The sequence below is a fragment of the Pseudomonas sp. BP01 genome (assembly GCF_022760795.1).
Classification (GTDB): domain Bacteria; phylum Pseudomonadota; class Gammaproteobacteria; order Pseudomonadales; family Pseudomonadaceae; genus Aquipseudomonas; species Aquipseudomonas putida_Q.
This window is the reverse complement of sequence record NZ_JAFBKA010000045.1, coordinates 1-45,656: the sequence shown is the minus strand read 5'-3', so window position 1 is coordinate 45,656 and position 45,656 is coordinate 1. Positions and strand designations below refer to the sequence as shown.

Sequence of the window (45,656 nt, the reverse complement as noted above, 5' to 3'; positions counted from 1 at the left end):
TGGCCGACCATCACCAGTGGTTGTACGCCAACTGCCTGTCGCAAAGCCAGGCGCTGATGCAGGGCAAGACACGTGAAGAAGCCGAGGCCGAACTGCGCGGCAAAGGCCTGAACGAAGCGGACATCGAGAAGCTGGCCCCGCACAAGGTGATCCCGGGCAACCGCCCGAGCAACACCCTGGTAGTGGAGCGCATCAGCCCACGTCGCCTGGGCGCACTGGTGGCGATGTACGAGCACAAAGTGTTCGTGCAGAGCGTGATCTGGGGCATCAACGCCTTTGACCAGTGGGGCGTGGAACTGGGCAAAGAGTTGGGCAAGGGTGTTTACCAACGCCTGGTCGGCACCCTGGAAGACAGCGCCGAAGACGGCTCCACCCAAGGCCTGATCAACTACTTCCGCGGCCGTCACCGCGGGTGATCTAACGCCTGCACGGGCCTCTTCGCGGGTAAACCCGCTCCCACTGGTACTGCACAAGTTCCAAGCATTGTGCGGTCCCTGTGGGAGCGGGTTCACCCGCGAAGAGGCCAGCACAGGTTGAACACCGCTCCCAGCTACACTGTCCTATCGAATAGCCGTTGCAGTCCATCGCCCCTTACAAGAGCAGGACCACCCGCCATGTTCGATATCCGCAATTACCCCCAGGCCCTGGCCGTCAGCCAGTCTGCCACCCTCACCCCCGACGACTACCGCCGCCTCTACCGCCAGTCGGTCGACGACCCTGACACCTTCTGGGCCGAACAGGCCAAGCGCCTTGACTGGATCAAGCCCTGGTCAAGCGTGCAGCAGTGCGACCTGAACACCGGCAAGGCTCACTGGTTCGACGGCGCGCAACTCAACGTCAGCTACAACTGCATCGACCGTCACCTGACCCAGCGCGGCGAGCAGACCGCCCTGCTGTGGGAAGGCGACGACCCCAATGACTCCAAGGCCATCAGCTACCGCGAACTGCACCGCCAGGTGTGCCGCCTGGCCAACGCGATGAAGGCGCGCGGCGTGAAAAAAGGCGACCGGGTATGCATCTACATGCCGATGATTCCCGAAGCCGCCTTCGCCATGCTTGCCTGCGCCCGCATTGGCGCCATCCACTCGGTGGTGTTCGGCGGGTTCTCCCCCGACGCCCTGCGTGACCGCATCCTCGACGCCGACTGCCGCACCGTGATCACCGCCGATGAAGGCGTGCGGGGTGGCAAGCGCATCCCGCTGAAGCAGAACGTCGACAAGGCCCTGGCCAGTTGCCCTGCGGTCAGCAGCGTGTTCGTGGTGCACCGCACCGGCGGTGATGTCAGCTGGGCCGAAGGCCGTGACTTCTGGTACCACGAGGTGACGGACAAGGCCGGCGACGACTGCCCCCCCGAACCGATGGAGGCCGAAGACCCGCTGTTCATCCTCTACACCTCCGGCAGCACCGGCAAACCCAAAGGCGTGCTGCACACCACCGCCGGCTACCTGCTGCAGGCGACGATGACCTTCAAGGTGGTGTTCGATTACCGCGACGGCGAGGTGTTCTGGTGTACCGCCGACGTCGGCTGGGTCACCGGCCACAGCTACATCGTCTATGGCCCGCTGGCCAACGGCGCTATTTCACTGATGTTCGAAGGCGTGCCCAACTACCCGGACACCTCGCGCTTCTGGCAAGTGGTGGACAAGCATCAGGTGAACATCTTCTACACCGCCCCAACCGCCCTGCGCGCCCTGATGCGCGAAGGTTCCGCACCGTTGCAAGGCACTTCGCGCAAAAGCCTGCGCCTGCTGGGCAGCGTGGGCGAGCCGATCAACCCCGAGGCCTGGGAATGGTACTTCGAGGAAGTCGGGCAAAAACGCTGCCCCATCGTCGATACCTGGTGGCAGACCGAGACCGGCGGCATCATGCTCACCCCGCTGCCAGGCTCGCAATCGCTCAAGCCCGGCTGCGCTACCCAACCGATGTTCGGCGTGCAACCGGTACTGCTGGACGAAAAAGGCAAGCTGATCGAAGGCCCCGGCGCCGGCCTGCTGGTGATCAAGGCCAGCTGGCCTGGCCAGATCCGCAGCGTCTATGGCGACCACCAGCGCATGGTCGACACCTACTTCAAGCCCATGCCCGGCTACTACTTCACCGGCGACGGTGCCCGCCGTGATGCTGATGGCGACTACTGGATCACCGGGCGCATCGACGATGTGATCAACGTATCAGGGCACCGCATCGGCACCGCAGAAGTGGAAAGCGCGCTGGTGTTGCATGACAGCGTCGCCGAAGCAGCGGTGGTCGGCTACCCGCATGACCTGAAGGGCCAGGGCGTGTACGCCTTCGTCACGCCCATGAACGGCGTGGCCCCGGACGATGCGCTCAAGGCCGAACTGCTAGCCCTGGTCAGCAAGGAAATCGGCAGTTTCGCCAAGCCCGAGCTGATTCAGTGGGCGCCGGCATTGCCCAAGACCCGCTCAGGCAAGATCATGCGGCGTATACTGCGCAAAATCGCCTGCAACGAGCTGGACAACCTTGGCGATACTTCGACCCTGGCCGACCCCAGCGTGGTACAGGGCCTGATTGATAAACGCCTCAACCAGTAACCGGTGGCCACTGTCCATGGCCACCCTGAACCTCAGGTCGCCATGGAAGCCCTTCGCCGCCGTATCGAAACCCAGGTCATGAGCCTCACAGGGCTGGCCCTCGGTCAGCTCGACCTGGAATCGCCCAAGGGCGACCCCGGCCTGTTCGGCCCGCACAGCATCAGCTGGCGGGTACATGGCGACTTCCCGAGCATGCTGGTCGGCGGCATCAGCGCACTGATGCTGCAGTTGTTGCACCCGCTGGCCCTGGCCGGCGTTTGGGACCACTCCAATTTCCGTGAAGACCTGCTCGGCCGCCTGCGCCGCACCAGCCAGTTCATTTCCGGTACCACCTTCGGCGCCACCGGCGATGCCGAGTGGCTGATCGACAAGGTGCGCACCATTCACCTTCAGGTCACCGGCACCGCCCCGGACGGCCGCCCCTACGCAGCCAGCGACCCCGACCTGCTGACCTGGGTGCATGTGGCGGAAGTCAGCAGTTTCCTCGCCGCCCACCTACGTTATCGCAACCCGCACCTTTTGCGCGCCGAACAGGATGCCTATTACAACGAAATCGCCCTGATCGCCGAGCGCCTTGGCGCCCGCGACGTGCCACGTTCGTGTCAGCAGGTCGAAGACTACCTGCAACGCATGCGCCCGCAGCTGCACTGCGACACGCGCAGCCACGAAGTCATGCAGATCCTGCTCGACGCCCCTGCCCCCAGCCGCCTGGCACAGCCAGTAGGCAAGCTGATGCTGCACGCCGGCATCGACCTGCTGCCGGACTGGGCCCAGGCCATGCTCGGCCTGCAGCACGGGCCCTTGCAACAGCGCCTGATCCGCCTGGGCCTGCAGCGTACCGCACCTGTGTTGCGCTGGGCCATGCGTGACGGCTCGGCGCATCGGGCCAAACGCCGCATGGGTATTGAATGAGGCCAAATGGTCGCCCCTGCGGAACTGATTTAACGTGCCATACTCCAAGCACTCCTGCTTAGACAGACGAAGCGACACATGTACAAAGGACTGACCCGCGCCGCCGGCGCAATTGTGGCCCTGGTAGCCCTCTATAGCCTGCTCGGCTTTCTCATTCTTCCCGGTGTCGCACTGCGCATCGCCAACCAGCAGTTGGCCCAGTACGCGACCGTGCCGGCCCACCTCGAACGGATCGAACTCAACCCCTTCAGCCTCGAGCTGACGCTGTGGGGTCTGCAGCTTGGCGAGCCGGGCAAGGAGCAGGTCGGTTTCGAGCGGTTGTACGCCAACCTCTCGCTCGACAGCCTGTGGACCAAAGCCCTGCATGTGGAAGCGGTGGAACTCGACAAACCACGCAACGAGGTACTGTTCGCCAAAGACGGTACCCTCAACCTGACCCGGTTGTTCAAGCTGCCCGCCAGTGAGGCCAAACCCGACGAGCCGCCCAGCGACCCGTTCCCACTGCGCATTGGCAGCATCAAGCTGGTCGATGGCTACCTGCACTTCGAGGACCTGCGCCCCAGCGAGCCGATCGAGTTTCTCTACGACAACATGAACCTGGAGCTGAAAAACCTCAGCACCCTGCCCAACGACAATGCCGACATGACGCTGGTGGCCAACGGCCCCAACGGTGGCCGGATCGACTGGAAAGGCACCCTGAGCCTGTCGCCGATCGCCTCCGAAGGCACACTGAAGGTCACCGAAGGCAAGATGAAGCTGTTCTGGCCCTACGTGCGCGATGCCGTGCCACTGGTGCTTGAAGACGGCGTGGTCAGCCTCGATACGCATTACAAGCTCAACCTCGCCAAACAGACCGAACTGCTGCTGGATAACGTGTCCGTACGCATTGCGCCGTTCGCCATCAAAGCCCCGGATGGCCGCCCGTTGGCGCGCCTGGCCAGCCTGGAGGTGAGCGAAACCTCCATCGACCTGGTCAAGCAACTGGTCACCGTGGGCAAGATCCGCAGCGAAAAACTGGAAACCTGGGCGGCGCTGGAAAAAGACGGCCAGCTCGACTGGCAGAAGCTGTTCGCCAGCCAACCGGCCAAGGCCACACCGAAGGAAAAGGCCGAGCCTGCCGCCGCCGAGCCTGCGCCTGAAGAGAAAGCCGCCAACGAACCAGGCAAACCTTGGCAAGTGCTGCTCAAGGACGTGCAACTGCGTAACTACCTGGTGCACGTGGCAGACCGCAGCCAGAAAGATCCGGTAGCCTTGGACATTGGCCCGCTCAACGCCGACCTGCAAGGTTTCGACAGCCTCAACCAGACGCCCTTCACGCTCAAGCTCGATACCGGCGTGGGCAGGCAAGGCAAGCTGCAGGCGGCCGGCCAGGTCAACCTGGCGCCGATATGGGCCAAGCTGGATGTGAGCACCCGCGACATTGACCTGCGTGTGGCCCAGGCCTACATCAACCCGTTCATCCTGCTGGAGCTGCGCAGCGGCATGCTCTCCAGCGACCTCAAGGTCGACCTGAAGAACACCGCGCCACTGGCCTTCAATGTAACCGGCAAGGCGCAGGTCAACCAGTTGCATACCCTCGACACCATCAAGAGCCGTGACTTCGTCAAATGGCAGCAGGTGAATGTCGACGGCTTGTCCTACGTGCACGGCGATGCCCTGTCGATCGACAAGGTGACCCTGATGCAACCCTATGCGCGTTTCATCATCAACGAAGACCGCACCACCAACATCAATGACCTGCTGATCCCGCAACCGGCCGGCGCCCCGGCGAGCAGCCAGGCCAAGCCGGCCTCGGCCAGCAGCGACAAACCACTGGGCATCCACATCGGCCAGATCGACATCAATGACGGTTCGGCCAACTTTGCCGACCTGTCGCTCACCCCCAACTTTGCCACGGCCGCCCAGCAGCTCAACGGCCAGATCGGCACCATCGACAACCGCAAGCCGCTGCCGGCCAAGGTCGACGTCAAGGGCAAGGTCGACCGCTACGCGCCGGTCACCATCAAGGGCGCACTCAACCCGTTCAACCCATTGGCCAGCCTGGACATCGCCACCAGCTTCAAGCGGGTCGAGCTGACCACGTTGACGCCCTACTCCGGCAAGTTTGCCGGCTTTCGCATCCGCAAGGGCCGTCTCAACCTCGACCTGCACTACCTGATTACCAACGGCCAGCTCAAGGCCGAGAACAAGGTAGTGGTGGAGCAGCTGCAGTTGGGCGAAAAAGTCGACAGCCCGGACGCCGTCGACCTGCCGATCCGCCTGGCGGTGGCACTGCTGAAGGACACCGAGGGCAAGATCTCGATCGAGCTGCCGGTGACGGGTGACCTCAACAACCCACAGTTCAGCGTGATGCCGATTGTGTGGCAAACACTGCGCAATCTGGTGCTGCGCGCGGCGCAGGCACCGTTCAAGTTCATTGGCGGGCTGATTACCGGCGGTGGCTCGCAAGACCTGGGTAACGTGGCATTTGCCCCGGGCTCCAGCGAACTCACCGGCGATGCCCAGTCGTCACTGGACAAGCTGGCGGCGGCGCTGAAAGAGCGCCCCGAACTGCGCCTGGAAATCGAAGGCACCAGCGCCCAGGCCAGCGACGGCCCACTGATCGCCCAGCAACGCCTGGAGCGTGAGTACCAGTCCACCTGGTACAAGATCCTGCAGCGCCGCGGTGACAAGGTGCCGGCCAATGCCTCGATGCTGGTAGTGGACGACAGCGACAAGCCGGCAATGCTGGAAGGCATCTACCGCACGCGCCTGAAGCAGCAGCCGCCAGCCGAATGGGAGCAACTGGGCCGCGACGAACGCACCACCAAGCTACGCGAGGCGGTGATCAAGTCGTGGGCCGAAAGCACTGCCCTGCTGCGTACACTGGGCCAGGAGCGGGCCAGCAGCATCAAGGATTACCTGGTGGACAAGGGCAAGCTGGAAGATGACCGGGTGTATTTCATCGATACCAGCCTGGGCCAGCCTGAAAGCGATGGGCGGGTGGTGACGCCGATGCATCTGGATGCCGAGTAATCCCCTCTAGCAGGCTTGGCCTCTTCGCGGGCATGCCCGCTCCCACAGAGATCGCGCACTACCACAGACCTGCGCGATACCTGTGGGAGCGGGCGCGCCCGCGAAGAGGCCGGCACAGGCTTCAGACCAACCGCTGCCCCGACACCGCCGGGTGATACAGCGGCTGCACCTTGTTCCCCGCCGGGTCCAGCAAGTGGAAGCTGCGCGCCCCGTCACCATGGTTGAACGGCCTGTCCAGCAAGGTCACGCCACGGGCCTTGAAGTATTGATACCAGGCCTCCAGCTCCTCCACGCTGTCCACAATGAACCCGTAGTGGTCCAGGGTCTGCAGCCCGTTGGCCGCCCCCGCCCCACGCCCCAGCGAAAGGTTGTCGTTGCCGCAGGTGAGGTACACCAGGTCTTCATTGGCGCGGTTCAGCACCTCCATGCCCAGCACATCGACGTAGAAGCGTTCGCACTCCTCAAGGTTAGGTACCAGCAGGGCAATATGGCGCAGACCATTCAGGCGGCCGGGACGTGCAGGCAATTCAGACATTGGCGAGGCTCCGTTTTTGTATACAATTCATAATCGAATTTAAAACAAAAGGAGCGACTTGTGTATAGCCTGTTCATCAAGACCCGTGTGAAGCCCGGTTGCGCCGAGGCTTTTCTGGCAGCGATCAAGGTCAATGCCGCCGCTTCCGTCGCCAGCGAGCCAGGCTGCCTGGTGTTCGATGTGTCGCAGGACCGGGTCGACCCGGAGCTTATCTACCTGTACGAAATCTACCGCGACGATGCCGCGTATGACGCCCATACCCAGACCGCGCACTTTCGCGACAGCCGCCCACTGGTAGAACCGCTGATAGCCGAGCAGCAATGCTTCGAAAGCGATGTGATCGCACGCAACCCGGTTTACTAGCAGGTATGAAAAAGCCCCGGCTCACGCCAGGGCTTTGTGTATAACTGGCCAAATCCGTTTGGCCGAACGGGACAATCCTTATTCGGCTTTCAGGCCATCGGCCGAAACAGCCTTCACGCCTTTGATTTTCTTGGTGATGGAAATCGCCATTTCTTTCTGCGATTCGGTCACGGCGGTGGTCGACGACAGCGACACCACGCCTTTGTTGGTTTCAACCTTGATGTCGGAACCCGGGATGCCTTTCTCGGTCAGCAGGTCCGATTTGACCTTGGTGGTGATCCAGGTATCGGAAGTGGCTTCCTTGGCTTTGGTCACCTCACCGGCCGCAAGCGTCATCGGGGCCTGGGTGGACTGTTGGGCGAATGCCGCGTTAGCCATGGTCAGGGTCAGAGCGGTAGCAGTAGCGGCAGCAATGGCGAACTTCTTCATGTGGGTCACTCCTGTTTTTCGAAAGGTCTGCGCCGTATGTCCTGGCGGCAGGTATGAAGGTAGTTGCATGGGCTGTGCCAGCTTTTCCGCTTCGCTTGTTTCCTTATAAATCAACAGGTTAGCAAACAGCCATCAAATGCTGTGTCGTGCATTTTGCAATCAGCGCGGTAAACCTGCATGCAAGATGCAAGTCCGCAAAAGGTTCCCGTACCCCCATGAAAAAAGGGCCCCGAAGGGCCCTTTCTTGTGTAGCGTGGCAGTCGCTTAGACGCCCGAGGCCTTGGCCGCGGCAACGTCTTTGATCGACAGCTTGATACGGCCGCGGTTGTCCACGTCCAGTACCAGCACTTCCACTTCCTGACCTTCTTTCAGGATGTCGGTGACTTTCTCGACGCGAGCATCGCTCAGCATGGAGATGTGCACCAGGCCGTCCTTGCCAGGCAGGATGTTGACGAAGGCGCCGAAGTCGACGATACGCTCAACCTTGCCGACGTAGATCTTGCCGATTTCGGCCTCGGCGGTGATGCCCAGGATGCGCTGCTTGGCAGCCTCTGCCGCTTCCTTGGTTTCGCCGAAGATCTTGATCGAGCCATCGTCTTCGATATCGATCGAAGCCTTGGTCTCTTCGCAGATGGCACGGATGGTGGCGCCGCCTTTACCGATGACGTCACGGATCTTGTCGGTGTCGATCTTCATCGCGATCATGGTCGGGGCGTTGGCCGACAGCTCGGTACGCGACTGACCAATGATCTGGTTCATCTGGCCGAGGATGTTCAGGCGCGCTTCCAGGGCCTGGCCCAGGGCGATTTCCATGATCTCTTCGGTGATGCCGTTGATCTTGATGTCCATCTGCAGCGCGGTAACACCTTTGGCGGTACCGGCTACCTTGAAGTCCATGTCGCCCAGGTGGTCTTCATCACCCAGGATGTCGGTCAGAACGGCAAACTTCTCGCCTTCCTTGACCAGGCCCATGGCGATACCGGCAACCGGTGCCTTCATCGGCACACCGGCGTCCATCAGCGCCAGGGAAGCGCCACAGACCGAAGCCATGGAGCTCGAACCGTTGGACTCGGTGATTTCCGAAACCACGCGGATGGTGTACGGGAACACGTCAGCAGCCGGCAGCATGGCCTGGACCGAACGGCGGGCCAGACGGCCGTGGCCGATTTCGCGACGGCCAGCACCGCCCATGCGGCCACACTCGCCTACCGAGAACGGTGGGAAGTTGTAGTGCAGCATGAAGGGGTCTTTCTTCTCGCCTTCGAGGGTATCCAGCAGCTGGGCGTCACGGGCAGTACCCAGGGTTGCAACGACCAGTGCCTGGGTTTCGCCACGGGTGAACAGCGCCGAACCGTGGGTCTTCGGCAGCACACCGACTTCGATGTTCAGCGGACGAACGGTCTTGGTGTCGCGGCCGTCGATACGTGGCTTGCCGTTGACGATGTTTTCGCGAACGGTGCGGTATTCGATCTCGCCGAAGATTTCTTTAACTTCGGAAGCCGAAGGCTGGCCTTCTTCACCGGAGAACTTGGCGATGGCCTGGTCACGCAGCTCGCCCAGGCGCGCATAGCGGTCAGCCTTGACGGTGATGGTGTAACCCTGCGAAACCGCTTCGCCGAACTCGGCGCGGATGGCGTTGAACAGCTCGGTGTTGGCAACGGCAGGTTTCCAGTCCCAGGTCGGCTTGGCAGCTTCGGCAGCCAGCTCTTTGACAGCCTGGATAACAGCCTGGAATTCGTCGTGGGCGAACAGTACGGCACCCAGCATCTGGTCTTCGGTCAGCTCTTGAGCTTCCGATTCAACCATCAGTACGGCGTCGGAGGTACCGGCAACGACCATGTCCAGGCTCGAGGCAGCCAGTTGCTCGTAGGTCGGGTTCAGCAGGTAGCCGGTGCTTTCGTGGAAGGCAACGCGGGCGGCGCCGATCGGGCCTTCGAACGGAATACCAGAAATCGCCAGGGCAGCCGAGGTACCGATCATCGCAGCGATGTCCGGGTCGGTCTTCTTGCTGGTGGAAACCACGGTGCAGACAACCTGCACTTCGTTCATGAAGCCTTCTGGGAACAGCGGACGGATCGGACGATCGATCAGGCGCGAGGTCAGCGTCTCTTTCTCGGAAGGACGGCCTTCACGCTTGAAGAAGCCACCCGGGATCTTGCCGGCGGCGTAGGTCTTTTCCTGGTAGTGAACCGACAGCGGGAAGAAACCCTTGCCTGGATCAGCCTGTTTGGCGCCTACCACAGTCACCAGCACGGTGACGTCGTTGTCGACGGTAACCAGCACGGCGCCGGTTGCCTGACGGGCAATACGGCCCGTTTCGAGAGTAACGGTCGACTGACCGAACTGGAATGTCTTGATTACCGGGTTCACGGTTTCCTACCTTTTTCAGTGGCTCTGGGGGAACTGGTTTCTTGCGAATTTGTGGGCAGAACGGGGAATCGGCCCCATTGACCGTCCAGATACAACACGAGGCTGGGAGCCTGGTTAGAGAGCGGAAAACCGCTCCACTTCACCAGGCTGCCAACCTCGGAGATACGCACGGCGTGCCCATAGACAACGCTGCCAGGCAGCGCTGCCAATGCATGAGACACGCCATGCACACCACTGACCAGGCCGCTATTAGCGACGCAGGCCCAGGCGACCGATCAGGGCGCTGTAACGAGTGGTGTCTTTGCCCTTCAGGTAGTCCAGCAGCTTACGACGCTGGTTTACCATGCGGATCAGGCCACGACGCGAGTGGTGGTCTTTACCGTTGGCCTTGAAGTGGCCTTGCAGCTTGTTGATGTTCGCGGTCAGCAGAGCAACCTGAACTTCCGGGCTACCAGTGTCGCCAGCAGCTTGCTGGTAGTCGGTAACGATTTGAGCTTTTTCTTCAACGCTGAGGGCCATGTGGCTTCTCCTGATAACGGATCCCGCAAGCGGGGTCCAATAGGCCAGGGACAAATCCCTGTATTAATAAAAAAGGTGTGACCGTGCCTACTGACAGCCACCCTTGATTCCGTAGCGCTCGGCCGAAGCCTCACCCCACGGTTTCGGTCATTCCGACCGAATCAGCCGACGCGGCGCAATACGCCCGTCTTCGCTCACTTCACCGATACCGATGAAGCGCGCATTGTGATCCTGTACCCGGACCATGCCAAACTGTGGCGCGTCCGGTGCGCGTACCGCCTGCCCATGCAGCCAGTAGAACGCACTGTGCTCGGACAGGCACACCATGGGCCAGTCCTGCAGACCGCTGTCCGAGGGCATCAGGAAGCGATCGAGCGCTTCGTTGCCGCCTTCGGCGTGGGCCTGTTCGAGCGCTTCGAGGGTGACCGTCTGTGCCAGCGCGAAGGGCCCGGCCTGGGTCCTGCGCAGCTCGGCGACATAGGCGCCGCAACCAAGGGCCTCGCCGATATCCTCCACCAGGGTGCGGATATAGGTGCCTTTGCTGCATCCTACGCTCAGCCGTGCACGGGTGCCTTCACACTCCAGCAACTCCAAGCGGTTAATAGTAACAGAACGCGCCTCGCGCTCCACTACCTCTCCTGCACGCGCCAGTTTGTAAAGTGGCTGGCCGTCACGCTTGAGCGCCGAGTACATCGGCGGTATCTGGCTGATCGGGCCACGAAAACGTGGCAGCACTGCCTCGATGTCGGCACGACCAACGGTCACGTCGCGGGTCTGCAGCACCTCACCTTCGGCATCGCCGGTGTTGGTAGTCTGCCCCATCTGCATGACGGTTTCGTAGCCCTTGTCGGAATCGAGCAAGTACTGCGAAAACTTGGTCGCCTCGCCGAAGCACAGCGGCAGCACGCCGGTTGCCAACGGGTCGAGGCTACCGGTGTGGCCAGCCTTTTCCGCGTTGAGCAGCCAGCGCACTTTTTGCAGGGCGGCGTTGGACGTGAAGCCCAAAGGCTTGTCGAGCAGGATGATGCCGCTGACATTGCGGCGGATACGTTTGACCTGGGCCACCGCTTACTCCTTGGTGTCCAGCTCGTCGGTATCCTTGTGCAGGCGGTCTTCGGCCACTGCACGCTCGATCAGCGCCGACAGGTGCACACCGCGGCTGACGCTTTCATCGAAGTGGAAGTGCAGCTGCGGCACGCTGCGCAGTTGCATCGAGCGGCCAAGGTGCAGACGCAGGAAGCTGGCAGCACTGTTCAGTGCCTTCAGCGACTGCTTCACGGCATCTGGCGTTTCCTCGCCCATGACGGTGATGAACACCTTCGCATGGCCCAGGTCACGGCTGACGTCCACGGCGGTGATGGTAACCAGACCGACACGTGGGTCCTTGACTTCGCGACGGATCAGCTCGGCCAGCTCGCGCTGCATCTGATCGCCGATACGTTGGGTACGGCTGTATTCTTTGGCCATTCTTGCTACCTGTAACTTAAAGCGGCAAACGCCCGGTCAGACCAATGCCTGACCGGGCGCTACCTGAAGAGGTGCCGCAAACCGCCCTGTAGCGGCGGTTTGCGGCTTGCTCGCCCTTAGAGGGTACGAGCCACCTGGACTTTCTCGAAGACTTCGATCTTGTCACCGACCTTGACGTCGTTGTAGCTCTTGACGCCAATACCGCACTCCATGCCGTTACGCACTTCGGCGGCGTCGTCCTTGAAGCGACGCAGCGATTCCAGCTCGCCTTCGAAGATAACCACGTCTTCGCGCAGAACGCGGATCGGACGGTTACGGTACACGGTACCCTCGATGACCATACAGCCAGCGATGGCGCCGAACTTCGGCGAACGGAACACGTCACGCACTTCGGCGACACCCAGGATGTTCTCGCGAACATCGCTGCCGAGCATACCGGTCAGGGCCTTCTTGACGTCTTCGATGATGTCGTAGATCACGTTGTAGTAACGCATATCCAGACCTTCCTGCTCGACGATCTTGCGCGCGCCGGCATCGGCACGCACGTTGAAGCCGAACAGTACTGCATTCGAAGCCAGCGCCAGGTTGGCGTCACTTTCGGTGATACCACCCACACCGCCACCGATCACGCGTACCTGGACTTCGTCGTTGCCCAGGCCGCCGAGCGAACCGTTCAACGCTTCCAGGGAACCACGCACATCGGTCTTGAGGACGATGTTGAGGGTCTTCTTCTCTTCCTGACCCATGGTCTCGAAGATGTTTTCCAGCTTGCCAGCGTGAGCACGGGCCAGCTTGACCTCGCGGTACTTGCCTTGACGGAACATGGCAACTTCGCGGGCTTTCTTCTCGTCGGCAACCACGGACAGCTCGTCACCGGCTTCCGGGGTACCGTCCAGGCCGAGGATTTCGACCGGGATCGACGGGCCGGCTTCCTTCACAGGCTTGCCGTTCTCGTCGAGCATGGCACGCACGCGGCCATAGTTGGAACCGCACAGCACCATGTCGCCCTGACGCAGCGTACCGTCCTGAACCAGGATGGTGGCCACTGGGCCACGGCCCTTGTCCAGGCGCGATTCGACGACCACACCACGACCTGGAGCGGTCGGGGTTGCGCTCAGCTCGAGGATCTCGGCCTGCAGCAGGACGGCTTCGAGCAGTTCGTCGACACCGGTACCCATCTTCGCCGAAACCTTGACGAATGGCGTGTCACCACCCCATTCCTCGGAGGTTACGCCTTCGACGGACAGTTCGTTGCGGATGCGATCAAGGTCAGCACCTGGCTTGTCGATCTTGTTCACCGCAACCACCAGCGGAACGCCAGCTGCCTTGGCATGCTGAACGGCTTCGCGGGTTTGCGGCATCACGCCGTCGTCCGCCGCCACCACCAGGATGACGATGTCGGTCGCCTTGGCACCACGTGCACGCATCTGGGTGAAAGCTGCGTGGCCCGGGGTGTCGAGGAAGGTGACCATGCCACGGTCGGTTTCCACGTGGTAGGCACCGATGTGCTGGGTGATACCACCGGCTTCGCCTGCGGCAACCTTGGCACGACGGATGTAGTCGAGCAGCGAGGTCTTACCATGGTCAACGTGACCCATGACAGTAACCACCGGCGCACGCGACTCGGTCTGGCCTTCGAATTTCAGCGATTCGGCCAGGGAGTCTTCCAGGGCGGTGTCGCTGACCAGGGTGACCTTGTGGCCCAGCTCTTCTGCGATCAGCTGAGCGGTTTCCTGGTCGAGTACCTGGTTGATGGTAACCGGGGTGCCCATCTTGAACATGAACTTGACGACTTCAGCGCCCTTGACGGACATCTGGTTGGCCAGTTCGGAGACCGTGATGGTCTCGCCGATGGTCACGTCACGGATGACGGGGCCGGTCGGGTTCTGGAAGCCATGCTGGTTACGCTTCTTCAGCTTGCCCTTGCCACCACGACCGCGACGAGCGCCATCGCTCTCTTCGTCGGTGGTACGCGGAGCAGCACGCGGAGTCGGGGCCTTTTCCTTTTCCTTGACCTTGACCTTGATCGACACACGAGGCGCCTCGCCACGACGACGATCGTCATCACGGGTGCGGCTTTCGTTGCGACGGGTCTCGTCTTTCTTGCGCTCGGCAGCACGGGCTGCAGCGTCTTCGGAGGCCGGGGCGTCGGCGACTACCGGGGCCGGGGCAGCGGCAGGTGCCGGCTCTGGCTTGGCAGCCGGCGCAGGGGCGGCTACAGCAGAGTTGGCTGCCTGACGGCGAGCCTGATCTTCGTTGCGCTGGCGAACATCGGCGTCAACCTTGTCGCGAGCGGCGTTTTCTGCCGCGCGGCGCTCTTCCACTTCACGCTTCTGCTCAGCCTGGATTTCTTCCGGGCTGCGCTGCACGAATACTTTCTTCTTGCGTACTTCTACGCTAATGCTCTTGCTACCGGCGACACGCAGGGTGCTGGTGGTTTTGCGCTGCAAGGTAATCTTGCGCGGTTCTTCCGCCTTGCTCTTATGGCTGCTTTTCAAATGAGTCAGCAGGGTCTGCTTCTCATTGTCGGTCACTACCTGACCGGCGTCGGTGTGCGGCAGACCTGCCTCACGCATCTGCTGCAGCAGGCGCTCTACCGGTGCCTCGACCTCTTGGGCCAGTTCTTTCACCGTGACTTGCGTCATGCACTTCTCTCCTCAGGCCGCGCCTAATTACTCGAACCAATGGGCTCGGGCGGCCATGATCAACTTGCCGGCACGCTCTTCGTCGATGCCGTCGATGTCGAGCAGATCGTCGATCGACTGCTCGGCCAGGTCTTCGCGGTTAACCACGCCGCGCACCGCCAGTTCAGCCGCCAGGTCTTTGTCCATACCCTCAAGAGAGAGCAGGTCTTCGGCCGGGTGGGCGTCTGCCAGTTTTTCTTCGGTAGCGATGGCCTTGGTCAACAAACGGTCCTTGGCTCGAGCGCGGAGCTCATTGACGATATCTTCGTCAAAGCCATCGATGTTGAGCATTTCTTCCAACGGTACGTAGGCAATTTCTTCGAGGCTGGTAAAGCCTTCGTCGACCAGCACTTGGGCCAGCTCCTCGTCGACTTCCAGTTCATCGATGAAATTGCGCAGGATGTCACCTGTTTCGGCCTGCTGCTTGGCCTGAATGTCCTTCTCGGTCATCACGTTCAGTGTCCAGCCGGTCAACTGACTGGCAAGACGAACGTTCTGACCGCCACGACCAATGGCCTGGGCCAGGTTATCCTCGGCGACGGCGATGTCCATGGCATGGGCATCTTCATCAACGATGATCGCCGCGACTTCAGCCGGCGACATGGCGTTGATGACGAACTGCGCCGGGTTATCGTCCCAGAGGACGATATCCACACGCTCACCACCCAACTCCCCGGATACAGCTTGGACGCGCGAACCACGCATGCCGATACAGGCGCCTTGCGGGTCGATGCGCTTGTCCTTGGAGCGGACGGCGATCTTGGCTCGCGAACCCGGATCACGGGAAGCAGCCATGACTTCAATGAGGCCCTCGGCAATTTCCGGCACTTCAATGCGGAAAAGCTCGATCAGCATCTGCGGCGCGGTGCGCGACAGGATCAGCTGAGGACCACGGTTTTCAGTGCGAATCTCCTTGAGCAGTGCACGCAGGCGCACACCCACACGGAAGGTTTCGCGCGGAATGATATCTTCGCGGGCCAGCAAGGCCTCGGCGTTGTTGCCCAGGTCAACGATGACGTTGTCGCGGGTAACCTTTTTGACGGTACCGGAAATGATCTCGCCTACGCGTTCGCGGTAGGCATCGACCACCTGGGCACGCTCGGCCTCACGGACCTTCTGCACGATGACCTGCTTGGCGGTCTGGGCGGCGATACGACCGAACTCGATGGACTCGATCTTCTCCTCGATCACGTCACCAATCTTGGCTTCGGGATGAGTGTCCTTGATCTTGTCCAACCAGGTTTCGATCGCCGGATCATCAAGATCGGCTTCGTCGACCACGGTCCAGCGACGGAAGGTCTCGTAGCTACCGGTGTGGCGGTTGATTTCCACACGCAGATCGACTTCGTCTTCAAAACGTTTTTTGGTCGCAGTGGCCAGGGCCACCTCCAGCGCTTCGAAAATGACGCCGGGCGGTACACCTTTTTCGTTGGATACCGATTCAACAACCAGCAGTACTTCTTTGCTCATCGTACGCCTCGCCTTGCGCAAGCCATTGGGCCCGGATAGTCCGCCGGGCCCGGCACGTCTCAGTCAAAACTGGGAATAATATTGGCCTTGTCGATCGAGTCGATCGGCAGCAGGAACTCCTGATTGTCCACCTGGACCACCACATCCTGCTCCTCCACACCGCGGAGAAGGCCCTGGAAGTTACGACGACCCTCGAAGGGTGAGCGCAGCTTGATCTTCACTTGTTCGCCGGCATGCGAGGCAAACTGTTCCAGAGTGAACAGTGGGCGATCCATGCCTGGAGAAGACACCTCGAGGGTGTACTCACTGCTGATTGGATCTTCCACATCGAGAACGCCGCTGGCCTGACGACTGACCGCTTCGCAGTCCTCCACCAGGATGCCGCCTTCCTTGTCGATGTAGATGCGCAGTACCGAATGCTTACCCTGGGAAACGTATTCGATCCCCCAGCACTGATAGCCCAGACCCTCGACAACCGGGGCCAACAAGGCCTGCAACTGTTCTAGCTTGCTCGACACCTGAACCCCCTCGTGCATGCTGTGCAAATAAAAAATGGGCAAAGCGCCCATCCCTGAAAGCGCCGTTGGACAACGACGCCGAAAACTGTTCGGTTAGCAAAAAGCCCCTGAAAAGGGGCTCCGCTGAAGCTGGTTGCGGGGGCTGGATTTGAACCAACGACCTTCGGGTTATGAGCCCGACGAGCTACCAAGCTGCTCCACCCCGCGACAAAGCTGGGGCGAAAGTATAAGACCGAACCCTGTTAAGGGTCAAATCCAAACGTTCACCTACAAGAAAGCCCGCTAAAGCGGGCTCTCAAGCTTCAATTGGTACCGAGAAGGGGACTCGAACCCCTACACCCTATGGGCACAACCACCTCAAGGTTGCGTGTCTACCAATTCCACCACCTCGGCAATATTACTACTTGAAACCCGTTACTTCTGCTCTTGGGCCGGAGGAGGTACATCACCAGCGTTATTGGTGGTTTCGCTCTTCTGCTGTTGGAGCACCGGTACATCATCATTAACTGCCGGTTTCTGCGGCTCTTTCACTTCTAGCACTGCTGGATCTGGAAGACCTGCTTGGCTAAGCTGGTGAGCTTGTTGCTTCGCGAAGTATCCTAACCCAAGTGCTGTCAAAAAGAAAGTGGCAGCGAGTATAGCAGTGAATTTACTTAGGAACGTTGCAGAACCCTGGCTCCCGAACACGGTATTTGAAGCACCCGCGCCGAAAGATGCACCTGCTTCCGCACCCTTACCCTGTTGCAACAGAACCAGCACTACAAGCGACAGCGCTGCCAACAGATGAAAAACAACGATGACTGTTTCCAGCATTTGTTCAGTTTCCTGCGGCGCGACAAATTGCACCGAATTCGTCTGCGTTCAGGGAAGCCCCACCAATGAGACCCCCATCGATATCCGGCATGCCGAACAGTTCGGCCGCATTGGCCGCCTTCACGCTGCCGCCGTAGAGCAGCTGCACCTTCGCAGCCACTTCAGCATCTTCTGCCGCCAGCTGGCCGCGGATGGCGGCGTGCACATCCTGGGCCTGCTGTGGCGTGGCCGTCAGGCCGGTGCCGATGGCCCATACAGGCTCATAGGCAATTACTGCATTGGCAAAAGCCTTAACACCGAATGCCTCGATGATACTGCTTAGTTGACGCTCGACAACTTCAAGCGTTTTGCCAGCCTCGCGCTCTTCAAGGGTTTCCCCGATGCAAAGCACTGGCTTCAAACCTTTGGCCTGGGCCGCTGCAAACTTGCGATTGAGCACTTCGTCGGTTTCACCAATGATCTGGCGACGCTCCGAATGACCAACCAACACCAACTTGCAACCTGCCTCGACCAGCTGCGCCGGAGCAACTTCCCCGGTCAGCGCACCCTGTTCGGGTTGTACAGCAGAATTCTGTGCGCCGACAGTAATTTCTTTACCTGCCAGGCCATCGATCACTTGATTGATGAACAGGGCCGGCGGAAATACTGCGACTTCCACTTCGCGCGGCAAGGCGAGATTGCTCAAGCCTTCGGTCAGCTCAGCGACGCTAGCGCGGGTACCGTGCATCTTCCAGTTACCAGCTACCATAGGGCGACGCATGCTTTACCTCGTCGGTCAAAGTGGGCGCAGATCTTACCCAACCAGATCTGCGCTGGCAAGCGCCTTCAGACACAAACTTCGCCGACCAGTTTGGCCAACGCTTCAGCGTGCATGCGCACCAGGCCTTCGTCTTCGCCCTCGACCATGACCCGCACCAACGGCTCGGTACCGGACTTGCGCAACAGAACACGGCCGCGACCCGCCAGGGCCTCGGTCACCTTGGCACTGGCTTCCTTGACTGCAGGGTGCTCCAGCGGGTCGACCTTGCTGGCACCGAAGCGCACGTTGATCAGCACCTGCGGGCACTTGCGCAGGGCCTGACGGGCCTGCGCCAGGGTTTCGCCACGGCGCTTGAGCGCCATCAATACCTGCAGCGCGGCAATGATCGCGTCACCGGTGGTAGTGTGGTTGCAGCACACGACGTGCCCAGAGTTTTCACCACCGACCAGCCACTCACGCTCCAGCAGCTCGGCCATCACGTAGCGGTCACCGACCTTGGCCCGCACGAACGGAATATCCAGGTCCTTCAGCGCAAGCTCCAGACCCAGGTTGCTCATCAGCGTACCCACTACCCCGCCCTGCAGCTTGCCACGATCGTGCAGGTCGCGGGCAATGATGAACAGCAGCTCGTCACCGTCGACGATGGCGCCAGTATGGTCGACCATCAACACGCGATCGCCGTCACCGTCGAAGGCAATGCCGAGATCGGCATGGCCAACCAGTACGGCAGCCTGCAGCGATTCGATGTGGGTCGAGCCGCAGCCTTCGTTGATGTTCAGGCCATCCGGCTGCGCATGCAGCACGGTCACGTCGGCACCCAGCTCGCGGAACACGCTTGGCGCCACCTTGTAGGTTGCACCGTGAGCGCAATCGACCACCAGCTTGAGGCCGTCGAAGCTGGTGCTGCTAGGCACGCTGCTCTTGCAGAACTCGATGTAGCGGCCGGCAGCATCGTTGATGCGCGAAACCTTGCCCAGCTTGCTCGAATCGACAACAGACATCGGCTGATCGAGCAGTTCTTCGATCATCAGTTCGACTTCGTCCGGCAGCTTGGTACCCTGGCCCGAGAAGAACTTGATGCCGTTGTCTTCGTGCGGATTGTGCGAGGCACTGATGACAATGCCCGCCTGGGCATGGAACGTGCGCGTCAGGTAGGCGATGGCCGGCGTCGGCATTGGCCCCAGCAGCATGACGTCGGCACCCGCCGCGGCCAGGCCGGCTTCGAGCGCAGACTCGAACATGTAACCAGAGATACGCGTGTCCTTGCCCACCAGCACCCGGCAATGGCCCTGCTTGCGGAAGGCCATGCCGGCCGCCCAGCCAAGCTTCAGCATGAAGTCAGGCGTGATCGGGAATTCGCCGACTCGGCCACGAATGCCGTCGGTACCAAAATATTTTCTGCTCATAGGGACTCCAATGTTCTTATTCGGCGTTTTGTACCGCAGCAATCATGCGCACCACATCGACAGTTTCAGCCACGTCATGGACACGCAGGATGCTCGCCCCCTTGGTCATGGCCAACGCCGCCAGCGCAAGGCTGCCGTACAAGCGCTCGCCGACCGGACGTTCCAGCGTCAGGCCGATCATGCTCTTTCGTGATACGCCCACCAGTAGCGGGCGCCCAAGGCGATAGAGTGCTTCCATGTGCTTGAACAGGCTCAGGTTGTGCGCCAGTGTCTTGGCGAAACCAAAGCCCGGGTCAAGGATGATTCTGTTCGCGTCGATGCCCACGGCAGCGCAGGCAGCCATCCGCAGTTCAAGATAACGCGTGACGTCAGCGGTCACATCATCGTAATGCGGGTCGTCCTGCATGTTGCCCGGCTCGCCGCGCATGTGCATGAGGCACACCGGCAGCCCGGTATCCGCAGCGGCGTCCAGGGCGCCATCACGCTCCAGGGCACGTACGTCATTGATCAACCCGGCACCGAGGCGCGCCGATTCACGCATGACGGCAGGCGTGGAGGTATCGACCGAAATGACGACGTCGAGGCGGCTGTTGATGGCCTCGACCATCGGCGCCACACGCTCCAGCTCCTCGGTCACCGATACCGCCCGCGCGCCGGGGCGCGTGGACTCACCGCCGATATCGATCAGCGTGGCGCCGGCCGCGACCATCGCTTCGGCATGGCGCAGGGCCTCGTCGCGCTGGCTGAAGCGCCCGCCATCGGAAAAGGAATCGGGGGTGATATTGAGAATACCCATGACATGGGTACGCGACAAATCAAGAACCCGGTTGCCGCAAGGCAACCGGGTCGGGTACTGCACTGAGCTCATAGACGCCCTTAGTGTTGAGCTGCCGGACCGCCAATTGGCGACTCAGGGCGATCATCCTGGGCAGCAGGGGTGCCCGAATGCTTGTCATCGTCCCAGTCACGCGGTTCGCGTGGCGTACGGCCAGCCATGATGTCATCGATCTGGTCGGCATCAATGGTCTCATACTTCATCAGCGCTTCGGTCATCGCTTCCAGCTTGTCGCGATTCTCGATCAGCAACTGCTTGGCAGTGGCGTAGCACTGGTCGATGATGCTGCGTACTTCGGAGTCGATCAGCTTGGCAGTCTCGCCGGACACGCTGGCATGCTGGCTGCCCGCGCTACGACCCAGGAACACCTCACCCTCTTCTTCTGCATACATCAGCGGGCCGAGTTTTTCCGACAGGCCCCACTTGGTCACCATGTTGCGAGCGATCTGGCTGGCCCGCATGATGTCGTTGGAAGCGCCGGTGGTGACGCCATCGAAGCCCAGGGTCATTTCTTCGGCGATACGGCCACCGTACAGCGAGCAGATCTGGCTGATCAGCGCACGCTTGGACAGGCTGTAGCGGTCTTCTTCCGGCAGGAACATGGTCACGCCCAGGGCGCGACCGCGCGGAATGATCGAAACCTTGTAGACCGGGTCGTGCTCAGGCACCAAGCGACCCACAATGGCATGACCCGCCTCGTGGTAGGCAGTGTTGCGCTTTTCTTTCTCGGACATGACCATGGTCTTGCGCTCGGCGCCCATCATGATCTTGTCCTTGGCCAGCTCGAACTCTTTCATTTCGACCAGGCGCTTGTTGGAACGCGCGGCAAACAGCGAGGCCTCGTTGACCAGGTTGGCCAGGTCGGCACCGGAGAAGCCAGGGGTACCACGGGCAATCACCGCCGGGTTGACGTTTTCGCCAATCGGCACCTTGCGCATGTGCACCTTGAGGATCTGTTCGCGACCGCGGATGTCTGGCAGGCCTACCACCACCTGGCGGTCGAAACGGCCAGGGCGCAGCAGCGCCGGGTCGAGTACGTCAGGGCGGTTGGTAGCGGCAATGACGATGATGCCATCGTTCATCTCGAAGCCGTCCATCTCCACCAGCAACTGGTTGAGGGTTTGCTCACGCTCGTCGTGACCGCCACCCATGCCGGCGCCACGGTGGCGACCAACGGCGTCGATCTCGTCGATGAAGATGATGCACGGGGCGTGCTTCTTGGCCTGCTCGAACATGTCGCGAACGCGGCTGGCACCAACACCGACGAACATTTCCACGAAGTCCGAACCGGAAATGGTGAAGAACGGTACTTTTGCTTCGCCCGCGATAGCCTTGGCCAGCAAGGTCTTACCGGTGCCGGGCGGGCCAACCATCAGCACACCGCGCGGGATACGGCCACCCAGGCGCTGGAACTTGCCCGGATCGCGCAGGAACTCGACCAGCTCGCCCACTTCTTCCTTGGCTTCGTCGCAACCTGCAACGTCGGCCAAGGTGGTCTTGACCTGGTCTTCGGACAGCAGGCGTGCCTTGCTCTTGCCGAAGCTCATCGGCCCGCCCTTGCCACCTGCACCGCCTTGCATCTGGCGCATGAAGAACATGAACACGGCAATGATCACCAGGATCGGGAAACTGGCGACCAGCAATTGCGTCCAGATGCTCTGCTGCTCTGGCTGCTTGCCTTCGACAACCACGTGGTTGTCGACCAGGTCACCGATCAGGCCATTGTCGGTAATGGCCGGGCGCACGGTCTTGAAGCTGTCGCCGTCGGCGCGCTTGCCGGTAATGATGTAGCCATCGACGGTCACACGCTCGACCTTGCCATCCTTGACCTGCTGGATGAAGTCGGAATAGTTGAGGGTCTGCGGCTCGTTAGGGCTGGAGAAGTTGTTCATCACTGTCACCAGGACAGCTGCGATGATCAACCACAGGATCAGATTCTTTGCCATGTCGTTCAATTCGCTACCCTCTGAGGCCGGCGCACGACGCAGCCGTGCCTCGCATGATATTCATCGCCCTAACTTACTACATTACCTACGCAGCCGCAGGCACCGTCTGTAACCCTTTGTGAAAGCTAGACTACACGAAGTTCGGACGATCCAGACGGGAGGGCCGATTGGAAATAACTATCGACCACCCGCAGCACGCTGTTCAAACGCCTTTGAAACCTTTGCCCAACAGGTACTGTTCACGGGAACGGTCCCGCGAAGAAGACGGCTTGCGCATTTGCACCTTGTCGAACTTGGTGCGCACATCCTTCAGGTACATATCAAAGCCTTCACCCTGGAAAATCTTGATCAGGAAATCGCCGCCGGGCTTCAGCACGCGGGTTGCCAGATCCAGCGCCAGCTCGCAGAGGAACATGGCGCGCGGCATGTCCACTTCGGGCGTACCACTCATATTGGGGGCCATGTCGGAAATCACAAGGTCTACGTGCGAATCACCGACCGCCGCCAGGATCTGCTGCAGCACTGCATCGTCGGTGAAATCACCCTGGATGAAGGTCACGTCGGGGATCGAGTCCATTTCCAGGATGTCGGAAGCGATCAAGCGCCCCTGGCCACCAATCAGACGACTGGTCACCTGCGACCAGCCCCCTGGCGCCGCGCCGAGGTCGATTACACTCATGCCCGGGCGGATCAGGCGGTCCTTTTCCTGGATCTCCAGCAGTTTGTAGCTCGCACGCGAGCGATAGCCATCCTTCTGCGCCTGTTTGACGAAAGGGTCGTTAAAATGCTCTCGCAGCCAGTTTGCGCTGCTTTTGGAACGTTGTACCACGGGGCACCTCGATGATATGCGTCGTGATTGACTGGGCGGAGCCGGTGGCCCTCGGGTAAAATGCCGGTCAATTTTACAGAATCAGACGGAAAGGGTCAGATTATGCCGCTCAATAACGAGCAGAAGAAGCAATACAAGTCCATTGGTCATGACCTGAAGCCGGTCCTGATCGTTGCCGGGAACGGTCTGAATGAAGGCGTAGTCGCCGAACTGGAGCGCGCGCTGGTCGACCATGAGCTGATCAAGGTCGAAATTCGTTCGGAAGACCGCGAAGAACGTGCCGCCACCATTGCCGAGCTGTGCAAGGCCGGCCGTGCCGAGCTGGTGCAGACCATCGGCAAGAAAGCACTGATCTACCGCAAGAACCCACAGCCGAACAAGCAGCTGTCCAACATCCACCGTTACAAGTAACGGTGGCTCCGGTCAGTGGCGCGATGAACGCGCCCTGACCGGCACCGGCTGGGCCACCAGCACGATGCCGGAAAAGCCCAGCACCAGGAAGCAGAACATCTGCCAGCGCTCGCCCACCGAAATGCCGTAGCGCAAGGTGTAATACCCCACGCAGGCACCGAAGCCGAGCAACAGCATCTGGCCACGGAACTGCCGCCACCAGGCCGCCAGGCCGTCCACCCTTGCCAGCACTGCCAGCTGGGTCAACAAGCCAAGCAACGCCACGCCGATCAACCAGCGGTCGATCTGCCCGGCGATATCCTGCACCAGCAGCGGGGCCAGGCCACTGACCTTGAGCGCAGGCACCAGCCCTACATGGAACACCCACAGGCCACCGACCCAGAAAACCTGGGCCAGTTGCCAGAGGATCCCCTCCAGGGATGGCGCCCGCAGGCGCCGGTCAGATGTGCTTGACTTCGACAATCTCGTACTCGACCGTGCCGCTAGGCGTCTTGACGACGACGGTGTCACCTTCTTCCTTGCCGATGATGGCACGGGCAATGGGTGCGCCGCTCGACAGCTTGCCCTGCTTCACGTCGGCTTCATCTTCGCCGACGATCTGGTAGGTCACCTCTTCATCGGTTTCGGTGTTGGCCAGTACCACGGTGGTACCGAAAATCACCTTGCCGGTGTGAGGGATGGTGGTCACGTCGATCACGACCGAGTTCTGCAGACGGCCTTCAATATCGCGGATACGCGCCTCGACCATGCCCTGCTCTTCACGGGCAGCATGGTATTCGGCGTTTTCCTTGAGGTCGCCCAGTTCGCGCGCTTCACCGATCGCCTGGCTCAGGCGCGGGCGCTCGGTCTTGCTCAGGAACAGGTGCTCCTCTTCCAGGGCGCGAGCGCCCTGGACGGTCATCGGGTACTTGGTAATGCTCATGCTTTCAGTCCTGCATGCAGATCTTGCAGGCGACGAACGGTCTTTTCCGGACCAAATTTCAGCGCCTCGCAGATGGCTTCACCGGCCGCAATGGTAGTGGTGCAGTAAATCTTGTGCTGCAGCGCATTGCGACGAATCGAGTAGGAATCGGCAATCGACTGGCGGCCTTCGGTGGTGTTGATGATCAGCGACACTTCGTCGTTCTTGATCATGTCGACCACGTGCGGGCGGCCTTCGGTCACCTTGTTCACACGGCGCACTTTCAGGCCCGCCGCTTCGATAACCTTGGCGGTGCCAGCAGTTGCAACCACTTCGAAGCCCAGGGCGATCAGGTCGCGGGCAACGCCAGCCACTTGCGGCTTGTCGTCGTCACGCACGCTGATGAACGCGGTACCACCGGTCGGCAGCACTTCGCTGGCACCCATCTGGGCTTTGGCGAACGCTTCACCGAAGGTGTCACCGACACCCATGACTTCACCGGTCGATTTCATCTCAGGGCCGAGGATCGGGTCAACCCCCGGGAACTTGGCGAACGGGAAGACGGCTTCCTTGACGCTGTAGAAGTTCGGGATGATTTCCTGGGTGAAGCCCAGCTCTTTCAGGGTTTTGCCGGCCATTACGCGGGCGGCGATCATAGCCAGGGAAGTGCCGATGCACTTGGACACGAACGGCACGGTACGCGAGGCGCGCGGGTTGACTTCGATCACGTAGATCTTGTCGCCTTGCAGGGCCAGCTGCACGTTCATCAGGCCGACAACGCCCAGCTCCAGGGCCATTTTGGCGACCTGTACGCGGACTTCGTCCTGCACTTCCTTGCTCAGCGAGTAAGGTGGCAGCGAGCACGCCGAGTCACCGGAGTGAACGCCGGCCTGCTCGATGTGCTGCATGATGGCGCCGATCACAACGTCAGTGCCGTCGCACACCGCATCCACGTCCATCTCGATGGCGCAGTTGAGGAAGTGGTCGAGCAGTACCGGGCTGTCGTTCGACACTTGTACCGCTTCACGCAGGTAGCGTTTGAGCTCGTCCAGTTCGTAGACGATTTCCATGGCGCGGCCGCCCAGTACGTACGACGGGCGCACCACCAGCGGGTAACCGATGCTGCCAGCAGCGCGGATAGCTTCTTCTTCGCTGCGCACGGTAGCGTTTGGCGGCTGCAGCAGGTTCAGGCGCTGAACCATCTGCTGGAAGCGCTCACGGTCTTCGGCGCGGTCGATGGCGTCCGGGCTGGTACCGATGATCGGTACGCCGGCTTCTTCCAGGGCACGGGCCAGTTTCAGCGGGGTCTGGCCGCCGTAGTGCACGATCACGCCTTTCGGTTTCTCGACGCGGCACACTTCCAGCACGTCTTCCAGCGTCAGTGGCTCGAAGTACAGGCGGTCGGAGGTGTCGTAGTCGGTGGAGACGGTTTCCGGGTTGCAGTTGACCATGATGGTCTCGTAACCGTCTTCACGCAGCGCCAGGGCGGCGTGCACGCAGCAATAGTCGAACTCGATACCTTGGCCGATACGGTTCGGGCCGCCACCCAGGATCATGATCTTGTCGCGGGTCGACGGGTTGGCCTCGCACTCTTCCTCGTAGGTGGAGTACAGGTAGGCGGTGTCGGTGGCAAACTCGGCGGCGCAGGTGTCGACGCGCTTGTACACCGGGAACACTTCGAGCTTGTGACGGTGACGGCGCAGGTTCTTGTCGGTAATACCCAGCAGCACAGCCAGGCGCTGGTCCGAGAAACCTTTGCGCTTGAGGCGCAGCATCAGGCTCTTGTCGATAGACGACAGGGCCAGGGTCTTGACCTTCTCTTCTTCCTTGATCAGATCTTCCATCTGCACCAGGAACCACATGTCGATGCCGGTCAGGGCAAAGATTTCTTCGCAGGTCATGCCCGAACGCATGGCGTCAGCGACGTACCAGATACGCTCGGCGCCCGGCACAGTCAGCTCGCGCTTGAGGATGCCGGCAGCTTCAGGGCTGGCCAGGTCGACTTTCGGGTCCAGACCACAGGCGCCCACTTCCAGGCCGCGCAGGGCTTTTTGCAGGGACTCCTGGAAGGTGCGGCCGATGGCCATGACTTCACCCACGGATTTCATCTGGGTGGTCAGGCGGGCGTCGGCTTTCGGGAATTTCTCGAAGGCGAAGCGCGGCAGCTTGGTGACGACGTAGTCGATCGACGGCTCGAAGGAAGCCGGGGTGCGGCCGCCAGTGATGTCGTTCTGCAGTTCGTCGAGGGTGTAACCGATGGCCAGCTTGGCGGCGATCTTGGCGATCGGGAAGCCGGTGGCCTTCGAAGCCAGGGCGGACGAACGCGATACACGCGGGTTCATCTCGATGACGACCATGCGGCCGGTGTCTGGGCAGATACCGAACTGCACGTTGGAACCGCCGGTTTCAACACCGATTTCACGCAGCACCGCCAGCGAGGCGTTGCGCATGATCTGGTATTCCTTGTCGGTCAGGGTCTGCGCTGGAGCAACGGTGATCGAGTCACCGGTGTGCACGCCCATCGGGTCGAAGTTTTCGATCGAGCAGACGATGATGCAGTTGTCCTTTTTGTCGCGGACCACTTCCATCTCGTACTCTTTCCAGCCGATCAGCGATTCGTCGATCAGCAGCTCTTTGGTCGGCGACAGGTCCAGACCACGGGTGCAGATTTCTTCGAATTCTTCACGATTGTAAGCGATACCACCGCCAGTGCCACCCATGGTGAACGATGGGCGGATGATGCACGGGAAGCCGAGCTTTTCGAGGACCGCATTGGCCTCTTCCATGCTGTGGGCAATACCGGAGCGCGGGCACTCCAGGCCGATGTCTTTCATGGCCTTGTCGAAGCGCGAACGGTCTTCAGCCTTGTCGATGGTGTCGGCGTTGGCACCGATCATCTCTACGCCGAACTTCTCCAGAACGCCGTGGCGCTCCAGGTCCAGGGCGCAGTTCAGTGCGGTCTGGCCACCCATGGTCGGCAAGACGGCGTCCGGGCGCTCTTTCTCGATGATCTTGGCCACCGACTGCCACTTGATCGGCTCGATGTAGGTGGCGTCGGCCATGGCCGGGTCGGTCATGATGGTGGCTGGGTTGGAGTTCACCAGGATGACGCGGAAACCTTCCTCGCGCAAAGCCTTGCAGGCCTGGGCGCCGGAGTAGTCGAATTCGCAGGCCTGGCCGATCACGATCGGGCCGGCACCGAGAATCAGGATGCTTTTGATGTCTGTACGTTTTGGCATGGTGGTCACTCAAATCCGGGGTCAGTCGGCAAGCCGCTTTGAACAATCTGGGTCAGGCGCTTCCGGGCGCGGCGCGAGCCGGCCCGGGGCCTTGAAGCAGGATGCTCAGCGGCGCTTGGCCATGGCATCGGTGAAACGATCGAACAGTGGCGCGACGTCGGTCGGGCCAGGGCTCGCTTCAGGGTGGCCCTGGAAGCTGAACGCGCTCTTGTCGGTGCGTTCGATACCCTGCAGGGTGCCGTCGAACAGCGACTTGTGGATGGCGCGAACGTTGCCCGGCAGGGTGGCTTCGTCAACAGCAAAACCGTGGTTCTGGCTGGTGATCATGACCACGCCGCTGTCCAGGTCCTGGACCGGGTGGTTGGCACCGTGGTGACCATGGCCCATTTTCACGGTCTTGGCGCCGGACGCCAGGGCCAGCAGCTGGTGGCCGAGGCAGATGCCGAATACCGGAATCTCGGTTTCGAGGATTTCCTTGATCGCCTGGATGGCGTAGTCGCACGGCTCAGGGTCACCCGGGCCGTTGGACAGGAACACGCCGTCCGGGTTGAGCGCCAGCACTTCGCTGGCTGGGGTCTGGGCCGGCACCACGGTCACGCGGCAGCCACGGGCCACCAGCATGCGCAGGATGTTCAGCTTGACGCCGTAGTCGAAGGCAACCACGTGGTACGGCAGGTCGGCAGCTTCGATGGTCGGGTGGCTGTCGGTTTTCAGCTCCCACACGCTGGAGCGCCACTCGTAGCGTTCCTTGGTGGAAACCACCTTGGCCAGGTCCATGCCCTTCAGGCCAGGGAAGCCACGGGCGGCGGCGATGGCGGCTTCTTCGCTGATGTTGTCACCGGCGAGGATGCAACCGTTCTGGGCGCCCTTTTCACGCAGGATACGGGTCAGGCGACGGGTGTCGATGCCAGCGATGGCAACAACGTTGTTGGCCTTGAGGTACTCAGGCAGCGACTGGGTGTTACGCCAGTTGCTGGCCAGCAGCGGCAGGTCACGGATGACCAGGCCAGCGGACCAGACGCGGTTCGACTCGGCATCTTCCGGCGTAGTACCGGTGTTGCCGATGTGCGGATAGGTCAGGGTAACGATTTGCTGCGCGTAGGAAGGGTCTGTAAGGATTTCCTGGTAGCCGGTCATAGCGGTGTTGAATACCACCTCACCAACGGTCTGACCGTCGGCACCGATGGCTTCACCGCGAAAAATACTGCCGTCGGCAAGGGCGAGTATGGCTGGCTTTGTCAAGAAGACCTCCCGTAAATCAAGCATGAAAGGGCGATCGCAGGTTGCAAAAAAGCGGAGTGACGTATGGACACGTCACCCCGCTTTCATGTGCTGAATTCAATTCGCTGCGCGCTTTTAGTGGACACACTAAAGCTGTAGCTTACAGAAAAGTGCGTTTTCGGTCTACCGTAGATGTGTCTCTAAAACACATGATTGCGACAGGGGGTGCCTTGCACCCCATCGCCGGCAAGCCGGCTCCCACATGTCATGCACCCACCCGAAGGTTTGCACGCCCCTGCGGGAGCCGGCTTGCCGGCGATAGGGCCATCACAATCGCTGCAAGCGTCAGCGCAGCTCCAGCACATCCTGCATGTCGTACAAGCCAGCCTCACGCCCATCCAGCCACAGCGCCGCACGCACAGCGCCCTTGGCGAAGGTCATGCGGCTGGACGCCTTGTGCGTGATCTCCAGACGCTCGCCTTCGGCAGCGAACAGCACGGTGTGATCACCCACCACATCGCCGGCACGCACAGTGGCGAAGCCGATGGTCTTGCGATCACGCGCACCGGTCTGCCCTTCGCGACCATACACGGCCACTTCCTGCAGGTTTCGGCCCAGCGCATTGGCAACCACTTCACCCATGCGCAGCGCGGTACCCGACGGCGCATCGACCTTGTGCCGGTGGTGCGCTTCGATGATCTCGATGTCGACATCATCGCCCAGCACCCGCGCGGCCATGTCCAGCAACTTCAGGCTAAGGTTCACACCCACGCTGAAGTTGGCAGCGAAGACGATTGGAATGTCCTTGCCGGCCTCGGCCAACAGCTGCTTCTCTTCAGCTGTAAAACCGGTGGTGCCGATGATCATCGCCTTGCCGTGCTTGCGGCAAAATGCAAGGTTTTTCAGGGTCACCGAAGGGTGAGTGAAGTCGATGAGCACATCGAACTCATCGGCGACCTTGACCAGATCATCGGACAACAGCACACCGATCCGGCCCAGTGCCGCCAGCTCACCGGCGTCAGCCCCGACCAGCGAGCTGTCAGGGCGATCGATCGCCGCCGTCAGGCCGGCACCCGGGGTTTGCTGCACGGCCTCGATCAGGGTCTTGCCCATCCGCCCTGCCGCGCCCATCACTGCAATACGTCGCATAGCCTTTTCCTTGTCAGAGATCGCCGAAGAAGCGCTTCACGCCATCGAACCAGCCACTGGCCTTGGGCGAGTGGGAGCTGTCGCCTTCCAGCGAGTCACGCAGCTCTTCAAGCAGCTCGCGCTGACGGCGGCTGAGGTTGACCGGGGTTTCCACCGCCACACGGCACAGCAGGTCGCCCGCACCACCACCGCGCACCGGCGCCACACCCTTGCCACGCAGACGGAACTGCTTGCCAGTCTGGGTGCCTTCCGGAATTTTCAGCTTCACGCGACCATCGAGGGTCGGCACTTCCAGCTCGCCACCCAGGGCGGCATCGGTGTAGCTGATGGGCACTTCGCAGTACAGGTGCTTGCCATCGCGCTGGAAGATCTCGTGCTCACGCACACTGATCACCACGTACAGGTCGCCAGTCGGGCCACCATGGGTACCGGCCTCGCCCTCGCCCGACAGGCGGATGCGGTCGCCGGTATCGACACCTGCCGGCACCTTGACCGACAGCGTCTTGTATTCCTCGACACGGCCCTCGCCGTGGCACGAGGCGCACGGGTCGGTAATGATCTTGCCCTGGCCATGGCAGCGCGGGCAGGTTTGCTGCACCGAGAAGAAGCCTTGCTGCATGCGCACCTGGCCGATACCACCGCAAGTCGGGCAGGTGGACGGGGTCGAACCCTTCTTGGCACCAGAGCCATCGCAAGGCTGGCAGTTGACCAAGGTAGGCACACGGATGCTGACCGTGGTGCCACGCACCGCTTCTTCCAGGTTCAGCTCCAGGGTGTAGCGCAGGTCGCTGCCGCGCTGGGCACCGCCACGTCCGCCGCCGCGGCCGCCGCCACCAAAGAAGTCGCTGAATACATCACCGAAGATGTCGGAAAAGTTGGCGCCACCGAAACCGGCACCGCCACCGCCCATGCTCGGGTCGACACCGGCATGGCCATACTGGTCGAACGCCGCGCGCTTGCTGGCATCAGACAACACTTCGTAGGCCTCGTTGGCCTCCTTGAACATGTCTTCCGACTCTTTGTCACCCGGATTGCGGTCCGGGTGGTACTTCATCGCCAGACGGCGATAAGCCTTTTTGAGGTCAGCTTCACTGGCGCCGCGCTCGACACCCAGAACCTCATAGTAATCACGCTTGGACATAGGTCATTTGCACCTTGTTGGGCGTCTGGCATCTGCGCCGCGCCGTCAGCACCTGCCTGCGCCACCCAAGGTGGCTGACAGATGCTGTAAAAATTCTCGAATTCCAGATACGCCAACGCGGGAGCAAGCCCCCGCGCGGCGACATCCTACCAGTTCACCGCCAAACGGCGGTGAACTGGCCGACAACATGCAACGATTACTTCTTGTCGTCGCCTTTTACTTCTTCGAACTCGGCGTCAACCACGTCATCGTGCTTGGCTTCCGGCTCGGCCTGCTGCGCGCCACCCTGAGGCTGTTCGGCCGACTGCTCGGCGTACATCTTCTGGGCAACCGGGGCAGAGACCTTGGACAGCTCTTCGACCTTGGCATCGATGGCAGCCTTGTCGTCGCCTTTGACGGCGGCTTCCAGGGCAACCACGGCCGCTTCGATGGCAGTCTTCTCTTCAGCAGTGGCCTTGTCACCCGCGTCAGCGACCATCTTGCGGGTCGAGTGCACCAGCGCGTCACCCTGGTTACGGGCAGCGGCCAGCTCTTCGAACTTGCGGTCTTCCTCGGCGTTGGCCTCAGCGTCACGCACCATGCGCTCGATTTCGTCATCCGACAGGCCGGAGTTGGCCTTGATCACGATCGACTGCGACTTGCCGGTAGCCTTGTCTTTGGCGCTGACGTGCAGGATGCCGTTGGCGTCGATGTCGAAGGTAACTTCGATCTGCGGCACGCCACGTGGAGCCGGTGGAATGTCGGCCAGGTCGAACTTGCCCAGCGATTTGTTCTGCGCGGCCTGCTTACGCTCACCTTGCAGCACGTGAATGGTCACGGCGCCCTGGTTGTCGTCGGCAGTCGAGAACACCTGCGACTTCTTGGTCGGAATGGTGGTGTTCTTCTCGATCAGCGCGGTCATCACGCCACCCATGGTTTCGATACCCAGGGTCAGCGGGCTGACGTCCAGCAGCAGCACGTCTTTCACGTCACCGGCCAGAACAGCACCCTGGATGGCAGCGCCCATGGCGACGGCTTCGTCCGGGTTGACGTCCTTGCGGGCTTCTTTACCGAAGAAGTCAGCAACGGTTTTCTGCACCAATGGCATACGGGTCTGGCCACCGACCAGGATCACGTCGTCGATCTTGCTGGCGTCGATGCCGGCATCTTTCAGGGCGATGCGGCAAGGCTCGATGGTGCGCTGCACCAGCCCTTCAACCAGCGACTCCAGCTTGGCGCGGGAGATTTTAACGTTCAGGTGCTTAGGACCGGTGGCATCTGCAGTGATGTACGGCAGGTTGACGTCGGTCGACTGAGCAGACGACAGCTCGATCTTGGCCTTCTCGGCAGCTTCCTTCAGGCGCTGCATGGCCAGCGGGTCGCCCTTCAGGTTCATGCCGGACTCTTTCTTGAACTCTTCGACCAGGTAGTCGATCAGCAGCATGTCGAAGTCTTCGCCACCCAGGAAGGTGTCGCCGTTGGTAGCCAGTACTTCGAACTGGTGCTCACCGTCGACCTCGGCGATTTCGATGACCGAAACGTCGAAGGTACCGCCACCCAGGTCATAAACGATGACAGTGTGGTCGCCCTTGGCCTTGTCCATGCCGTAGGCCAGCGCAGCAGCGGTCGGTTCGTTGATGATGCGTTTTACGTCCAGGCCAGCGATGCGGCCGGCGTCTTTGGTCGCCTGACGCTGGCTGTCGTTGAAGTAGGCCGGAACGGTGATGACCGCTTCGGTAACCGGCTCGCCGAGGTAGTCTTCGGCGGTTTTCTTCATCTTTTTCAGCACTTCGGCGCTGATTTGCGGCGGTGCCATTTTCTGGCCGTTCACTTCGACCCAGGCGTCACCGTTGTCAGCCTTGGCGATTTTGTACGGAACCAGCTCGATGTCTTTCTGCACGACCTGCTCTTCGAAGCGGCGGCCGATCAGGCGCTTTACCGCGAACAGGGTGTTGTGCGGGTTGGTCACAGCCTGGCGCTTGGCCGACTGACCTACCAGGATTTCGCCATCGTTGGCGTAGGCCACGATCGAAGGGGTGGTACGCGCACCTTCGGCGTTTTCGATGACTTTGACGTTACCGTTTTCCAGGATGGAGACGCACGAGTTGGTGGTCCCCAGGTCGATACCGATGATTTTGCCCATGTTAACTCTCCCGAAACTTGAATTTGGTAGCAGCGACTACTTTGGCCAACTGCGGTAATACTTGAAGGCTTGACACCTAGATGGGGTTGCCCAGACGGATTTCAAGCCTTTTCATTGATCGAGGGTTGCGCCGCGCTCGGCGCCTTGCTGACCACCACCATGGCGGGGCGCAGCAGGCGGCCGTTCAGCAGGTAACCCTTCTGGAACACATTCAGCACGCTGTTTGGCTCGACTTCGCCGTTTTCCTGCATGGCCATGGCCTGGTGGTGCTCAGGGTTGAACGGCTGGCCGTGCGGGTCGACAGCTTCAAGGTTGTAGCGCTTGAGGGTGTCCTGGAACATTTTCAGGGTCAGCTCGACACCTTCGCGGATCTGCTTGACGTGCTCATCGTCGGCACTGGAGTGGGTCAGCGCCAGCTCCAGGCTGTCGATCACCGGCAGCAGGTCGCTGGAGAACTTTTCCAGAGCGAACTTGTGGGCTTTCTCCACATCCTGCTCGGCACGACGGCGCACGTTCTGCACGTCGGCAACGGCGCGCAGCGCCTGGTCCTTGGCTGCGGCCAGCTGTTCCTCGAGCTCCAGAACACGGGTGTCAGCTGCAGTGCCTGCACCGGTTTCTTCCACGTTAAGGTCTTTCTCGTTCAGCTGTTCATCAGCCATGGGGTCTCTCCTGCGCAATTTTGTGGACTGCGAGCCAGGCTCGCCTGTGATGTCGGCTATATGGGGCCGGAAAAACCAGCTTCAAGGGGCAAGGTGGTTTTCCAGGCTGCAACAGAATCTGCCAAGGGGCATTGGCAGGCCTGAAAAAAGTACTGTATAAATAACCAGACCTGACTTTCGGGAGCCGCCCCTCATGCTGGTGCACCTGTCCATTCACAACTACGCCATCGTCGAGCACCTCGACCTCGAAATTGCCCGCGGCATGTCCGTCATCACGGGCGAGACCGGTGCCGGCAAATCGATCATGCTCGACGCCCTGGGCCTGGCCCTGGGCGACCGGGCTGACAGTGGCGTGGTGCGCCCTGGCACCGACAAGGCAGACATCCTCGCCACCTTCGACCTGGTAGACATCCCCGAGGCCCACGCCTGGCTGGCCGAACGCGACCTGGACAACGACGGGCTGTGCATCCTGCGTCGGGTCATCACCGCCGAAGGCCGCAGCCGCGGCTACATCAATGGCACGCCGTGCCCGCTGGGCGACCTCAAGGCGCTGGGCGAGCTGCTGATCGATATCCACAGCCAGCACGAGCACCAGTCGCTGCTCAAGACTGACACCCACCGCCGCCTGCTCGACGAGTACGCCGGCGCCGTCGACCTGGCCCGCCAGGTGCATCTGGCCGCCAAGCGCTGGAACCAGACCCGCCTGGAGCTGGAGCGGCTGTCCAATTCAGGTGACGAGCAGCGCGCCCGCCATCAGTTGCTCAGCTACCAGCTGGAAGAGCTGGACAACCTCGGCCTGGGCGAGCACGAGCTGGAGCAACTGGAGCAGGAGCACAAGAACCTGACCAGCGCCGAAGCGCTGTTCGGCATTTGTCGCCAGGTGATCGACCAGTGCAGTGAAAGCGATTCGGGCAACGTGCTTAGCGCCCTCACCACCAGCCTCAACCGGCTGGGCGCTGCCACCCATTCGCCCAAGGCCTTGGGCGAAGCCGCCAACCTTATTGCCAGCGCGCAGATCCAGGTAGAAGAAGCCGTGGGCGAGCTCAACCGCTTCCTCGACAACTTCGACGCCGACCCCATGCGCCTGCAGGCTTTGGAAGAACGCCTCGACACCATCTATACACTGGCGCGCAAACACCGCGTGCACCCCACTGAACTGCCTCACCTGCAGCAACAGCTGATGGAAGAAATCGAAGGCCTGAACGCCAGTGACGAGTCGATCGAACGGCTGGGCGAAGAGCTGGCGGCTTTCGCACACCACTATAAAGAGCGCGCCCGCGAGCTCAGCGCCCTGCGCCAGCAAGCCGCGCAGCAACTGGCGGGCGCCGTCGAGCAGGAAATCCAGCGCCTGGGCATGCCCGGCGGGCGTTTCCGCATCGAGCTGACGCCCACCGAGGGGGCAGACCTGTCACCGCATGGCCTGGAGCAGATCGAACTGCTGGTCAGCGCCAACCCCGGCCAACCGCTGAAGGGCTTGGCAAAGGTGGCTTCGGGTGGCGAACTGTCACGTATCAGCCTGGCGATCCAGGTGATTACCGCCCAGACATCGCGCATTCCTACCCTGGTGTTCGACGAAGTCGACGTGGGTATCGGCGGCCCTACTGCCGAAATTGTCGGCCAGTTGTTGCGCCGCTTGGGCGAGCGCGGCCAGGTGCTGACCGTGACTCACTTGCCACAGGTTGCGGCGCAAGGGCATCACCACTTGTTTGTGCACAAGGTGCGTAACAGCGACACCACCCACACCGCCGTGGCCAGCCTGGGCAAGCGCGAGCGGGTCGAGGAAGTGGCACGGATGCTGGGCGGCATTGACCTGACCAAGGAATCCCTGGCGCATGCGCGCAAGATGGTGGTTTCTGGCAAGGCTTGATGCTACCTGCACTGGCCCTATCGCCGGCAAGCCAGCTCCCACAGGGTGACCACAGGACCTGAAATACGTGGTGTACCTGTGGGAGCTGGCTTGCCGGCGATAGGGCCAGTGCAGGCAACCCAATTAATCTGCCCGAAGCAGAAAGCACAAAGGCGACCCGAAGGTCGCCTTTGTCATTCATAACGATAAAAAATCGTTACTTCTTCTTACGCACATACAGGACCAGATTGTGGTCCACCAGCTCGAAGCCATGCTCGGCTACGATTTCGCGCTGGCGCTTCTCGATTTCGGCATCCATGAATTCGATGACTTCACTGGTCTCCACGTTCACCATATGGTCATGGTGACCGCCATCGGCCAGCTCGAACACTGCGTGACCGCCGTCGAAGTTGTGGCGAACCACCAGACCCGCTGCTTCGAACTGGGTCAGCACGCGATAGACGGTGGCCAGGCCTACGTCCTCGCCTGCTTCCATCAGTGCCTTGTAAACATCCTCGGCACTCATGTGACGCTGCTCGGTGGAATCGAGCATCTGAAGGATCTTGACTCGAGGCAGGGTCACCTTGAGACCGGCTTTGCGCAATTCGCTATTTTCAACCATGGTCAGCTTTCTCGCCGATGCTGCTTCGCAGCTTCTCTTAATACGGGTATGATCGGGGTTTACGTTGTCCAGCCAAGATAGTGGAAGTCGCCCACCGATGCAAAACACCAAGCTCTTGCTAACCAGCCTCACCCTAGTGGGACTGCTCGCACTCGCCGGTTGCTCGTTTCCCGGGGTTTACAAAATCGACATCCAGCAGGGCAATGTCGTCACGCAGGACATGATAGACCAATTACGCCCGGGAATGACCCGACGGCAAGTAAGGTTTATCATGGGCAACCCGCTGATTCAGGACACCTTCAACACCAATCGTTGGGATTACCTGTACAGCCTGCAGCCTGGCGGCGGTAAACGCCAGCAAGAGCGCATGAGCATCTTCTTCAACGAAAGCGACCAACTGGTCAGCTTGTCTGGCGACTTCATGCCAGGCGTCAGCCGCGACCAGGAAATCCTCGGTGGCAGCGGCGACACCTCGGTCAGCCCAGCCAGCGAGCCAGGCCAGACAGAGCAACCAGCGGCCCAGCCAGAAGAAAAACCGGCCAAGCCAGGCTCGGTGGAAGAATCCATCCAGCGCGAAATCGACACCATCGAGGCCACCCCGGTCCCGACCCCCGCACCGCTGGAAACCCGCTAAACCGGAACAGCAGATGCAAAAAAAGCCCGGACCTGGTCCGGGCTTTTTGTTTGCGGGCTATGCGTCAGGCATTCAATTGCTTTGCACGTTGGCAGAACGCATCGACCAGGGTGTTGGCCGCCTGATTGAACAGCGGGCCCAACGTGGCGCGCACAATCGGCCCGGCATAATCGAAGGACAGGTCCAGGCTGATCTTGCAGGCCTTTTCACCCAGCGGCTTGAACACCCACACGCCATGCAGCTGCGTGAACGGCCCTTCCTCCAGGTTCATCTCGATAGACTGGCCCGGCACCAGCACGTTACGCGTGACGAAGTACTGGCTCATGCCGCCTTTGGCCACCTCCAGCTTGGCATGCATGTGCGTATCGCTGGCGTCGATCACCGTCGAGGCCGAGCACCACGGCAGAAACTCTGGGTAGCTGGCCACATCGTTGACCAGATCGTAGAGCGCCTGGGCGGGGTATGGCAGCAGGGCGGAGCGTTGAATATGGGTAGTCATCCAGGCGTCACTTCCAAGGCTGGGTGGCGACGCTTCGCAGCGTGCCGAAAACAGGTTCTGTGCGTATGACAGGGTTGGTATTGTCCGGTATTCATTCCGGTGGCTCAAGCACACCGAAATCCCATAGCGGACGACGCGCGGACTTGCCTATAATGCCGCCCCTATGGCTAAGCAAAAAAAACATCCGACCGGGACCATCGCGCAAAATAAAAAAGCGCGACACGATTACTTCATCGAACACAAGTTCGAGGCCGGGCTGGTCCTGTCCGGCTGGGAAGTAAAAAGCCTGCGAGCTGGCAAGGCGCACCTCGTTGACAGTTACGTGCTGCTCAAGGACGGTGAGGCCTGGCTGTTCGGCAGCCACATCACCCCGCTGACCACCGCCAGCACCCACGTCATCGCAGACCCTATCCGCACCCGCAAGCTGCTGCTGAACAAGCGCGAGCTCGAGCGGCTGGAAGCGGCTGTGGCGCAAAAGGGCTACACCTGCGTGGCGTTGTCGCTGTACTGGAGCAAGCACCTGATCAAGTGCGAAATTGCACTGGGCAAGGGCAAGAAGGAATACGACAAGCGCGACACCGTGCGCGAACGCGATTCCAACCGCGAGCTGCAGCGGGTTGTGCGGAACAAGGGCAAGGAAGACTAATCGGTCTTAAGCCTGTTCCGGCCTCTTCGCGGGCACGCCCGCTCCCACAGGGACCGGCGCCAGGTTCAACCCCGGCGCCTACCTTGTGGGAGCGGGCGTGCCCGCGAAGAATCCAGCACCGATCTCAGCGCCCGCTGCGCCGCTCTGCCCGCGCCACCCGCTGCGCCTCTTCGTGCGCCTCTTGCAGCACTTCCTGCACATACAGAATGTGCCGGCTGGACACCTCCCGCGCATCCTCCGCCCTGCCCTCGACAATCGCCAGGTACAGCTCCCGGTGCTGACTGATCAGCATGTCCCGGGTTTCGGTCCGTTGCTGGTACATGCCACCAATGTTGGTCACCACGTTGCGCTTGAGCAGGTCGAACAAACCACGAATGGTGTGCAGCAGCACCGCGTTATGGCTGGCCTCGGCAATCGCCAGGTGAAAGCGCGCATCGGCCACACCCTCCTCTGCCCGAGTGACTTCATCGACCCGGGTGTAGCAGTCCTGCAACGCATCGAAGGCCGCCTTCAAACGTGCCCGGTCCGGCTCGGTGGCACGCTGGGCAGCGTAATAGGCACACGACGCCTCCAGGGTATGGCGAAATTCAAGCAGGTCGCGCTGCGCCTCGGCACTGTGCTCGAGCAACTGCAGCAGCGGGTCGCTAAACGTAGAACCCAGTGACTCGGCCACAAAATTGCCCCCGCCCTGGCGGCTGACCAGCAGCCCCTTGGCCACCAGTTTCTGGATCGCCTCACGCAGTGACGGGCGGGACACGCCGAACTGCTCGGCAAGGGCGCGCTCGGCCGGCAGCCGCTGCCCAGAGGTCAGCGTGCCTTCCAGAATCATCCCTTCCAACCGATCGACAATGTCGTCGGACAGGCGCCGTTGGCGGACCTGATCAAAAACCATCACATGTTCTCCACAAACCCCCGGCAAATTTCAGGGGCGCCTATTCTCGCCGATCCAGGCCGCGCAAACACCCATCAAGCCGCGATTTTGCCAGCGCATCAGGCGCCCGCTCATCGGCACGCGACCAAAGTTTTGCACAGGACAAATTGACACACCCACGACAGCGCTTTTAACCTAGCGACCAGCCATTGTAAATTGGTCTTACCAATTATCCAATGCCAGTGCTGACCAACAACAATTAGGGGCCACCCCATATGCAAACCTGGCAACAACTCTATAGCCCGCTTGGTAGTCTTGGCCTGTCCGCACTGGCGGCAGTCATCCCTATCGTGTTCTTCTTCCTTGCCCTCGCCGTGTTCCGCCTGAAAGGCCACGTAGCGGGCAGCATCACCCTCGCGCTGTCGATTTTGGTGGCGATCTTTGCCTTCCAGATGCCTGTCGACATGGCCCTCGCTGCCGCAGGTTATGGCTTCCTCTACGGCCTCTGGCCGATTGCCTGGATCATCGTGGCCGCGGTGTTCCTGTACAAACTCACGGTCAAGAGTGGCCAGTTCGAAGTGATCCGCAGCTCGGTGCTGTCGATTACCGACGACCAGCGCCTGCAAGTGCTGCTGATCGGCTTCTGCTTCGGTGCCTTCCTCGAAGGCGCGGCGGGCTTCGGCGCCCCCGTGGCAATCACTGCCGCGCTGCTGGTGGGCCTGGGCTTCAACCCGCTGTACGCCGCCGGCCTGTGCCTGATCGCCAACACCGCACCCGTGGCCTTCGGCGCCCTGGGCATCCCGATCATCGTGGCCGGCCAGGTCACCGGCATCGACGCCTTCCACATCGGCGCCATGACCGGCCGCCAGCTGCCGCTGCTGTCGCTGTTCGTACCGTTCTGGCTGGTGTTCATGATGGACGGCCTGCGTGGCGTGAAAGAAACCTGGCCTGCCGCCCTGGTCGCCGGCCTGAGCTTCGCCGTCACCCAGTACTTCACGTCGAACTTCATCGGCCCTGAGCTGCCCGACATCACCTCGGCGCTGGCCAGCCTGATCTGCCTTACCCTGTTCCTGAAAGTCTGGCAGCCAAAGCGTTCGTTCAGCGAAGCCAAAGGCAGCGTCGGCGCAGCCGTTGTGCAGCCAAGTGGCAGCCAGCCTAGCCCTTACAGCTTTGGCGAAATCTTCAAGGCCTGGTCGCCGTTCCTGATCCTGACCGTACTGGTCACCATCTGGACCCTGAAGCCGTTCAAGGCAGCGTTCGCCCCGGGCGGTGCGATGTACAACTTCGTGTTCAACTTCGCCATCCCGCACCTCGACCAGCTGGTGATCAAGACCGCACCGATCGTTGCCGCGCCAACCGCCATGCCAGCGGTGTTCAAGCTCGACCCAATCTCTGCCACCGGCACCGCGATCTTCCTCTCGGCGCTGATCTCCATGGCGGTGCTGAAGATCAACTTCAAAACTGGTCTGACCACTTTTAAAGAGACCTTCTGGGAGCTGCGCTGGCCCATCCTGTCCATCGGCATGGTGCTGGCCTTCGCCTTCGTCACCAACTACTCGGGCATGTCCTCGACCATGGCCCTGGTACTGGCCGGCACCGGCGCCGCGTTCCCGTTCTTCTCGCCGTTCCTTGGCTGGCTGGGCGTGTTCCTGACCGGCTCGGACACCTCGTCCAACGCCCTGTTCAGCTCGCTGCAGGCCACCACCGCACACCAGATCGGCGTCAGCGACACCCTGCTGGTAGCGGCCAACACCAGCGGCGGCGTGACCGGCAAGATGATCTCGCCGCAGTCCATTGCCGTGGCCTGCGCCGCCACCGGCCTGGTGGGCAAGGAATCCGACCTGTTCCGCTTCACCGTCAAGCACAGCCTGTTCTTTGCCACCATCGTGGGCCTGATCACCTTGGTGCAGGCTTACTGGCTGACCGGCATGCTGGTTCATCACTAAAGTGAAAGGGGCCGGGCGCCATCGCGCGCCCGGCACTCCCCACAAGCAACGCTGCGAGAATCCATGATCATTTCTGCCTCTACCGACTATCGCGCCGCGGCCCAACGCAAGCTGCCTCCCTTCCTGTTCCACTACGCCGATGGCGGCGCCTACGCCGAGCACACCTTGCGCCACAACGTGTCGGACCTGGCCGGCATTGCCCTGCGCCAGCGCGTGCTGAACAACATGTCCGAGCTCAGCCTGGAAACCAAGCTGTTCGACGAAACCCTGAGCATGCCGGTAGCCCTGGCCCCGGTCGGCCTCACCGGCATGTACGCCCGCCGTGGCGAAGTGCAGGCGGCGCGTGCAGCGGCGGCCCACGGCATCCCGTTCACCATGTCTACCGTGTCGGTGTGCCCGATCGAAGAAGTGGCCCCGGCCATCGACCGGCCGATGTGGTTCCAGCTGTACGTGCTGAAGGACCGCGGCTTCATGCGCAACGCCCTGGAGCGGGCCAAGGCCGCCGGGGTCAAGACCCTGGTGTTCACAGTCGACATGCCCGTACCCGGCGCCCGCTACCGCGATGCCCACTCGGGCATGAGCGGCCGCAACGGCCCGCTGCGCCGCGTGCTGCAAGCCATGACCCACCCCGAGTGGGCGTGGGATGTGGGGGTGATGGGCCGCCCGCACGACCTGGGCAACATCTCCAAGTACCGCGGCAACCCCACCGGCCTGGCCGACTACATCGGCTGGCTGGGCAACAACTTCGACCCGTCCATCTCCTGGAAAGACCTGGAGTGGATCCGCGAGTACTGGGACGGCCCGATGATCATCAAGGGCATTCTGGATGCCGATGACGCCCGCGATGCGGTCAAGTTCGGCGCCGACGGCATCGTGGTATCCAACCACGGCGGCCGCCAGCTCGATGGCGTGCTGTCCAGCGCCCGCGCCCTGCCGGCCATTGCCGACGCCGTCAAAGGCGACCTGAAGATTCTGGCCGACTCCGGCATCCGCAGTGGCCTCGACGTGGTGCGCATGATCGCCCTGGGCGCCGACACCGTACTGATCGGCCGCGCCTTCCTCTACGCCCTTGCCGTGCACGGCCAGGCCGGGGTGAAAAACCTGCTTGAGCTGTTCGAGAAGGAAATGCGCGTGGCCATGGTGCTGACCGGCGCCAAGTCGATCAGCGAGATCACCCGCGACTCGCTGGTACGCGAACTGGGCGCCTGACCGCCTGCAAGAAACACCGCCTGATTGACCCGGGGCATGTGGTGCACAGACGCCACAGCCCCGCGAGGAGACTGCATGAGCTTGCCCGCCGCGTTCCTGCGTGATGCCGAGCGCCTGATACCCGCCGAACGCCGCTTCGACGACCCCACGTCCACCCTGGCCTTTGGCACCGACGCCAGCTTCTACCGGCTGATCCCCAAGCTGGTGGTGCGCGTCGAGTCCGAGGACGAAGTGGTCGGCCTGATCAAACTGGCCCAGCGCGAGCGGGTGCCGGTCACCTTCCGCGCCGCCGGCACCAGCCTGTCTGGCCAGGCCATCACCGACTCGGTGCTGATCGTGCTCGGCGATAACTGGAACGGCCGCGAAATCCGTGGCCAGGGCGAGCAGATCCGCCTGCAGCCAGGCGTGATCGGCGCCCAGGCCAACGCCTGGCTGGCCCCCTTCGGGCGCAAGATCGGCCCCGACCCGGCCTCGATCAACGCCTGCAAAATTGGTGGCATCGTTGCCAACAACGCCAGCGGCATGTGCTGCGGCACCGCGCAGAACACCTACCACACCCTGGCCGGCCTGCGCCTGGTGCTGGCCGACGGCACCCGCCTGGACAGCGAAGACCCGGCCAGCGTCGCCGCCTTTGCCAGCAGCCACGCCGAGCTGCTGGCATCGCTGGCCCGCCTGGCCCGCGAGACCCGCGCCAACACCGCGCTGGCCGAGCGCATCCGGCACAAATACCGGCTGAAGAACACCACCGGCCTGTCGCTGAACGCCCTGGTGGACTACGACCAGCCGCTGGACATCCTGCAGCACCTGCTGGTCGGTTCCGAAGGCACGCTGGGCTTCATCAGCGCCGTCACCTACAACACCGTACCCGACCACCCGCACAAGGCCAGCGCCCTGCTGGTGTTCCCCAGCGTCGAAAGCTGCTGCCGCGCGGTGCCCGTGCTCAAGCAGCAGCCGGTTTCTGCCGTGGAACTGCTCGACCGCCGCAGCCTGCGCTCGGTGCAGAACATGCCCGGCATGCCGCTGTGGGTAAAAGGCCTGTCAGACAACGCCTGCGCCCTGCTGATCGAGTCCCGCGCCGCCAGCCAGAGCCTGCTGCACGAACAACTGCACCAGGTGATGGCCTCGATCGCCGACTTCCCGCTGGAACAGCAGGTGGACTTCAGCGAAGACCCAGCCGTGTACAACCAGCTGTGGAAAATCCGCAAGGACACCTTCCCCGCCGTCGGCGCCGTGCGCCAGACCGGCACCACGGTGATCATCGAGGACGTGACCTTCCCCGTCGAGCAACTGGCAGAAGGCGTCAACCGCCTGATCCTGCTGTTCGACAAGCACCGCTACGACGAAGCGATCATTTTCGGCCATGCGCTGGAAGGCAACCTGCACTTCGTCTTCACCCAAGGCTTCAACAGCGCCGCGGAAGTCGCCCGTTACCAGGCGTTCATGGACGACGTGGCGCAACTGGTGGCCGTGGAATTTGGCGGTTCGCTAAAAGCCGAGCACGGCACCGGGCGCAACATGGCCCCGTTCGTGGAGCTGGAATGGGGCCATGACGCCTACCAGCTGATGTGGAAGCTCAAGCGCCTGCTCGACCCCAACGGCATCCTCAACCCCGACGTGGTGCTAAGCGAAGACCCCGACATCCACCTGAAAAACCTCAAGCCGCTGCCAGCCGCCGACGAAATCGTCGACAAGTGCATCGAGTGCGGCTTCTGCGAACCGGTGTGCCCGTCCAAGGGGCTTACCCTCAGCCCACGCCAGCGCATTGTCATGTGGCGTGACATCCAGGCCAAGCAACGCGCCGGCATCGACACCCGCGAACTGATGCAGACCTACCAGTACCAAGGCATCGACACCTGCGCCGCCACCGGCCTGTGCGCCCAGCGCTGCCCGGTCGGCATCAACACCGGCGAGCTGGTGAAAAAGCTGCGCAGCCAGGCCGCCGAGCACAACAAGACCGCCGACTGGCTGGCCGACCACTTCCACACCGCACTGGGTGGCGCCCGCCTTACCCTCACAGCCGCCAACACTGCACGCAAGCTGCTCGGCGCCCCGCGCCTGGGCCGCCTGAGCGCCTCGCTGAGCAAAGCCAGCAAAGGCCGCCTGCCCCAGTGGACCCCGGCCATGCCACAACCCCTGCGCCCGATCAGCTTCGGCCCGGCCAGCCACGACGCCCGCCCCCGCGTGGTGTACCTGGCCGCCTGCGTGTCACGGGTGATGGGCCCGGCCTATGCCGACCGCGAGCAAAGCTCGCTGCTGGACAAAACCCGCGCCCTGCTGGAAAAGGCCGGCTACCAGGTGGTGTTCCCCGACAACGCCGACAGCCTGTGCTGCGGCCAGCCCTTCGCCTCCAAGGGTTACCCCGAACAGGCCGAGCACAAGCGCCAGGAGCTGATCGCTGCCCTGCTGCACGCCAGCCGCGGCGGCCTTGACCCGATCTACTGCGACACCAGCCCCTGCACCCTGCGCCTGGTGCAAGACCTGGGCGAAACCCGGCTGGACCTGTACGACCCGGTGCGCTTCATCCGCACCCACCTGCTCGACCGCCTGGAGTTCACCCCCCAGGACGAGCCGGTGGCCGTGCACGTGACCTGCAGCACCCAGCACCTGGGCGAAAGCCAGGCCTTGATTGACCTGGCGCGGCGTTGCAGCAAACAGGTGGTAATCCCCGAAGGCATCCATTGCTGCGGGTTTGCCGGTGACAAAGGCTTCACCACCCCCGAGCTCAACGCCCACTCGCTGCGCAGCCTGAAGGATGCCGTGCAGTATTGCAGCGAAGGCATCTCCACCAGCCGCACCTGCGAAATAGGCCTGTCGAGCCACAGCGGCATCGACTACCACGGCTTGGTCTACCTGGTAGACCGCGTCACCCGCCCACGCAGCATCTAAAGGCAGACACCCTCACCTTGTAGGAGCGGCCTTGTGTCGCGATCGGGCCGCAAAGCGGCCCCAGGTTCTCAGCAGCGATGCATAGATCCCCGGGGCTGCTCTGCAGCCCTTTCGCGACACAAGGCCGCCCCCACAGGTACAGCGCACCCCCGAGCCAAGCACGATCCCCGTAGGAGCGGCTTCAGCCGCGAACACCGGCAAAGCCGGTGCCATCCCCCCCAATACCGCCCCTGT

37 protein-coding genes, 2 tRNA genes and 1 pseudogene are annotated in these 45,656 nt (G+C 61.7%); 12 read left to right on the top strand and 28 right to left on the bottom strand.

Features of this window, described 5'->3' with window-relative positions:
• From JOY50_RS26890 to JOY50_RS26875, 4 genes and pseudogenes are all read left to right on the top strand, one after another.
• Window positions 1–416 (top strand): annotated as a pseudogene (locus tag JOY50_RS26890) (glucose-6-phosphate isomerase); the annotation flags it as partial.
• Window positions 417–614: 198 nt separating this feature from the next.
• Window positions 615–2,549 carry an acetate--CoA ligase gene (acs, locus tag JOY50_RS26885; protein WP_132844391.1) on the top strand — a complete coding sequence of 645 codons (1,935 nt, stop codon included), beginning with the start codon at window positions 615–617 and terminating at the stop codon, window positions 2,547–2,549.
• A gap of 42 nt (window positions 2,550–2,591) precedes the next feature.
• Window positions 2,592–3,461, top strand: a complete 870-nt coding sequence (locus tag JOY50_RS26880) for an oxygenase MpaB family protein (protein ID WP_132844388.1) — start codon at window positions 2,592–2,594, stop codon at window positions 3,459–3,461.
• 78 nt (window positions 3,462–3,539) lie between these two features.
• Window positions 3,540–6,476, top strand: a complete 2,937-nt coding sequence (locus tag JOY50_RS26875) for a DUF748 domain-containing protein (RefSeq protein ID WP_132844386.1) — start codon at window positions 3,540–3,542, stop codon at window positions 6,474–6,476.
• Window positions 6,477–6,597: 121 nt separating this feature from the next.
• Here the strand turns inward: JOY50_RS26875 and JOY50_RS26870 are convergent, their stop codons facing one another.
• Window positions 6,598–7,011 (bottom strand): VOC family protein, encoded by a 414-nt coding sequence (locus tag JOY50_RS26870; protein ID WP_019470460.1) that lies wholly within the window; start codon window positions 7,009–7,011, stop codon window positions 6,598–6,600.
• Window positions 7,012–7,071: 60 nt separating this feature from the next.
• On the opposite strand from JOY50_RS26870, the gene JOY50_RS26865 reads away from it, so the two are divergent.
• Entirely contained in the window at window positions 7,072–7,374 is a 303-nt protein-coding gene (locus JOY50_RS26865; RefSeq protein WP_132844384.1) for a putative quinol monooxygenase, read from the top strand.
• Window positions 7,375–7,452: 78 nt separating this feature from the next.
• Here the strand turns inward: JOY50_RS26865 and JOY50_RS26860 are convergent, their stop codons facing one another.
• The 16 genes from JOY50_RS26860 to rlmE all read right to left on the bottom strand — a co-directional run bounded on the left by JOY50_RS26860 (window position 7,453) and on the right by rlmE (window position 23,420).
• On the bottom strand, window positions 7,453–7,803 hold the full coding sequence (locus JOY50_RS26860) for a BON domain-containing protein (RefSeq protein ID WP_019470458.1): 351 nt from the start codon (window positions 7,801–7,803) through the stop codon (window positions 7,453–7,455).
• A gap of 264 nt (window positions 7,804–8,067) precedes the next feature.
• Window positions 8,068–10,173 carry a polyribonucleotide nucleotidyltransferase gene (gene pnp / locus JOY50_RS26855; RefSeq protein ID WP_019470457.1) on the bottom strand — a complete coding sequence of 702 codons (2,106 nt, stop codon included), beginning with the start codon at window positions 10,171–10,173 and terminating at the stop codon, window positions 8,068–8,070.
• Window positions 10,174–10,422: 249 nt separating this feature from the next.
• Window positions 10,423–10,692, bottom strand: a complete 270-nt coding sequence (rpsO, locus tag JOY50_RS26850) for a 30S ribosomal protein S15 (protein ID WP_016489163.1) — start codon at window positions 10,690–10,692, stop codon at window positions 10,423–10,425.
• A 147-nt stretch (window positions 10,693–10,839) separates the two neighbouring features.
• Window positions 10,840–11,757 (bottom strand): tRNA pseudouridine(55) synthase TruB, encoded by a 918-nt coding sequence (gene truB / locus JOY50_RS26845; protein ID WP_132844379.1) that lies wholly within the window; start codon window positions 11,755–11,757, stop codon window positions 10,840–10,842.
• Between the two features lie 3 nt (window positions 11,758–11,760).
• Window positions 11,761–12,159 carry a 30S ribosome-binding factor RbfA gene (gene rbfA, locus JOY50_RS26840; protein ID WP_016489165.1) on the bottom strand — a complete coding sequence of 133 codons (399 nt, stop codon included), beginning with the start codon at window positions 12,157–12,159 and terminating at the stop codon, window positions 11,761–11,763.
• Between the two features lie 116 nt (window positions 12,160–12,275).
• Window positions 12,276–14,804, bottom strand: coding sequence for a translation initiation factor IF-2 (gene infB, locus JOY50_RS26835; RefSeq protein ID WP_019470455.1), 2,529 nt, complete (start codon window positions 14,802–14,804; stop codon window positions 12,276–12,278).
• Window positions 14,805–14,831: 27 nt separating this feature from the next.
• Window positions 14,832–16,313 carry a transcription termination factor NusA gene (nusA, locus tag JOY50_RS26830; protein ID WP_016489167.1) on the bottom strand — a complete coding sequence of 494 codons (1,482 nt, stop codon included), beginning with the start codon at window positions 16,311–16,313 and terminating at the stop codon, window positions 14,832–14,834.
• A gap of 59 nt (window positions 16,314–16,372) precedes the next feature.
• Window positions 16,373–16,831, bottom strand: a complete 459-nt coding sequence (gene rimP, locus JOY50_RS26825; RefSeq protein WP_026034352.1) for a ribosome maturation factor RimP — start codon at window positions 16,829–16,831, stop codon at window positions 16,373–16,375.
• Window positions 16,832–16,961: 130 nt separating this feature from the next.
• Window positions 16,962–17,038, bottom strand: a tRNA-Met gene (locus tag JOY50_RS26820).
• A gap of 100 nt (window positions 17,039–17,138) precedes the next feature.
• A tRNA-Leu gene (locus JOY50_RS26815) sits at window positions 17,139–17,224 on the bottom strand.
• Between the two features lie 21 nt (window positions 17,225–17,245).
• The gene (gene secG, locus JOY50_RS26810) at window positions 17,246–17,644 is read right to left on the bottom strand and encodes a preprotein translocase subunit SecG (RefSeq protein WP_019470453.1); all 399 of its coding nucleotides are present in this window, start codon (window positions 17,642–17,644) and stop codon (window positions 17,246–17,248) included.
• Between the two features lie 4 nt (window positions 17,645–17,648).
• A complete protein-coding gene (gene tpiA, locus JOY50_RS26805; RefSeq protein WP_243056092.1) occupies window positions 17,649–18,404 on the bottom strand; it encodes a triose-phosphate isomerase in 756 nt (251 codons plus the stop codon).
• A 65-nt stretch (window positions 18,405–18,469) separates the two neighbouring features.
• Window positions 18,470–19,810: a phosphoglucosamine mutase gene (gene glmM, locus JOY50_RS26800; protein WP_132844374.1), complete on the bottom strand. Its 1,341-nt coding sequence runs from the start codon at window positions 19,808–19,810 to the stop codon at window positions 18,470–18,472.
• Between the two features lie 16 nt (window positions 19,811–19,826).
• Window positions 19,827–20,678: a dihydropteroate synthase gene (gene folP, locus JOY50_RS26795; RefSeq protein WP_132844372.1), complete on the bottom strand. Its 852-nt coding sequence runs from the start codon at window positions 20,676–20,678 to the stop codon at window positions 19,827–19,829.
• Between the two features lie 8 nt (window positions 20,679–20,686).
• Window positions 20,687–22,591, bottom strand: a complete 1,905-nt coding sequence (gene ftsH / locus JOY50_RS26790) for an ATP-dependent zinc metalloprotease FtsH (RefSeq protein WP_019470450.1) — start codon at window positions 22,589–22,591, stop codon at window positions 20,687–20,689.
• A gap of 202 nt (window positions 22,592–22,793) precedes the next feature.
• Window positions 22,794–23,420, bottom strand: coding sequence for a 23S rRNA (uridine(2552)-2'-O)-methyltransferase RlmE (gene rlmE, locus JOY50_RS26785; protein WP_019470449.1), 627 nt, complete (start codon window positions 23,418–23,420; stop codon window positions 22,794–22,796).
• A 102-nt stretch (window positions 23,421–23,522) separates the two neighbouring features.
• On the opposite strand from rlmE, the gene JOY50_RS26780 reads away from it, so the two are divergent.
• The gene (locus JOY50_RS26780) at window positions 23,523–23,831 is read left to right on the top strand and encodes a YhbY family RNA-binding protein (RefSeq protein WP_016489174.1); all 309 of its coding nucleotides are present in this window, start codon (window positions 23,523–23,525) and stop codon (window positions 23,829–23,831) included.
• A 12-nt stretch (window positions 23,832–23,843) separates the two neighbouring features.
• On the opposite strand, the gene JOY50_RS26775 is transcribed toward JOY50_RS26780, so the two are convergent.
• The 8 genes from JOY50_RS26775 to grpE form a co-directional block, all read right to left on the bottom strand.
• On the bottom strand, window positions 23,844–24,293 hold the full coding sequence (locus JOY50_RS26775; RefSeq protein WP_019470448.1) for a hypothetical protein: 450 nt from the start codon (window positions 24,291–24,293) through the stop codon (window positions 23,844–23,846).
• Window positions 24,271–24,747, bottom strand: coding sequence for a transcription elongation factor GreA (greA, locus tag JOY50_RS26770; protein WP_024717413.1), 477 nt, complete (start codon window positions 24,745–24,747; stop codon window positions 24,271–24,273). The genes JOY50_RS26775 and greA overlap by 23 nt, the downstream gene beginning before the upstream one ends.
• A 2-nt stretch (window positions 24,748–24,749) precedes the next feature.
• A complete protein-coding gene (gene carB / locus JOY50_RS26765; protein WP_019470447.1) occupies window positions 24,750–27,971 on the bottom strand; it encodes a carbamoyl-phosphate synthase large subunit in 3,222 nt (1,073 codons plus the stop codon).
• Window positions 27,972–28,076: 105 nt separating this feature from the next.
• Window positions 28,077–29,213, bottom strand: coding sequence for a glutamine-hydrolyzing carbamoyl-phosphate synthase small subunit (gene carA / locus JOY50_RS26760; protein WP_016501647.1), 1,137 nt, complete (start codon window positions 29,211–29,213; stop codon window positions 28,077–28,079).
• A gap of 324 nt (window positions 29,214–29,537) precedes the next feature.
• On the bottom strand, window positions 29,538–30,341 hold the full coding sequence (dapB, locus tag JOY50_RS26755) for a 4-hydroxy-tetrahydrodipicolinate reductase (RefSeq protein ID WP_132844367.1): 804 nt from the start codon (window positions 30,339–30,341) through the stop codon (window positions 29,538–29,540).
• Between the two features lie 13 nt (window positions 30,342–30,354).
• Window positions 30,355–31,482 carry a molecular chaperone DnaJ gene (dnaJ, locus tag JOY50_RS26750; RefSeq protein WP_019470445.1) on the bottom strand — a complete coding sequence of 376 codons (1,128 nt, stop codon included), beginning with the start codon at window positions 31,480–31,482 and terminating at the stop codon, window positions 30,355–30,357.
• A gap of 196 nt (window positions 31,483–31,678) precedes the next feature.
• Entirely contained in the window at window positions 31,679–33,604 is a 1,926-nt protein-coding gene (gene dnaK / locus JOY50_RS26745) for a molecular chaperone DnaK (protein WP_132844365.1), read from the bottom strand.
• A gap of 101 nt (window positions 33,605–33,705) precedes the next feature.
• The gene (gene grpE / locus JOY50_RS26740) at window positions 33,706–34,263 is read right to left on the bottom strand and encodes a nucleotide exchange factor GrpE (protein ID WP_019470443.1); all 558 of its coding nucleotides are present in this window, start codon (window positions 34,261–34,263) and stop codon (window positions 33,706–33,708) included.
• A 193-nt stretch (window positions 34,264–34,456) separates the two neighbouring features.
• On the opposite strand from grpE, the gene recN reads away from it, so the two are divergent.
• Window positions 34,457–36,130 carry a DNA repair protein RecN gene (gene recN, locus JOY50_RS26735; RefSeq protein ID WP_132844362.1) on the top strand — a complete coding sequence of 558 codons (1,674 nt, stop codon included), beginning with the start codon at window positions 34,457–34,459 and terminating at the stop codon, window positions 36,128–36,130.
• Window positions 36,131–36,326: 196 nt separating this feature from the next.
• Here recN and fur read toward each other — a convergent pair whose 3' ends face one another.
• Window positions 36,327–36,731: a ferric iron uptake transcriptional regulator gene (gene fur, locus JOY50_RS26730; protein ID WP_019470441.1), complete on the bottom strand. Its 405-nt coding sequence runs from the start codon at window positions 36,729–36,731 to the stop codon at window positions 36,327–36,329.
• Window positions 36,732–36,828: 97 nt separating this feature from the next.
• Here fur and JOY50_RS26725 point away from each other — a divergent pair, with 97 nt between their 5' ends.
• Window positions 36,829–37,365, top strand: coding sequence for an outer membrane protein assembly factor BamE (locus tag JOY50_RS26725; RefSeq protein WP_026034351.1), 537 nt, complete (start codon window positions 36,829–36,831; stop codon window positions 37,363–37,365).
• A 64-nt stretch (window positions 37,366–37,429) separates the two neighbouring features.
• Here JOY50_RS26725 and JOY50_RS26720 read toward each other — a convergent pair whose 3' ends face one another.
• Window positions 37,430–37,864 (bottom strand): type II toxin-antitoxin system RatA family toxin, encoded by a 435-nt coding sequence (locus JOY50_RS26720; RefSeq protein ID WP_019470439.1) that lies wholly within the window; start codon window positions 37,862–37,864, stop codon window positions 37,430–37,432.
• A gap of 163 nt (window positions 37,865–38,027) precedes the next feature.
• On the opposite strand from JOY50_RS26720, the gene smpB reads away from it, so the two are divergent.
• Window positions 38,028–38,510 (top strand): SsrA-binding protein SmpB, encoded by a 483-nt coding sequence (gene smpB / locus JOY50_RS26715; protein WP_016501655.1) that lies wholly within the window; start codon window positions 38,028–38,030, stop codon window positions 38,508–38,510.
• A 124-nt stretch (window positions 38,511–38,634) separates the two neighbouring features.
• On the opposite strand, the gene JOY50_RS26710 is transcribed toward smpB, so the two are convergent.
• A complete protein-coding gene (locus tag JOY50_RS26710; RefSeq protein ID WP_016501656.1) occupies window positions 38,635–39,402 on the bottom strand; it encodes an FCD domain-containing protein in 768 nt (255 codons plus the stop codon).
• A 254-nt stretch (window positions 39,403–39,656) separates the two neighbouring features.
• Here JOY50_RS26710 and JOY50_RS26705 point away from each other — a divergent pair, with 254 nt between their 5' ends.
• From JOY50_RS26705 to JOY50_RS26695, 3 genes are all read left to right on the top strand, one after another.
• Window positions 39,657–41,327 carry a lactate permease LctP family transporter gene (locus tag JOY50_RS26705; protein WP_019470437.1) on the top strand — a complete coding sequence of 557 codons (1,671 nt, stop codon included), beginning with the start codon at window positions 39,657–39,659 and terminating at the stop codon, window positions 41,325–41,327.
• A 63-nt stretch (window positions 41,328–41,390) separates the two neighbouring features.
• Window positions 41,391–42,536 carry an FMN-dependent L-lactate dehydrogenase LldD gene (lldD, locus tag JOY50_RS26700; protein ID WP_019470436.1) on the top strand — a complete coding sequence of 382 codons (1,146 nt, stop codon included), beginning with the start codon at window positions 41,391–41,393 and terminating at the stop codon, window positions 42,534–42,536.
• A gap of 75 nt (window positions 42,537–42,611) precedes the next feature.
• Window positions 42,612–45,422 (top strand): FAD-binding and (Fe-S)-binding domain-containing protein, encoded by a 2,811-nt coding sequence (locus tag JOY50_RS26695; protein WP_132844359.1) that lies wholly within the window; start codon window positions 42,612–42,614, stop codon window positions 45,420–45,422.
• Window positions 45,423–45,656 lie beyond the last annotated feature (234 nt).

What these genes read in the sequence shown, in the direction of transcription:
- rbfA (WP_016489165.1), bottom strand. Translation starts at nt 12,159, where the DNA reads ATGGCCAAAGAATACAGCCGTACCCAACGTATCGGCGATCAGATGCAG.
- ftsH (WP_019470450.1), bottom strand. Translation starts at nt 22,591, where the DNA reads ATGGCAAAGAATCTGATCCTGTGGTTGATCATCGCAGCTGTCCTGGTG.
- folP (WP_132844372.1), bottom strand. Translation starts at nt 20,678, where the DNA reads ATGAGCTCAGTGCAGTACCCGACCCGGTTGCCTTGCGGCAACCGGGTT.
- JOY50_RS26875 (WP_132844386.1), top strand. Translation starts at nt 3,540, where the DNA reads ATGTACAAAGGACTGACCCGCGCCGCCGGCGCAATTGTGGCCCTGGTA.
- grpE (WP_019470443.1), bottom strand. Translation starts at nt 34,263, where the DNA reads ATGGCTGATGAACAGCTGAACGAGAAAGACCTTAACGTGGAAGAAACC.
- JOY50_RS26720 (WP_019470439.1), bottom strand. Translation starts at nt 37,864, where the DNA reads ATGACTACCCATATTCAACGCTCCGCCCTGCTGCCATACCCCGCCCAG.
- recN (WP_132844362.1), top strand. Translation starts at nt 34,457, where the DNA reads ATGCTGGTGCACCTGTCCATTCACAACTACGCCATCGTCGAGCACCTC.
- dnaJ (WP_019470445.1), bottom strand. Translation starts at nt 31,482, where the DNA reads ATGTCCAAGCGTGATTACTATGAGGTTCTGGGTGTCGAGCGCGGCGCC.
- infB (WP_019470455.1), bottom strand. Translation starts at nt 14,804, where the DNA reads ATGACGCAAGTCACGGTGAAAGAACTGGCCCAAGAGGTCGAGGCACCG.
- JOY50_RS26860 (WP_019470458.1), bottom strand. Translation starts at nt 7,803, where the DNA reads ATGAAGAAGTTCGCCATTGCTGCCGCTACTGCTACCGCTCTGACCCTG.
- nusA (WP_016489167.1), bottom strand. Translation starts at nt 16,313, where the DNA reads ATGAGCAAAGAAGTACTGCTGGTTGTTGAATCGGTATCCAACGAAAAA.
- JOY50_RS26870 (WP_019470460.1), bottom strand. Translation starts at nt 7,011, where the DNA reads ATGTCTGAATTGCCTGCACGTCCCGGCCGCCTGAATGGTCTGCGCCAT.
- JOY50_RS26695 (WP_132844359.1), top strand. Translation starts at nt 42,612, where the DNA reads ATGAGCTTGCCCGCCGCGTTCCTGCGTGATGCCGAGCGCCTGATACCC.
- JOY50_RS26710 (WP_016501656.1), bottom strand. Translation starts at nt 39,402, where the DNA reads ATGGTTTTTGATCAGGTCCGCCAACGGCGCCTGTCCGACGACATTGTC.
- dnaK (WP_132844365.1), bottom strand. Translation starts at nt 33,604, where the DNA reads ATGGGCAAAATCATCGGTATCGACCTGGGGACCACCAACTCGTGCGTC.
- acs (WP_132844391.1), top strand. Translation starts at nt 615, where the DNA reads ATGTTCGATATCCGCAATTACCCCCAGGCCCTGGCCGTCAGCCAGTCT.
- JOY50_RS26725 (WP_026034351.1), top strand. Translation starts at nt 36,829, where the DNA reads ATGCAAAACACCAAGCTCTTGCTAACCAGCCTCACCCTAGTGGGACTG.
- JOY50_RS26780 (WP_016489174.1), top strand. Translation starts at nt 23,523, where the DNA reads ATGCCGCTCAATAACGAGCAGAAGAAGCAATACAAGTCCATTGGTCAT.
- dapB (WP_132844367.1), bottom strand. Translation starts at nt 30,341, where the DNA reads ATGCGACGTATTGCAGTGATGGGCGCGGCAGGGCGGATGGGCAAGACC.
- lldD (WP_019470436.1), top strand. Translation starts at nt 41,391, where the DNA reads ATGATCATTTCTGCCTCTACCGACTATCGCGCCGCGGCCCAACGCAAG.
- fur (WP_019470441.1), bottom strand. Translation starts at nt 36,731, where the DNA reads ATGGTTGAAAATAGCGAATTGCGCAAAGCCGGTCTCAAGGTGACCCTG.
- secG (WP_019470453.1), bottom strand. Translation starts at nt 17,644, where the DNA reads ATGCTGGAAACAGTCATCGTTGTTTTTCATCTGTTGGCAGCGCTGTCG.
- JOY50_RS26705 (WP_019470437.1), top strand. Translation starts at nt 39,657, where the DNA reads ATGCAAACCTGGCAACAACTCTATAGCCCGCTTGGTAGTCTTGGCCTG.
- tpiA (WP_243056092.1), bottom strand. Translation starts at nt 18,404, where the DNA reads ATGCGTCGCCCTATGGTAGCTGGTAACTGGAAGATGCACGGTACCCGC.
- JOY50_RS26880 (WP_132844388.1), top strand. Translation starts at nt 2,592, where the DNA reads ATGGAAGCCCTTCGCCGCCGTATCGAAACCCAGGTCATGAGCCTCACA.
- carB (WP_019470447.1), bottom strand. Translation starts at nt 27,971, where the DNA reads ATGCCAAAACGTACAGACATCAAAAGCATCCTGATTCTCGGTGCCGGC.
- glmM (WP_132844374.1), bottom strand. Translation starts at nt 19,810, where the DNA reads ATGAGCAGAAAATATTTTGGTACCGACGGCATTCGTGGCCGAGTCGGC.
- rpsO (WP_016489163.1), bottom strand. Translation starts at nt 10,692, where the DNA reads ATGGCCCTCAGCGTTGAAGAAAAAGCTCAAATCGTTACCGACTACCAG.
- smpB (WP_016501655.1), top strand. Translation starts at nt 38,028, where the DNA reads ATGGCTAAGCAAAAAAAACATCCGACCGGGACCATCGCGCAAAATAAA.